This is a genomic window from Halomarina salina, assembly GCF_023074835.1.
Classification (GTDB): Archaea; Halobacteriota; Halobacteria; order Halobacteriales; family Haloarculaceae; genus Halomarina; species Halomarina salina.
The window spans coordinates 3010010-3065781 of sequence record NZ_JALLGW010000001.1; the positions used below are offsets into that span (position 1 = coordinate 3010010).

The 55772-nt window shown below is 67.2% G+C and carries 57 protein-coding genes and 1 tRNA gene (2 of these 58 running past the window's edge); 22 read left to right on the forward strand and 36 right to left on the reverse strand.

What is annotated here, in order from left to right:
- Both MX571_RS15310 and MX571_RS15315 read left to right on the forward strand, forming a co-directional pair.
- Positions 1–265 carry the 3' portion of a hypothetical protein gene (locus tag MX571_RS15310; RefSeq protein ID WP_247418239.1) on the forward strand. It extends 1619 nt beyond the left edge of the window, so the window shows 265 of its 1884 coding nt (coding positions 1620–1884); the start codon falls outside the window, past its left edge; the stop codon is at positions 263–265.
- Positions 266–278: 13 nt separating this feature from the next.
- Positions 279–1766 (forward strand): sulfatase family protein, encoded by a 1488-nt coding sequence (locus MX571_RS15315; protein ID WP_247418240.1) that lies wholly within the window; start codon positions 279–281, stop codon positions 1764–1766.
- A gap of 61 nt (positions 1767–1827) precedes the next feature.
- Here MX571_RS15315 and MX571_RS15320 read toward each other — a convergent pair whose 3' ends face one another.
- The 3 genes from MX571_RS15320 to MX571_RS15330 all read right to left on the reverse strand — a co-directional run bounded on the left by MX571_RS15320 (position 1828) and on the right by MX571_RS15330 (position 5808).
- Positions 1828–3126, reverse strand: coding sequence for a right-handed parallel beta-helix repeat-containing protein (locus MX571_RS15320; RefSeq protein WP_247418241.1), 1299 nt, complete (start codon positions 3124–3126; stop codon positions 1828–1830).
- A 45-nt stretch (positions 3127–3171) separates the two neighbouring features.
- Positions 3172–4428, reverse strand: a complete 1257-nt coding sequence (locus tag MX571_RS15325) for a carbohydrate-binding domain-containing protein (RefSeq protein WP_247418242.1) — start codon at positions 4426–4428, stop codon at positions 3172–3174.
- Positions 4429–4635: 207 nt separating this feature from the next.
- Positions 4636–5808: an FG-GAP repeat domain-containing protein gene (locus MX571_RS15330; protein ID WP_247418243.1), complete on the reverse strand. Its 1173-nt coding sequence runs from the start codon at positions 5806–5808 to the stop codon at positions 4636–4638.
- Positions 5809–6008: 200 nt separating this feature from the next.
- On the opposite strand from MX571_RS15330, the gene MX571_RS15335 reads away from it, so the two are divergent.
- Positions 6009–7151 (forward strand): Gfo/Idh/MocA family protein, encoded by a 1143-nt coding sequence (locus tag MX571_RS15335; protein ID WP_247418245.1) that lies wholly within the window; start codon positions 6009–6011, stop codon positions 7149–7151.
- Positions 7152–7159: 8 nt separating this feature from the next.
- On the opposite strand, the gene MX571_RS15340 is transcribed toward MX571_RS15335, so the two are convergent.
- From MX571_RS15340 to MX571_RS15360, 5 genes are all read right to left on the reverse strand, one after another.
- The gene (locus tag MX571_RS15340) at positions 7160–8080 is read right to left on the reverse strand and encodes a glycosyltransferase family 2 protein (RefSeq protein WP_247418246.1); all 921 of its coding nucleotides are present in this window, start codon (positions 8078–8080) and stop codon (positions 7160–7162) included.
- Positions 8081–8231: 151 nt separating this feature from the next.
- Complete coding sequence (locus MX571_RS15345) at positions 8232–9161, reverse strand: NAD-dependent epimerase/dehydratase family protein (RefSeq protein ID WP_247418248.1); 930 nt, start codon at positions 9159–9161, stop codon at positions 8232–8234.
- Between the two features lie 847 nt (positions 9162–10008).
- Positions 10009–10081: transfer RNA gene (locus MX571_RS15350), tRNA-Thr, on the reverse strand.
- Positions 10082–10257: 176 nt separating this feature from the next.
- Entirely contained in the window at positions 10258–10527 is a 270-nt protein-coding gene (locus MX571_RS15355) for a UPF0058 family protein (RefSeq protein ID WP_247418249.1), read from the reverse strand.
- Positions 10528–10641: 114 nt separating this feature from the next.
- The gene (locus MX571_RS15360; protein WP_247418250.1) at positions 10642–10917 is read right to left on the reverse strand and encodes a HalOD1 output domain-containing protein; all 276 of its coding nucleotides are present in this window, start codon (positions 10915–10917) and stop codon (positions 10642–10644) included.
- Between the two features lie 122 nt (positions 10918–11039).
- On the opposite strand from MX571_RS15360, the gene MX571_RS15365 reads away from it, so the two are divergent.
- Positions 11040–11273, forward strand: a complete 234-nt coding sequence (locus tag MX571_RS15365; protein ID WP_247418251.1) for an amphi-Trp domain-containing protein — start codon at positions 11040–11042, stop codon at positions 11271–11273.
- Between the two features lie 26 nt (positions 11274–11299).
- Here MX571_RS15365 and MX571_RS15370 read toward each other — a convergent pair whose 3' ends face one another.
- Positions 11300–12280 (reverse strand): class I SAM-dependent methyltransferase, encoded by a 981-nt coding sequence (locus MX571_RS15370; protein ID WP_247418252.1) that lies wholly within the window; start codon positions 12278–12280, stop codon positions 11300–11302.
- Positions 12281–12400: 120 nt separating this feature from the next.
- Between MX571_RS15370 and dph5 the strand changes: the two genes are divergently transcribed.
- Entirely contained in the window at positions 12401–13231 is an 831-nt protein-coding gene (gene dph5, locus MX571_RS15375) for a diphthine synthase (protein ID WP_247418253.1), read from the forward strand.
- A 75-nt stretch (positions 13232–13306) separates the two neighbouring features.
- Here the strand turns inward: dph5 and artA are convergent, their stop codons facing one another.
- The 5 genes from artA to MX571_RS15400 form a co-directional block, all read right to left on the reverse strand.
- Positions 13307–14293: an archaeosortase A gene (artA, locus tag MX571_RS15380; protein WP_247418257.1), complete on the reverse strand. Its 987-nt coding sequence runs from the start codon at positions 14291–14293 to the stop codon at positions 13307–13309.
- A gap of 177 nt (positions 14294–14470) precedes the next feature.
- The gene (locus MX571_RS15385; protein ID WP_247418259.1) at positions 14471–16765 is read right to left on the reverse strand and encodes a DUF7282 domain-containing protein; all 2295 of its coding nucleotides are present in this window, start codon (positions 16763–16765) and stop codon (positions 14471–14473) included.
- A gap of 612 nt (positions 16766–17377) precedes the next feature.
- The gene (locus MX571_RS15390) at positions 17378–18139 is read right to left on the reverse strand and encodes a VOC family protein (protein ID WP_247418262.1); all 762 of its coding nucleotides are present in this window, start codon (positions 18137–18139) and stop codon (positions 17378–17380) included.
- Positions 18140–18255: 116 nt separating this feature from the next.
- Positions 18256–18819 carry a TIGR04206 family protein gene (locus MX571_RS15395; protein ID WP_247418263.1) on the reverse strand — a complete coding sequence of 188 codons (564 nt, stop codon included), beginning with the start codon at positions 18817–18819 and terminating at the stop codon, positions 18256–18258.
- A gap of 1 nt (position 18820) precedes the next feature.
- Positions 18821–19933 (reverse strand): OBG GTPase family GTP-binding protein, encoded by a 1113-nt coding sequence (locus MX571_RS15400; protein ID WP_247418264.1) that lies wholly within the window; start codon positions 19931–19933, stop codon positions 18821–18823.
- Between the two features lie 1609 nt (positions 19934–21542).
- Here MX571_RS15400 and MX571_RS15405 point away from each other — a divergent pair.
- From MX571_RS15405 to MX571_RS15435, 7 genes are all read left to right on the forward strand, one after another.
- Positions 21543–21704 (forward strand): hypothetical protein, encoded by a 162-nt coding sequence (locus MX571_RS15405; protein ID WP_247418268.1) that lies wholly within the window; start codon positions 21543–21545, stop codon positions 21702–21704.
- A gap of 104 nt (positions 21705–21808) precedes the next feature.
- Complete coding sequence (locus MX571_RS15410; protein WP_247418269.1) at positions 21809–22009, forward strand: VNG_1110C family protein; 201 nt, start codon at positions 21809–21811, stop codon at positions 22007–22009.
- 189 nt (positions 22010–22198) lie between these two features.
- A complete protein-coding gene (locus MX571_RS15415; RefSeq protein ID WP_247418270.1) occupies positions 22199–22678 on the forward strand; it encodes a 50S ribosomal protein L11 in 480 nt (159 codons plus the stop codon).
- A 245-nt stretch (positions 22679–22923) separates the two neighbouring features.
- On the forward strand, positions 22924–23562 hold the full coding sequence (locus MX571_RS15420) for a 50S ribosomal protein L1 (RefSeq protein ID WP_247418272.1): 639 nt from the start codon (positions 22924–22926) through the stop codon (positions 23560–23562).
- Entirely contained in the window at positions 23563–24615 is a 1053-nt protein-coding gene (locus MX571_RS15425) for a 50S ribosomal protein L10 (protein ID WP_247418273.1), read from the forward strand.
- An 18-nt stretch (positions 24616–24633) separates the two neighbouring features.
- Positions 24634–24978, forward strand: a complete 345-nt coding sequence (gene rpl12p, locus MX571_RS15430) for a 50S ribosomal protein P1 (protein WP_247418275.1) — start codon at positions 24634–24636, stop codon at positions 24976–24978.
- 192 nt (positions 24979–25170) lie between these two features.
- On the forward strand, positions 25171–26400 hold the full coding sequence (locus tag MX571_RS15435) for a tripartite tricarboxylate transporter permease (RefSeq protein ID WP_247418513.1): 1230 nt from the start codon (positions 25171–25173) through the stop codon (positions 26398–26400).
- Between the two features lie 21 nt (positions 26401–26421).
- Here MX571_RS15435 and corA read toward each other — a convergent pair whose 3' ends face one another.
- The 3 genes from corA to cysS all read right to left on the reverse strand — a co-directional run bounded on the left by corA (position 26422) and on the right by cysS (position 29153).
- The gene (gene corA, locus MX571_RS15440) at positions 26422–27432 is read right to left on the reverse strand and encodes a magnesium/cobalt transporter CorA (protein ID WP_247418276.1); all 1011 of its coding nucleotides are present in this window, start codon (positions 27430–27432) and stop codon (positions 26422–26424) included.
- A complete protein-coding gene (locus MX571_RS15445; protein WP_247418277.1) occupies positions 27429–27584 on the reverse strand; it encodes a hypothetical protein in 156 nt (51 codons plus the stop codon). Before MX571_RS15445 ends, corA begins: the two co-directional genes overlap by 4 nt.
- A gap of 81 nt (positions 27585–27665) precedes the next feature.
- Positions 27666–29153, reverse strand: a complete 1488-nt coding sequence (cysS, locus tag MX571_RS15450; protein WP_247418278.1) for a cysteine--tRNA ligase — start codon at positions 29151–29153, stop codon at positions 27666–27668.
- 140 nt (positions 29154–29293) lie between these two features.
- Here cysS and MX571_RS15455 point away from each other — a divergent pair, with 140 nt between their 5' ends.
- Positions 29294–29656 (forward strand): DUF8097 family protein, encoded by a 363-nt coding sequence (locus MX571_RS15455; protein WP_247418279.1) that lies wholly within the window; start codon positions 29294–29296, stop codon positions 29654–29656.
- A 226-nt stretch (positions 29657–29882) separates the two neighbouring features.
- Positions 29883–30797 carry a phosphatase PAP2 family protein gene (locus MX571_RS15460; RefSeq protein WP_247418280.1) on the forward strand — a complete coding sequence of 305 codons (915 nt, stop codon included), beginning with the start codon at positions 29883–29885 and terminating at the stop codon, positions 30795–30797.
- A 47-nt stretch (positions 30798–30844) separates the two neighbouring features.
- Here MX571_RS15460 and MX571_RS15465 read toward each other — a convergent pair whose 3' ends face one another.
- A complete protein-coding gene (locus MX571_RS15465) occupies positions 30845–31396 on the reverse strand; it encodes a DUF7523 family protein (protein ID WP_247418281.1) in 552 nt (183 codons plus the stop codon).
- Between the two features lie 216 nt (positions 31397–31612).
- Positions 31613–31747 carry a hypothetical protein gene (locus tag MX571_RS22505; protein WP_282594499.1) on the reverse strand — a complete coding sequence of 45 codons (135 nt, stop codon included), beginning with the start codon at positions 31745–31747 and terminating at the stop codon, positions 31613–31615.
- Between the two features lie 53 nt (positions 31748–31800).
- Between MX571_RS22505 and MX571_RS15470 the strand changes: the two genes are divergently transcribed.
- Complete coding sequence (locus MX571_RS15470; RefSeq protein ID WP_247418282.1) at positions 31801–33075, forward strand: RNA-guided endonuclease InsQ/TnpB family protein; 1275 nt, start codon at positions 31801–31803, stop codon at positions 33073–33075.
- A gap of 71 nt (positions 33076–33146) precedes the next feature.
- Positions 33147–33692, forward strand: a complete 546-nt coding sequence (locus MX571_RS15475) for a CoA transferase (RefSeq protein WP_247418283.1) — start codon at positions 33147–33149, stop codon at positions 33690–33692.
- A 27-nt stretch (positions 33693–33719) separates the two neighbouring features.
- On the opposite strand, the gene MX571_RS15480 is transcribed toward MX571_RS15475, so the two are convergent.
- Positions 33720–34793 (reverse strand): LeuA family protein, encoded by a 1074-nt coding sequence (locus MX571_RS15480; RefSeq protein WP_247418285.1) that lies wholly within the window; start codon positions 34791–34793, stop codon positions 33720–33722.
- Positions 34794–34960: 167 nt separating this feature from the next.
- Here MX571_RS15480 and MX571_RS15485 point away from each other — a divergent pair, with 167 nt between their 5' ends.
- Entirely contained in the window at positions 34961–35317 is a 357-nt protein-coding gene (locus tag MX571_RS15485; RefSeq protein ID WP_247418286.1) for a helix-turn-helix domain-containing protein, read from the forward strand.
- Positions 35317–35625, forward strand: a complete 309-nt coding sequence (locus MX571_RS15490; RefSeq protein WP_247418288.1) for a DUF7521 family protein — start codon at positions 35317–35319, stop codon at positions 35623–35625. The genes MX571_RS15485 and MX571_RS15490 overlap by 1 nt, the downstream gene beginning before the upstream one ends.
- 55 nt (positions 35626–35680) lie before the next feature.
- Here MX571_RS15490 and MX571_RS15495 read toward each other — a convergent pair whose 3' ends face one another.
- On the reverse strand, positions 35681–36898 hold the full coding sequence (locus MX571_RS15495) for a LolA family protein (protein WP_247418289.1): 1218 nt from the start codon (positions 36896–36898) through the stop codon (positions 35681–35683).
- Between the two features lie 136 nt (positions 36899–37034).
- Entirely contained in the window at positions 37035–38111 is a 1077-nt protein-coding gene (locus MX571_RS15500) for a DUF2092 domain-containing protein (protein ID WP_247418290.1), read from the reverse strand.
- 185 nt (positions 38112–38296) lie between these two features.
- On the opposite strand from MX571_RS15500, the gene MX571_RS15505 reads away from it, so the two are divergent.
- Together MX571_RS15505 and MX571_RS15510 are read left to right on the forward strand one after the other, a co-directional pair.
- Complete coding sequence (locus MX571_RS15505) at positions 38297–39172, forward strand: CbiX/SirB N-terminal domain-containing protein (protein WP_247418291.1); 876 nt, start codon at positions 38297–38299, stop codon at positions 39170–39172.
- A 104-nt stretch (positions 39173–39276) separates the two neighbouring features.
- Positions 39277–40359, forward strand: a complete 1083-nt coding sequence (locus MX571_RS15510) for a DR2241 family protein (protein WP_247418292.1) — start codon at positions 39277–39279, stop codon at positions 40357–40359.
- Between the two features lie 40 nt (positions 40360–40399).
- On the opposite strand, the gene MX571_RS15515 is transcribed toward MX571_RS15510, so the two are convergent.
- From MX571_RS15515 to MX571_RS15565, 11 genes are all read right to left on the reverse strand, one after another.
- On the reverse strand, positions 40400–40969 hold the full coding sequence (locus tag MX571_RS15515; protein WP_247418293.1) for a DUF7524 family protein: 570 nt from the start codon (positions 40967–40969) through the stop codon (positions 40400–40402).
- A 33-nt stretch (positions 40970–41002) separates the two neighbouring features.
- The gene (locus MX571_RS15520; RefSeq protein WP_247418294.1) at positions 41003–41197 is read right to left on the reverse strand and encodes a methytransferase partner Trm112; all 195 of its coding nucleotides are present in this window, start codon (positions 41195–41197) and stop codon (positions 41003–41005) included.
- Positions 41198–41449: 252 nt separating this feature from the next.
- On the reverse strand, positions 41450–42079 hold the full coding sequence (locus tag MX571_RS15525) for a hypothetical protein (RefSeq protein ID WP_247418295.1): 630 nt from the start codon (positions 42077–42079) through the stop codon (positions 41450–41452).
- Between the two features lie 34 nt (positions 42080–42113).
- Entirely contained in the window at positions 42114–44099 is a 1986-nt protein-coding gene (locus MX571_RS15530) for a methyl-accepting chemotaxis protein (protein WP_247418296.1), read from the reverse strand.
- A gap of 166 nt (positions 44100–44265) precedes the next feature.
- Positions 44266–44610 (reverse strand): helix-turn-helix transcriptional regulator, encoded by a 345-nt coding sequence (locus tag MX571_RS15535; RefSeq protein ID WP_247418298.1) that lies wholly within the window; start codon positions 44608–44610, stop codon positions 44266–44268.
- Positions 44611–44699: 89 nt separating this feature from the next.
- Positions 44700–45494: an NRDE family protein gene (locus MX571_RS15540; RefSeq protein ID WP_247418300.1), complete on the reverse strand. Its 795-nt coding sequence runs from the start codon at positions 45492–45494 to the stop codon at positions 44700–44702.
- A 25-nt stretch (positions 45495–45519) separates the two neighbouring features.
- Entirely contained in the window at positions 45520–47157 is a 1638-nt protein-coding gene (locus tag MX571_RS15545; protein WP_247418301.1) for a class I adenylate-forming enzyme family protein, read from the reverse strand.
- Positions 47150–48214, reverse strand: a complete 1065-nt coding sequence (locus tag MX571_RS15550; protein ID WP_247418302.1) for a mandelate racemase/muconate lactonizing enzyme family protein — start codon at positions 48212–48214, stop codon at positions 47150–47152. Before MX571_RS15550 ends, MX571_RS15545 begins: the two co-directional genes overlap by 8 nt.
- A 24-nt stretch (positions 48215–48238) precedes the next feature.
- Entirely contained in the window at positions 48239–49174 is a 936-nt protein-coding gene (locus MX571_RS15555) for a 1,4-dihydroxy-2-naphthoate polyprenyltransferase (protein ID WP_247418303.1), read from the reverse strand.
- A gap of 106 nt (positions 49175–49280) precedes the next feature.
- Positions 49281–49778: a hypothetical protein gene (locus MX571_RS15560; protein ID WP_247418304.1), complete on the reverse strand. Its 498-nt coding sequence runs from the start codon at positions 49776–49778 to the stop codon at positions 49281–49283.
- Between the two features lie 155 nt (positions 49779–49933).
- Complete coding sequence (locus tag MX571_RS15565; RefSeq protein ID WP_247418305.1) at positions 49934–51310, reverse strand: adenylosuccinate synthase; 1377 nt, start codon at positions 51308–51310, stop codon at positions 49934–49936.
- Positions 51311–51606: 296 nt separating this feature from the next.
- Between MX571_RS15565 and MX571_RS15570 the strand changes: the two genes are divergently transcribed.
- A complete protein-coding gene (locus tag MX571_RS15570) occupies positions 51607–51912 on the forward strand; it encodes a hypothetical protein (RefSeq protein ID WP_247418306.1) in 306 nt (101 codons plus the stop codon).
- Between the two features lie 19 nt (positions 51913–51931).
- On the opposite strand, the gene MX571_RS15575 is transcribed toward MX571_RS15570, so the two are convergent.
- From MX571_RS15575 to MX571_RS15585, 3 genes are all read right to left on the reverse strand, one after another.
- Positions 51932–54289 (reverse strand): DUF7527 domain-containing protein, encoded by a 2358-nt coding sequence (locus MX571_RS15575; protein WP_247418307.1) that lies wholly within the window; start codon positions 54287–54289, stop codon positions 51932–51934.
- Positions 54290–54642: 353 nt separating this feature from the next.
- Complete coding sequence (locus MX571_RS15580; RefSeq protein ID WP_247418308.1) at positions 54643–54810, reverse strand: hypothetical protein; 168 nt, start codon at positions 54808–54810, stop codon at positions 54643–54645.
- Positions 54811–54976: 166 nt separating this feature from the next.
- Positions 54977–55471 carry a hypothetical protein gene (locus MX571_RS15585; RefSeq protein WP_247418315.1) on the reverse strand — a complete coding sequence of 165 codons (495 nt, stop codon included), beginning with the start codon at positions 55469–55471 and terminating at the stop codon, positions 54977–54979.
- A gap of 220 nt (positions 55472–55691) precedes the next feature.
- On the opposite strand from MX571_RS15585, the gene MX571_RS15590 reads away from it, so the two are divergent.
- Positions 55692–55772: the beginning of a helix-turn-helix domain-containing protein gene (locus tag MX571_RS15590; RefSeq protein ID WP_247418317.1), read on the forward strand. The gene runs 642 nt beyond the window's last position; 81 of the gene's 723 nt are visible here — the first part of the coding sequence; the start codon lies at positions 55692–55694; the stop codon falls past the right edge of the window.

The following is a 55772-nucleotide window of genomic DNA, read 5'->3' on the forward strand; positions in this document are numbered from 1 at the left end:
CACCAAGGCCTACGACACCGAGTACTACACCGCCTCGTACTTCACCGAACAGCAGCAACGGCAGCTGTTCCTCTACGACGAGACCCACGTCGAGCGACTCCGGAACGACCCGACCGCCTCGAAGATATACGAGAACGGCGGGTACGCCGTCTGGCTCGTCGACGAACGGCCAGCGGAGACCGAAAACGCTCCGAACGGAACGGCGACGGGAACGAACGCCGTGACGACCGCACCGGACCGACCGTCGACCCGCACTCGCAGCTGACACCACACAACCAATGCCACCGACAGACCACCACGACCCGACCCCGAACGTCCTGTTCGTCGTCATGGACACGGCCCGCGCTCAGACCGTCCACGCTGGCCTCGACGACGGCCTCATGCCCGCGACGGCGCGCCTCGCCGAGGAGGGCGTCCGGTTCGACGCGGCCATCTCGACGGCCCCGTGGACCCTCCCGTCCCACGCGTCGATGTTCACAGGCCAGCGGACGAGCGACCACGGCGTCCACTCGGGCAACCGGTCGTTCGACCCGGACGTGACGCCCCTGGCGACGCGCCTCGCCGAGCACGGCTACCGGACGGCGGGCATCTCGGGGAACGTCTGGGTCAGCCCCGGGTTCGGCTTCACGCAGGGGTTCGACGAGTTCTCGATGTCGTGGGGCCTGTTCTGGGACGGCATCGACCTCACGTCGGCGCTGAAAGACGGCGTCTCGACCGCCGCAATCCGCGAGCTCGTCCGAGAACACCCGGTAACCGAGTTGCCGAAGGGGTTCGTCGGCGGCCTGTTCACAAAGTTCGTCGCCGGACGGCACGACGACGGGGCGAAGCGGACGGTCGACCGGACGCTCTCGTGGCTCGACCGCACCGCCGAGGAGACGGCCCCGTTCTTCTACTTCCTCAACTTCATCGAGCCGCACCTGCCGTACGCACCCCCCGAGGCGTTCCGCGAGCGACACTGGCCGGACCACCTCGACCCGGACATCCTCGACGGCGTCTCGCAGGACCCGTGGCCGTACATCGTCGGCGAGACGGACATCTCCGCCGAGCAGTTCGAGGGACTCCGAGCGCTCTACCGCGCGGAACTCGCCTACCTCGACAGCCAGCTCGACCGCCTGTTCGAGGGGCTCCGCGAGCGCGGCGTGCTCGACGACACGATGGTCGTCGTCGTCGGTGACCACGGCGAGAACGTCGGTGACCACGGCCTGATGGATCACCAGTACTCGCTCCACGAGACGCTGGTTCACGTCCCGCTGCTGGTTCGCTACCCCGACCGCGTCGAACCGGGAACGGTCGTCGAGGACCCCGTCGAGGTCCGGGACCTCTTCCCGACGGTGCTGTCGGTGGCCGGTGTGGACCCGCCGGAGACAGACGGCGTCTCGCAGAACGTCCTCGTCACCGAGGACGGCGAGTACGGGACTCGTGAACGGGCAGTGAGCGAGTACGTCGTCCCCCAGCCGTCGATGGAGTCGCTGCAGGAGTCCACGGGCGTCGCGCTGGCGGAACTCGACCGGTTCGACCGCGCACTGCGGTCGGTACGGGAACGCCGCTGGAAGTTCGTCGAGGCGACCGACGGGAGCACCGTCCTGTACGACCTCGACGCCGACCCTGGGGAGACGACCGACATCTCGGCCGACCACGAGGACGTCGTCGAGCGACTCCGGTCGACCGTCCACGACGCGCACGGCGCTATCGCTCGGGGGGAGAAGCGGTCGGTCGACGTCGACGAAGCCAGCAGGAAACGACTCGAAGACCTTGGGTACATCTGACGCGGGAGTGCGTCGTCGGTGTGACGGAAAAGCGTCCGCGACGGGTCGCTGGTTCGACTGCTCAGACGGCGAGGTTCAGCTGTTCCTCGACGTTCCAGCCGTCGAGGTCCAGCCCGTAGCCGTACGTCATGTTGCCGAACACGAGCGCCGACTCGGTGTCCGTCGACCGGATACCGTTCGAGTAGTTCCCGTAGCAGAGCACGTTCTTGCACCCGGACTCGAACAGGATCCCATCGCCGCGGTGACCGGCGATGCGGTTGCCGGTGACCGTCGCCGCGAGGTGACCGCCACCCGTCGACTGGACGCTGATGCCAGCGCGACCGCCGCCGCGGTAGACGTTGTTGGCCACGACGACCGACGACGCCGTCACGTTGGACGTCTTGTAGTTGTACGCCGCCGTCGATGCGTCGAGCGCCGTGTTGTTCGCGATGATGGTGTGGTTCTCGCCGCCGTCGCCCGCGACGCGGACGAGGTACTGCGAGCGGTTGTCACGCAGGTGGTTGCCCTCGACGATGAACCGGGCCGGGTTCTCCGCCGTGTTCACCTCGCTGCCGCAGAACAGCGCCTCCTCGCCGGTGTCGTGGACGTAGTTACCGCGGAAGACGACGCCGTCGATAGGGTCGGAGTTCCTCGCGTAGGCGTTGATGCCCTTCGCGCCGACGTGGTGGACGTGGTTGTCGGTCGCCCAGACGCCTCGACAGCCGACGAAGTTGACCGCGTGCGGCTGGTCGGTCGTGCCGTCGTGGTCCTGCCAGTTCTTCACCTCGCAGTTCTTGACCGTGGCGGCGGTCACGTTCTCGAACCGGACCGCTCCGCGACCGGTGTCGTCGTCGCGGTCACCGTCGATGGTGAGGCCGTCGAGGACGAGGTTCTCACCGCCACGGAACCGGAGGAAGTGGTCCCACTCGTCGACGTCGGGCGAGGCCTTCAGCGTCCCGCGACCGAAGATGGTCGTGTTGCCGGTGTTCCAGGTCTCGACTGCGTCACAGACGTAGGTGCCCGCGGGGAGGTAGACGACGTCGTTCGACTCGATGGCCGTCCGTAGCGCGTCGGCGTTCTGCTCGGGGTCTGCCGCCGACGAGAGGCCGTACGACTCGGCGGAGACGTAGCCCCCGACGCCGGTCGTTTCGGGGCTCTCGTTCGGTGGATTGAGTGCGGTCCACTGGGAGCCGTCGCCGTAGAACACCTCGCCGGTGTCGGTCGCTCGGAAGAGCGCGCCCGCCGTCGGGGCGTAGTTCGTTCGGTTCGCCTTCACGTCGCGAACTTCGACGTCTCGGCTGAGCTTCTCGAAGTTCTCGTTCAGGGGGACGTGCCACTCCAGACTGCCTTTCTCGGGGGTTGCGTATCGTTCGTTGTTCATCGTCGTGTGTGTGTGTCGTTGTCGTTGTGCTGTCGTTCGGTGCCGTTACTCTCTGACGCCGCCGTAGCCGTACATCCCGTACGCCTGCTCGCCGAAGTCACGGTCAGAGCCTGGGGTCGTGGTCGGCGTCGCCGTCGGGTCGGTGGTCGGCGTCTCCGTCGTCGAATCGACGCGACGGAACTCGAGCCAGTTGAGGTTCATCCCCGCCTCGACCACGTCGAGACGGAGGACGTCGCGGGTCCCGGATTCGACGGTGTGCTCGCCGAGCGACGCCGTCTCCCAGGTGAACCAGCCGCCCGTCACCGGGAGGGCACGCTCCGCGAGGAGGGTGCCGCCCAGCGACAGCCGAACGGTGCCCGAATCGCGTGCGGACGCGGTCCGGAGGTGCAGTTCGTACGTTCCGGGTTCGACGTCGACGGTGTACTCGAGCCACTCGCCGGCGGCGAGATAGCCGACGCTGTAGTCGTTCGTCGAATCCTGGGACGCCTCGATGTCGACGGCCGTGTCCCGGTACACCGGGCCGTCGGGTGACCACGGCTTCTGCTCACTCGTCGTGTCGTAGTAGGTCGGGTCACCCTCGCTGACGTCGAAGTCCTCCATCTGGATGCGACCCGGAATCGTCCGGGCCGTCCCACCGTACGGCGACTGTCCCTCGATGGGAGTCGGCGTCGTCGTCGGTGTCTCGGTCGGGGTAGCGGTAGGCGTCTCCGTGGGCGTCTCGACCGAGCCGTCCCCCGCAGTCACGGACAGGGTGTAGTCGCCACTGCCCTCGTGGATGTCCACGAGCTGCGTGAAGTACATCCCGTCCGTCCGTGCCTCGTGGGTTATCTCCGTAGGCGAATCACCACCGACGATGGTGAAGTCGATGTTCCGTCCGTCGCTGTCGTACACGAGGAGTGCGACGGCACCGTTCGAGGACTCGCGGTCGAGGACGACCCGGATCGGGTCGCCGACGGCCGCCGCGAAGGTGAACCAGTCGACCTCGCCGCTGTCGAGCGTCGCGCTGACCGTCCCGCCGGACGGCACCCGGTTCGCCGCGCTCCGTTCGTCGTTCGGTTCCGTCTCGGCGACCGTCCCGTCGACGAGTTCGGTCGTGCCACCCTGCACGACCGCCGAGCCGTCGTAGCTGTACACCGTCGGTACCTGGACGGGAGCGGCCGCGGTCGGTTCACTCTCCATCACTGTCAGTCCCAGCCCCGAGGCCGCTGCCGCCGCGGAGAGGCCGAGGACCGCACGCCGTGACAGCGTCGACCTCGACCCGCCGCCGTCCTCTCTCCCGGCATTACTGTCTTCTTTGGGCATTACTCATTATCTTGTGAAAGTCTCGGATGAATCTGATTGTCAGCTATGTATTGAGCGAAGCGTGAACGACCGAGTACCGCCGCTCGCAGTGAATCAGCCATCAGTACGGCGGATAGTCATCGAATGAGACCAATCCCCGGCGAGGCCCCCGTTTATATCTTCCGGCTATCGAGACTATTCGAATCCGAGAAATTTCCCGGCGAGCGGCTACTCTCGGCGCTCGTTGAACCAGACGTCGACGTGGTGGGTCGGGGTGTAGGATTTACCCACGATGTCCGGACGACCGTCGCCCGTCAGGTCGACGGCCTTCGCCTCGTGGGTCGGAGTCCCGCGAGCGATGCAGCGTTCGGTGAACGACCCGTCCCCGTCGTTCGCGTAGACGAACTGGCGTGGCGAGTCGGTCGTTCCCAGGCCCATCTCGGCCACGTAGACGTCCGGCGACCCGTCGCCGGTGAAGTCCGCGCTCTGCAGCGAGTGGGGGTTCTGGAGGTCGTCGTGCAGGACCGTCATCTCCCAGTCGGGGGGGTCGGCCCACCCCACGCGTCCCGGCGTCCCGTCGTGGTACGGGCGGTCGCCCTCGCTAAAGACGAGTTCGTCCGCGCCGTCGCCGTCGAGGTCCGCGGCGACGACCCGCGTCCACTTCCACCCCTCGGCGACGGACTCCCGGACCCAGTCGTCGGCCTCCCGGTGGAAGACGTTCGGCCCGGCGACGACCTCGTTCTCGCCGTCGCCGTCGAGGTCCCCGACGAGGAGGCCCTCGGCGTCGACGTCGTCGGAGACGACCTGGCGGTTCTCGACGGGCCACGGCGACTGCGTCGGGTCGTCGGGGACGTCGTAGTAGTAGAGCGTCTGGCTGTGGACGGCCAGCGCGACGACCTCGTCCTCACCGTCCCCGTCGACGTCGGCGATGGCGACGTCGTGGTACGAGACGAACTCGTCGGTGATGGTCCGTCGCGTCCACGGGTCGCGGGGGTCGGCGGGTTGCTCGAACCAGTACAGTTCCGGGCTGAGCGACCGACCGAGGACATCGGTCGGGAGGTGCTGACCAGCGAGGAGGTCGTCGCGGCCGTCGCCCGAGATGTCGCCGAGCGCACCGCCGACGCCCAGCGGCGGCGCGTGGTCGATGCGGTGGCGCTCCCAACCGGGGTTCTCGTACCAGAACAGGTTGGTCTCGCCGAGCCCTACGCGTTCGCGGAGACCGGGGAACGTCGGGAGGCCGCGCCGCTCGGCCATCGCGAGCACTCCCTTCGCGGGATGCGGTTCGCCGTTCGCCCCGATGACGATGTCGGGCCGTCCGTTCCCGGTGAGGTCGGAGCAGAGACACATGCTCAGGACCCCGGACGGAGGGTCGTCGTCCACGCGCTCGTGTCGGAACTCCATACGCTCGGGTTCGGCACCTCGTGGTTTAACTACCCGCCGCCTGCGGGCGGGTCCTGCAGGGACAGTGTGGAGTCGCCCGACGCGCGGCGCGGTCTCGAACTCCAGATAGGATCACCCGCCTCGTTCGCCCTCCCGAGTCGCGGCGACGTGCGTCGATTATGCGGTGCATATCAAAACCCGGTGATGTCGTCGAGACGACAATGCCCTTCGACGTCGCCTTCGTCGGCACCGGCGCGACCCCGGACGACCCGGACCGGACGGGGTTCGCGATGGCCTATCGCCACGCCGCGGGCTACGACCGACTGGAGAACTGCCGTCTCGTCGCCTGTGCGGACATCGTCAGAGAGAACGCCGAGGCGTTCGCCGACCGCCACGACATCGACTCGGAGAACGTGTACGAGCACTACGAGGAGCTGCTCGCCGAGGTGGAACCGGACATCGTCTCCGTCTGCGTCCCGCCGGCCGTCCACGCACCCATCGTCGTCGACTGCGCCGAGAGCGGTATCCCGAAGGCCGTCCACTGCGAGAAGCCCATGGCGACGACGTGGGCGGACTCGCGCCGGATGAAACACGCCTGCTCGGACGCGGGCGTCCAGTTGACCATCAACCACCAGCTCCGGTTCGGCCGGCCGGTCAGGGAGGCGAAGCGACTGCTGGACGAGGGGGCCATCGGCGACCTGCGACGCGTCGAGTTCGCCGAGGAACATCTCTACGACACCGGCTCGCACTCGTTCGACCTCTGCCACTACTTCGCGGGCGACAGGCGCGTCGACTGGGTGCTCGGCCAGCTGGAGTACAGCGAGGAGAACTGCTGGTTCGGCGAGCACAACGAGAACCAGGCGATAACGCAGTGGCGCTACGAGAACGGCGTGTTCGGCCTGGGCACCACCGGCGACGACCGGATGGTCGACTGCTACCTCCGACTCCGTGGGACGGACGGCTGCGTGGAGATTCGCTCCGGGAGCGAACCGCTCCGCATCCGTCAGGACGGGAGGGGCTGGCGGCAGGTCGACACCGGCGACGACCGCCTCTACGGCCCACAGGCGGGGCTCGTGAAGTCCGCGGCCCGCTCGGTCCTCGGCCGCGTCTCCAGCCGAGCGGACGAGCGTCTCGGCGACACCTCCTACACCCAGCGGGGTATCGAGGACCTCGTGACCGCCCTCGAAACCGGTACGGAGCCGACGTGCAACGCCTCGGCGGCGCTCGCGGCCGACGAACTCGTCTTCGCGACGTGGGAGTCGGTGCGGCGACGGGGCCGGGTGGACCTCCCGCTCCTCATCGACGACAACCCGCTGACGCAGATGGTCGAGAGCGGGGCGTTAGAACTGGAGTCGAGCGGCTAACGCAACGGTCACCGGGGGCTACTGCCTGCTGCCCGGTCGACGAGGCTCCACAGTTCGACGAGGGTGTTGATGGCGACCTCCTTCAGGCGGTCGGTGTGAGAGAGCCCCGACGAGGTCTGCTGCACCTCCGAGTACTGCGCGGCGTACTCGAACACGTCGGGGTAGATGCGTTCGAGGAGGCGTTTCGTCTTGCGGGCGTAGACGACCTTCCGCACGTAGCCGCGGAGCGACGTCGCGTAGTCGTGGTAGACGACGGGGCCGGGGTGGTAGCGGAGCGCCTCGTCCCCCTCGACGACGCTCTCCAGCCGATACGACAGTTCGATTCCCTCGTGTCCGGCCCGACCCGTCAGCGCCTCGTTGAACCCCGCCACGGCGAGGAACGCCTCGGCGTCGAACGACGCGTTTCCCTCGATGTTGATGTAGTACGGGAGCGGGTCGTCACCGAGGTCGTACCAGGTCTGGAGGCGGTTGTAGATGGTGTCTGCCCGCGGGACGACGCGGCCGCGGACCGCGACGACGTCGTGGTCCCGGTGGATACGGGCGTGCTGTGCCACGAAATCCCGCGCGGGGAGCGCGTCGTCGTCGAGGAAGACGAGAATCTCACTGTCGGTGGCGGCCGCTCCGATGTTCCGAGCGGCGGTGATGCCGTGGTTCTCGGTCAGTTCGACGTAGGTGGTGACGAACGGGTGGGACTCGACCGCCTCGACGACGTCCCAGGAGGTCCCGTTGTCGACGAGGACGACGTCGAAGTCGGAGGCGGTCTGTTCGGAGAGCCGATCGAGAACTCGCCGAAAGTCCCTCCGGTCGGTGCGGAAGAGGACGACGACGACGGTCACCGACGCGTCGTTGTCGTGGAGGTGGACGACGTCTCTGACCCGGTCGTCCTCGTGGGGAGGTGTCCAGGGGTCGGCGGGGGTGGAACGCTGCATCGTGTTCGGTCACACAACCGTACAGTCCGAATCACCAAAAAGTATGACGAGAGTTGAACGTCGGTAAGTATCTCGTTCTCGTCGACAGTCCGGCGGGGTCGGGGTCGCCGCGTGCGACGGCTGGCGAGCCGTTCGGGTGCTCGCCCTGACCTCACAACTGCTCTCGAAGCTGGCCCGCGACCACCCGAATCGCCTCGTCTGAGCCGTACTCTGGCTCGAAGCCAGTGGCGAGCAGTCTGTCGATGGGGAGGAAGACGAGCGGGATGTCGCCGGTCCAGCCACGGTCGCCGCCGGTGTACTCGTACTCCGGGTCGAGACCCATCTCGTCGGAGACGATGTCCGCGATGCGCGTCACGTCCGTCGTCTCGCGCGTGCCGAGGTTGAACACGTTGAGCGAGTCGTCGGCGTGTTCGACGACGTGTCGCATCGCGGCCGTGCAGTCGGTCACGTGCATGTAGGACTTCTGCTGTTTGCCGTTGCCGAGGATTTCGAGAGTCTCGGGCGTCGCGTCGAGTTTCTCGACGAAGTCGGGGACGACGCCGGCGCCGAAGCGGGGACCGACGATGTTCGCGAACCGGAACGTCCAGACCGTGAAGTCCTTGCTGTGGGCGTACACCGAGCAGACGGACTCCTCGGCGAGTTTGGTCGCCCCGTACGTGCTGATGGGTTCGAGCGGGCCGTAGTCCTCTGGCGTCGGTTCTCCTGCCTCGCCGTACACCGTACACGAGGAGGTGAACGCGAGGTTCGTCACGCCGACGGCGTCCATCCGTTCGAGGACGTTGTGGGTCATCCGGGTGTTCGTCTCGAACTGCCGGCGTGGCGAGTCCGTGTCGACGTACTTGTCGGCGGCCGCCAGGTGGAACACCACGTCGACGTCCTCGGTGATCGCGGTCGCCACGTCCGACTCGTCGAGCAGGTCGCCGTCGACGAACGTCACCTCGTCGGGAACGCTGTCCAGTCGACCGTTCGAGAGGTCGTCGACGACCACCACGTCGTTCTCGGCGGCGAGGTCGGCGGCGAGCTGTGAGCCGATGAGCCCCGCACCACCAGTCACGACGATGCGCTTCCCGATGAGTTCCATACTGGGTGTCGAAAGCACCGCTACATCGGTGTTCCGATGTCGGGTATCGGGACGGTACCGGACGCGGACCCACGCGCACGGGTCGGACTGAGGTGCCGATTCCGCGCGCTCCAGAGTCGCCACTCGAGCCAAGATAAAAGACACCGCCGTGAGGCGGTTCCAGAGGCTGTCAGAGGCGCTCCGAGGGGAACTCGCCGGCCTCCGTCGGCCAGCGGGTTATCTGTCTCTGCCGCCGGATGATCCGACCTTCCTTCCTACTCGTCTCGTCCGGGCGACTCCCCCAGTGTACTCCCATCGTGATGACTGATAACTTTATCTGTATTTCTAGGAATCGGAGATGTTCACGAATCTGTTTGGAATGTCAACGGCCAGTCGCCGGGGACGCTCCGGAGGCGATTCGGGTGGAGCCCAGCGACGGCCGGAACGCTGGGGACGTTCACCACGAAGCGGTCTCGAGGCTCGGGGACAGGTCGTCGGCGACGCGACGACAGTGGAGTCGGTTCGCCACGACTTCTGGTCTCCTACTGCGACACTCCGACGCCCGAGGGCGGGCCGTGGAGCGAGACTACCTCTCACGACGAGCGCCGTCCTTTTTGTCGGGATTATGAATCGTCGAAACAAATAAATTTCAGCGCCCCTTCTCTATAAGAGAGCCACGGGAAACGTTCACAGCGCTGTCAGAGGCACCCTACGCCTCCCGTGGCTCGACGCTCGCCCTGGCGCGTGTCAGGGACCTCTTCCACCGTTTCCCGGTCCACTCGGCAGCCGGTACCCCTGCAGTGAGTAACAGCAGTAGCTGTGTCCGGATACCAGTCGGTCGTTCGAGCGGCGACGAAGGGAGGAGGAGAGCCGGTGGAGGGATTTGAACCCTCGGCCTATTCCTTACGAAGGAATCGCTCTGCCAGCTGAGCTACACCGGCGCGGTGTACCAGATACTGGTGCCAACTGAAGCTTAAGGGTTGCGGAGTGTGACGACCGCGTCCCGGTCCGTGAATCCGGCGACCTCACGGTACGGTCGTTCCGTCGTCGTGTCGCTGCCGGATACGTTCCTACTGCAGCGCACGTATCGGTACTCGGGGACGCCAGCCGCCCCCGCTCAATCGCCCTGTGCGCTCGCCGCCTGGTCGTCGTGTGACGGGCTCCGTTCGTCGGTCGGTTCGGTGTCCTCGACCGCGCTGGCCAGCGATTCGGTGAGCGTGATGACCGCCTCCTCGTGGGCCTGCTTCGACCGGTACACCGCCGTCGGAGCGACGCCCAGTGCGTCGTACTCGTCGAGGGCGTCGGCCGGGAGGTCACCACGGTCGTCGGCGTACCACCGAATCCGGGCGAGCAGGGCGTGGACGTGGACCAGTTCCCGCTTCCTCATAGTGTACAGACTAAGAGTTTGGTCTGCCTAAAACCTTCGAGACATGCTACACCGTACCACGGAGGAGGTTCGCTGCCTCGGCTGTCACCTCGACGTCCTGCGGTCCGGCGGCAGTCAGTCCGAGAGAGCGCCCGAGTCCGCGTCCGCGGCGGTCACGGTCGCCGTGTTCTCGAGTTCGACTCGGCCCCCACAGTCGACGGTGACGATGTGTCCCTCGTACTCGAACTGGACGTGGACCGGGTTCGGGTCGGCGACCAGGGCGTCGAGCGCGTCGGGGTCGACGGTGTCGTAGAGTGGTTCGAGCGTTCGTGGTGGTACACCCTCCGCGGAAGCGACGGCACCGACGATGCCCGTACTCGGCGCATCGTCGACCCTACGGAACTGCGACATTTTCAGGAGGTGATTCCTGCTCCGGAATAAGTGTACTGAGGTACGGTCTACCGGGGCGTACCGACGCCGCTCCCCGGTCGCGGGGCCGCAGGCTTATTTCGCTGCCGACCGTCGAACGGTCCATGGCCGAGAAACTGCAGGACGAGACGACGTTGTCGCGTGAAGCGGCCGCCGAACGACTCGAACACCTCGCTGGAGAACTCCGCGAGGGGAGCGGGAACTTCAGGGTCGGAAACAAGACCGTCGAACTCTCGCCCGCTGAAGAACTATCCTACGAGATCAGCGTCGAGGAGCGGAAGTCGCTCCTCCGGAGCAACCGTGAGACGGTGACGGTGACGCTGAACTGGAAGCCGTAACGCGTCGGCCCGGTACCGCCGAGTTCTCACCGCGTGAGTCGGACGTCGAGGCAGACGTTCTCCTCGTGTGGTGCGTACGACCGGACGACGTGTCGGGTCTCCACCGTGACCGAGTACGTCGGCTCCGCGGCCGCTCGTATCGCCCGCTCGCCCGGACCGAAGGGCTCCTCGTCGTGCTGGATGTCGTAGTAGTGGAGCACGCAGTCGTCGTCCGCGAGCGCGACCGCCGTGTCGAGGAACGCGTCGGCGCTGTGCGGGAGGTTCATCACGAGCCGGTCGGCCCAGTCCGTGTACTCGGTCGCCACCTCGCGCACGTCGCCGGCGATGGCCGTCACCCGGTCGGCCACCCCGTTCCGCTCGGCGTTTTCGCGCAGGAACGCGACGGCAGCCTCGTTGAGGTCCGTCCCGACGCAGGTCGCGCCACGCGCGGCGAACGGTATCACGAACGGCCCGACGCCCGCGAACATGTCGAACGCCCGCTCGTCGGCGGCGACCTGTTCGGCGACGCGGTGGCGCTCGGTCGCGAGCCGCGGCGAGAAGTACACCGTGGCGAGGTCGAGTGCGTATTCGAAGCCGTACTCGCGGTGGACCGTCCTGGTGTCGCCCGCGAGGACGTCCCAGTCCCGGACGCGCAACTCACCTTTCACCTTCGAGGCTCGGTTGACGACGCTCTCGACGGGCAGGTCGCTCTCGACGATGGCGTCGGCGACGGCCCTGGCCCGGTCGGCGTCGTCCTCGTCGAGGATGGCCACGTCGCCGATGCGCTCGTAGCTCGGCTCCCAGCCGAGGACGTCGGCGGGCATCTGCTGCCCCGCTCGGGCGGGCACGTCGTGCGCGACGACCTCGTAGCCCTCGGCGGTGGCCGCCTCGCCGTCGCTCACCGGGACGTAGAGCCAGCCGTCTGCGACCGTTATCTCGTGGTCCTCGTCGACGAGGTCGAGCGCGGCGAGGGCGCTCCGCGTCGTCTCCCCCGACTGCGGACGGACGCGGACGCACGGAACTTCCATACCGCCTCTCGCGAGCGTGGTGGGCTAAGCCTGACGCTTCGTCGGCCACTACGGGCGACTCCCGGTCGGCTACCGGTGACGAGTCCACGGCGTTAAGCCCCCGCGACGACCAGCGGACACATGCTCACCTTCGTCGGACTCGGTCTCTGGGACGAACGCTCGGTCACCGTCGAGGGACGGGAAGCGCTCCGTGCGGCCGACCGCGTCTTCGCCGAGTTCTACACGTCGCGACTGATGGGAACGTCGCTGGAGGCCGTGGAAGCGTTCCACGACACCGACATCGAGGTCCGGGACCGCGCAGGCGTCGAACAGGAGCCGGAGCCCATCCTCGACGCCGCCGAAGCGTCGGACGTGGCGTTCCTCACCGCCGGCGACACGATGATATCGACGACGCACGTCGACCTGCGGATGCGCGCCGAGGAGCGAGGCATCGAGACGCGCGTCATTCACGGAACGACCGCCGAAGCCGCCGCCTCGTCGCTGACCGGCCTGCAGAACTACCGGTTCGGAAAGGCGACGACGCTCCCGTTCCCGTACGTCCACGGCGGCGACGGCGTGCCGGGCAGCGTGCTCGACACCATCGCCGACAACCGCGAGCGCGGCCTGCACACGCTCGTCTTCCTCGACATCAAGGTCGAGGGGAGTTCGACCGACCAGCGCAACGCGGAGCGTACGACGGACGACCGCGAGCGCGAGGCGTTCATGAGCGCGGACTACGCCGCCGACCTGCTGTCCGAAGACCTGCCGGAGACGCTCGCGGTCGCCGTCTGTCGGGCGGGCAGTCCCGACCCACTCGTCGTCGCCGACAGCCTGCAGTCGCTCGCGGAGCGGTCGTTCGGCGACCCGCTGCACCTACTCGTCGTGCCGGGGGACCTGCACCTGCTGGAGGCGGACGCGCTCCGGGAACTCGCGGGCGCACCTGCTGCGCTGGTCGACGAACGAACGGTCTGAGCCAGCGGATGGTACGGAGGAGAGGATAGGAAGAAAAAGGGAGGGAGGAAGCCGAGCGAGGACCGAGCAGCGCCGTCAGTCCATCGGGCGGTCCGTGGTCTGGGTGGTCGGGCGGTCGGTGGCGCTCTCCGCGCCGAGCGCCCCCGCGAGGTCGTACTCCTTGCCCGTCAGCATGAACAGCGCGTCGTCGAGGATGACGCCGACCTCGGGGAGTTCGCGGACGACGAACCACGTGATGGCGACGAGCGCGATGACCGACACGAACTGCGCGAGCAGTCGGTCGGCGACGTAGTACGACACCATGTACGGGTCGTCCGTGCCGAACAGATCCATCACGACGTCGGGGAACACCTGGAGGTGACTCTGCCCGAACGAGAGCGCGATGAACACGTTCCGGACGAGATTGAGCACGTAGATGACCGGGAGGCTCACCGCCAGCGCGCGCAGTTTCCGGCCGAGCGGCGCGCGAACGGCGAGGATCGGCCCGGCGAAGATGGCCATGCTGCCGAGGCCGGTACAGGCGATGAGGATGGTGTAGGTGATGCGGTGGTCGCCCTGGTAGAACTCGAAGGTGTTGCGGTAGTCCGGACGCGGCGGGTTCGCCTCGGCACCGCTGACGACGGTGAAGTCCCCCGGCGCGGTCTGCCCAAGGAGGCTCATCCCGAACTCGGTGTGGCGAGTCACCGTCTCGATGAGGAACTGCCGGGCGGGGTCGATGGTCTGGACGGGGAAGAAGACGAGCCCCATCACGCCGACGGCCCGCGAGAGCACCATCAGCGACTCGCGGCCCTGCGCGAGGAGGTAGCCGGCGTACAGACACGCCGGGACGGCCACCACGACGAGGATGCCCTCGACGATGCTCTTCTGCGCGAACGCGAAGTGGTGGACGAGCGTGAGCCAGAACAGCGCGAACAGCCCCCAGCCGAGGACGGCCAGCGGTCGCGCCTCCCGCCGGTCGGCGACGTCGAGGACGGCCGCCGCGAGGAACGTCCCGACGACGAGCCACGCCAGCGGGTCCGCGAAGCGGTGTGCCCACGCCAGTACGTCCAGCACACCAGTCATACCACGAGCGTAGGTTGAGACGTGTATAGGTCTTGTCGTTGGACAGTCCCGCCGGAGTACGGCGGTCTGCTACTGATGTATCGGAGTCCGGCGAGCGCGAGCGCCGTCGCTCGTCGGGTGTAGCGTTCGAAAGAAAGGTATCGCGGGTGACCGGAGCGAGGTCCGGTTGTTCAGCCGTTAGTTGTCGCGGCGCACTGCGAGCAGTGCGGCAGCGACGAGTGCGACGAGTGCGACGATGACACCGAAGCCGGGACCGTCACCGTCGGAGTTCGTTCCTTCGGTGGTGGCCGTGGCGGTGTCGCCGGGACCTTCAGTCGTGCTGTCGGTCGGCTCGTCAGTCGTCATCGTGCCGCCGTCGGTCGTCGTCGGCGCGTCGGTCGTCATCGTACCGTTGCCGGTCGTCGTGTTGTTACCGGTGGTACCGTTAGCGACCGTGTACTCGGCGGAGTCGACGACTGCCGAGCCACCGGACGTGTACGGACCGTCCTCGGAGCCTTCCGAGGTGACGAAGTCGTACTGCTCGTTACCGTTGGAGTCCATGTGCGGCATCGCGATGACCGTACCGGACTCGTTGAGCGGCGAGTCGAGCGTGACTTCGACGTCCGACTGCTCACCGGACTCGAGGTACTCGGACGTGCCGAGGACCGAGCCGATGGCGTCGCCTTCCTCAGTCAGCGAACTGTCGTGGATGGTGACGAAGCCACCCTCGGAGAGGGTGACACTGTCGACCGTAACGGTCGAGCCGTCGCCTTCCTGGTCGCTGATGGAAACCTCAGCCGTCTGGGCTGGGTTGATGACACCGTTGGCGCTGTCAGAGGCACTGAAGATGCCCTGCGCGTCAGCCTCGACGGTGAAAGTCGTGTTCTCGCTGTAGTCCGAGAAGTCGAACGAGGAGCTGAACGTACCATCGTCCTGGACCTCAGCAGTGTCGTCGAGGAGGAACGGGCTGTCGCCAGTGGAGCGAACGACCACGCGGACCTGTGCGCCAGGCGCGTACTCGGTCTCACCGGAGACGGTCTGGTTGTCCTCTGCGCGGACAACGACCATGTCCTCATCGTTGACTTCCTCGGTGTCGAGGGAGAGCGTCTCCTCGACGACCGAGAACGTAGCGCTCATCGTCTCGTCTTCGTCGACGAGGCCGCTCGATTCGTCGAACTGGAGCGTGACGTTGTACTCGCCACCGACCTCTGCGTTGTCGAGGTCGCTGGTGTCAACGAGGATATAGTAGACGCCGTCCTCGGAGACGACTTCGGCCGAGCTCAGGTCAAGTTCCTCAGCTTCAGCGTTCGGGCCTGGGTCGACCTCTGTGGCCGTCAGGCTCGCACTGTCGCTGCTGACGAGGTTGAGAAGACCGCCCTCAGCCTCGATTGCGCCTTCGAGACCCGAGGCCTCGAGACGGTGAACGACGACGTCGCCCACGACAACGCTGTCACGGTCGACCGACGCGTTCTCAACTTCGCTCACTTCGGAGTACTCCTGCGTACCCGTAGCGACCGAGATGTCGAAGGAAGTCGACGAGCGCTCGTTGATGACGAGCGTACCGACGTCCTGCTCCCCCTCACTATCGGCGAGGGTCATCTCGTAGTCAGTAGCGTCGAGAAGGCCGTCATTGCCAGTCGTGTTGTTCGCGTTCGCAACGGAACCCTCCTCTGCGGTGAGGTTACCGTTGTAGGTGTTGAACATGACGACGGCCTGCCCATCAGAGTTAGGGGAGACCTCGGCCGTCTTGACGTAGTTCACTTCCTCACTACCGATGGTGAGGTTGACGGGGCCTTCCGCGCCGTTCTCGAAGTCGACCACGATCTCTGCGATGTCGCCGCGGTCGGTCTCGAAGACAGACTGGTTGAAGTTGACGTCAGGCTCCTCGAACTCGCCGACGTCGACCGACACGTTTGCGCTAGCGTCCGTGTCAGCAACCTCGAAGTCGATGTCGTAGGAACCAGCGTCGACATCGCCCTCAGTGATGGTGAACTCGCGCGAGTTGCCGTCGACTTCGATGTTCTCGTAGTCGTCGACACCGAGCAGCGTCTCAATCTCCGAGTTGCTGAGTTCGTCGGAACTCGCAGAGACGTTGAAGTCAGCGCGGTTCGAGTCGAGGGTAAGCGTTCCGTCCTCGAATTCAGCGCTCAGCGTCTGCTCGCCGAGGTAGAACGAGATGTCCGTTGTGTCGTTACCGGTGCCCTGCAGCGTGTAGCTGCCGGCTTCCATGTTACCGGTGCGAATCTCGATCTCACCGTCGCTGCCTGCGTCGTACTCCCCAACGGGGGTTTCGCCGTCAAGCAGCACGTAGGTTACATCTGCGTCACCACTATACGTCAGCGTCTGACCCTGAACGTAGAAACCATTGTTCGTGATTTCTTCAGAGTCCTGAGCCGCAGCACCGCCCGTCAGCGCGATGGACCCGGCGAAGACCGAGAAGACCACCAGCGCAGCGAGGAAGAGGCTGCGAACCTTGGAATTGTTTCCTGTCATGTTTATCGTACCTGTCGGGTCTAGCACTGTTCCCAACCGATGACCAAGTGGCCACCGCACAGGTTGGTACTTTGTACTGTCACCATGGGTAGGGGTACAGGCAGAACCTAAGCCCAGTGTTATAAATGCTTTCTGGTGGCGTCAGACGCGTGTTAACCTCTCTCAGCGCCGGAACCGGGGGTTATGAGCTTTGTGTCAATGTCGGCCACCTGTCTGACGCGTGACCCGAGAACGCCCTGAAACAACCGTATAGCGGCCTGAATAATGGTTCGCCATCTACTCCTCATCTCCGGATAGTCATCCACAAGTGAGCGTTACGAGTTACTCATCAGACGAGTAACTATCGCCGGATCTACCGCTGGAAGGAGACGAGTTTAAATACCACCCCACATCGCAAGAGGGCCGCGCGTTCGCGCGCGCCCCGTCCCACGGTTCGGTGGTCGACCAGTCCCGGCGGCGGAAGGAGGGAGTGCCGGGGGCACCGCTGTCGAACGGTGAGAGCGGCCGTGGAATCGCAGAGCAGATGCGCGGCGGCCGGTCGGTAGAGCGAGTCGGCAGTCCGTGTGGTCGAGCGGCAGTACGAGGAGCGAGCCGACGATGCCCAATGAGCCGTCAGCGCGTGACGACTTCGACCTCGTGGCCGTCGTTGGTCTTGGTGAACGCGTAGTTGTGGTCACAGGACTCCGGATCGCGGTAGCCCTCGGCCTCGCGTTCCATCAGCGTCTCCCAGGCGTCGTCGAGGTCGTCACACCGCACGGCGACGTGGCCCCACGCGTCGCCCATCTCGTAGGAGCGCCCGTCGTAGTTGTACGTCAACTCGACGCTCATCGCCTCCTCGGCGGCCTCCTTCGGCTTCGCGAAGTAGTTCGCGAACGTGTCCGACTCCCAGCGACCCGTCTGTTCGTACTCCAGTTTCCGGGCGTACCAGCCGAGGGTCGCGTCGGCGTCCTCGACGCGCATCATCGTGTGGTCGAGGCTCCACTTCGCGCCGTGGTCGCGCTTCACGAGTTCTATCTCGTGGCCGTCGGGGTCCTTCACGAACGCGTACCGGTTGTCGCAGGACTCCGGGTCGCGGTAGTCCTCGACGCCCGCGTCCATCAGTTCGTCGTACGACGACTGCAGTTCGTCCTCGGGGACGCGGACGGCGATGTGGCCCCACGCGTCGCCCATCTCGTAGGAGCGACCGTCGTGGTTGTACGTGAGTTCGAGCAGCGCACCTTCGTCGTGCATCTCCTCGGGGCCGAGGAAGACGTTCGTGAACGTGTCGGCCTCCCAGCGACCCTTCTCCTCGTAGTCGATGGCTCCCGTGTAGAACTCCAGTGCGGCGTCGAGGTCTTCGACGCGCATCATCGTGTGGTCGAGAATGGCGTTCACGACGAGAGCCACTCGCGGCCGAGCGATAAACGTTGGTGCGAAGGAGTCGCTGCCCACCCTGCCACCACGAGACGACGCGACGAATCCCCCCGCTCCGCCAGCGCCGATGGGGAACCTCACTCGGTCCGCTCGTCGACCCACTCGATTACGGCGGGCCAGTAGAGCCACCACGCGGCGATGAGCAACAGGACGCTCCCGAACGGGACGGCGAGCGTCCCCGGTCGCCGCGAGAACGCGTAGGCGAGCGGGAACTGGTTCAGCGCGGCGAGCACCAGCAGCCCCCCGGTCAGTCGCCGGTCGTCCCACCCGGCGACCCCTGCGAGCGCGCTCGCCACCGCGCCGACGTAGATGCCCGCACCGACCAGCCACGACTCGATGGCGGCCGACCGACCGTATACGGACAGCCGGAGGTAGTCGGGGAGCGTGACCAGCGTCCACGGGTCGTCGTTGAGCAGCCCGAACGGGAACACGAACGTCAGGTCGACACCGGCGACGACGGTCCACGGGACCACCCCGAGTCCCAGTACGACGAGTAAGCGACCGAGCGCACGGCCGCGGTCGCTCGCGCGTGCGCGCGACGAGACCGCGCCCCGGTTCCGACTGGTCGGGGAGCGACTCCGGGCCGTCTCCTCGTCGGTAGAGTCGCCCGCGGAGGCGGCGTCCGACGACCCGTCGGACACGCTATCGCCGCATGATGAGGCGCAGGACGTCCTCGTCCTGGAGTTCGTGGTCGAGACCCACCTGCTGTTCGTCGTGTTTCGCGCTCGGTCCCGACACGCGGGCGAACCGGAAGCGCTGGCGGAAGTCGCTCCCGAGTTTGTCCAGCACGTCGTCGATGCTGTTCTTCCCGCGACGCACGACCAGCGGTTCCTCGCGGTCGACGCCGCGCCCCGGCTTGTCCATGTAGATGCGGATGAGGCCGAGCGCCTCCCAGATGGACTCCTTCAGCGAGTCGAGGCCCTTGCCCTCCTCGGCGCTGATGAAGACGGCCTCCTCGGGGTCGATGTCGCGCTCTCGGAGGTCCTCGTTGACCGTCTCCAGGTAGTCCGGTTCGATGAGGTCGGCCTTGTTGACCGAGACGATGGAGGGGAGGTAGACGCGGTTGTCCATCAGCGCGTCGACGAGCAGGTCGATGGTCATCTGCTCGCGTACCGTCACGTCGGCGTTGATGTAGTCGTACTCGCGGAGGACGCCCTTGATGGTCTCCTCGTCGAGGCCGACGTCGCCACCGGTGGTGAGTTTGATACCGCCCTTGTGTTTCTTCGTGACGCTGATGCTCGGCGGGGTGGAGTCGAGGCGGATCTTGTTGTAGTACAGCTCCTCGCGGAGGCGGTCGTACTGCTCGATCTCGAACACCGAGAGGACGAACAGTACGAGGTCGGCGGTCCGCACGACCGACAGCACCTCGCGGCCACCACCGCGCCCTTCGGCCGCACCCTCGATGAGCCCCGGCACGTCCATCAACTGGATGTTCGCACCGCGGTACTGCAACATCCCCGGGTTCACGTTCAGCGTCGTGAACTCGTAGGACCCCACCTCGCTTTCGGCGTTGGTCAGCGCGTTCAGAAGGGTGGACTTCCCCACGGAGGGGAAGCCGACGAGGGCGACGGTGGCGTCGCCGGTCTTCTCGACCGCGTAGCCCTGGCCACCGCCAGCCGAGGACTGGTTCTCCAGTTTCTCCTTCTTCTGTGCGAGTTTCGACTTCAGCCGACCGATGTGTGCCTCGGTGGACTTGTTGTACGGAGTGTTGGCTATCTCCTCCTCGATGGCCTCGATCTCCTCCTCAAGTCCCATTGCTCTACTCTCCGCCATCCTGCAGGAAAAACGTGTCCTTGTCGGTTGGTTCGACTAGGTCCCCATATCTATCCCAACCTCACTGTCGCCACGTTGTTCGGCCAATGTTCCCCAAGAGCTGAAGATGAAAAGCCAACACAACACCACACCGTGCACTAACCAGTATAGTGTAATCACTGCAATACACCAAGGCATTCCCTCGACGGGATATCCCAACGATTTGAACAGAAAAATCCGATGGCTGCACTCAATCTCCACATATCCACCGAATCCCCGATAGAAGACCTCACAAGGGGAACTGTGCATTTCTCCGGAGCTCACCATCCCCCACAGACGATACTATGGCGAGAGCCTGTTCAACCCACTGCTCCAGACACCCGAATTCAAGCGTTTCAACGAATCACATTCGGTGGCTAGACGTACCAGCGAGTAATCCCTCAACCGTGAAAACTGACATACTCAACGGATCTGTGGAAACGATATCGACCCATATTCCACCCGGGAGACGACGAATGAGGTGAGGGTCGAGATACGGTCAGAACACACAAGAGACCTCCAGACGCCCATTACCCCCGAAATAACCGAGATGGTGGGTGACGTAATCCGGGACGGATCACCTACGTTTCACGCGGGGAAATCGCTGTACGTGACCCATGTGTGGAACAGTTGGACTCTACAGCGAGAGGTTGGCCACGGTATCCCGTTGAGTGAACAGTGAGCAGATACTGCTGAACACGCCCATACAGTCCCAGAGAGGTCGATACCACGGCTTTAGAGCGTTCTACCCTTCCACACCGGGTTCATCGTATCGACCGGTCTAGACTGCCCACCAGAAACGCGAACCCACAGTCTCTCTTCAGAGTCTCTCTACCGGGCATTAGGGCCATATGTGGAAGAATATGTTAACCGGTCAGAATGACTGCGCGATGAGTGTCGCGAGGGGACCGAGTTGGTATAGTGTGGATTTCACACGTTCGACGTGGCTATCATCTGCAAGGAGAGACTCCGCTCTTTCAGGCGGGCGTGAATCCGACATGGAAATTCCCCTCGGCCGTCGCCGGCTGGCCGAATCCCACACCCTCAGCCCACCTTGTGAGAAGCATAGTATCACGGGTACGCCGTCTCCCCACGGGCAGGCCACCGTGAGAGACGGGCAACACTCCATCTATCTCTACGGTGCGCAGGAAACTTGGCCAAACGGTGTGAACCGCGCCGGTCAGACCGTGTCGCGAGGCATGACCGCTTAGAAAGCCGCGTTGAGAAACCGCGGGACGATGACTCGCTTGTGGATGGGAGCGCCCGTGACAGCGCCCGGAGACGCTCCCGAAGGACAGTCGAAACTCGCCTCGCCGATACTGGGAGAACAAGTTCTGAAACCGACTCGGCACCGGGCCAGGGTTCCTACTGTGTGGGGAAGCCCCGCCGTTTACCGCGGGGAGGATGTCACAGTAGTCACTTACGTGAATCAATACCAATTTCACACTCGTTTCAACGAATCGGGCTTTGAGCACGGCACGAGGTCTCCTTTCTGTGGCTACTCGAACGTTGATCGTCTTTGAGAAAGCAAGCGTACGCACACGCCTATACCGCGCGCCGTCATACGATTCCCATGGACAAGCGTACCCTGGGGAAGAACCTCGCGCTCCTCGGTCTCGCCTTCGTCGCCCTCCTGCACACCGCCCTCAGCCTCGTCTTCCAGACGAACCTCACGATGCTCGGTATCGCGTTGCTCATAATCGTCGTCGTTGGGCTGCTCCTCGTCAACCTCTGAGCGTCGCTTCCGAGCGTCGTCATCGTGGGGGTTAACGCGGCCGACCGCCGTCCCGTGGACGCCTTTCAGTACGTTAATACGTGATGGTCGAGAGCGAACGAACGATGAGTGACGCCGGTCGATTCCGCGACAGCACGCAGATCGTCCTCCCCCGAGGGAGGCTGGGTGACCTGCGCGCGGACCTCGGGCGGGAGTTCACGCTGACGTTCGTCGAGCAGGACGGTCGCGTCCGCATCATCGGCAGTCCGGTCGAGATCAAGAGCGCGAGCGACTGGCTCGTCCGTCACGGCATCTCCCTGCCCTGAGGCTCGACGCCGTCCACGCCGTGTCGTCTCTCACTGCGCCATCCCCCGACCAGCTTCGCCCGTAGGTATCGAGAACCGCTCCGAGTAGCCTCCCGTCCTCCGGCGGAGACGTCCCACACTGTGTGACACTCCACCGTGGGGACGGCGACAAGACAACTCTTAAAAGCGCGAGAGGGGAATGAAGCCGATATGGGAGGTACCATCGAAGTGCTCGTCCCCGGCGGGCAGGCCAATCCTGGGCCACCGCTCGGGCCGGAGCTCGGCCCCACGCCGGTCGACGTGCAGGCAGTCGTCAGTGAGATAAACGACCAGACCGCCGCGTTCGACGGCACCGAAGTGCCCGTCACCGTCACCTACGACGACGACGGGAGCTTCGAGATCGACGTCGGTGTGCCGCCGACGGCGGCGCTCGTCAAGGACGAACTCGGCTTCGAGACGGGCAGCGGCCGCCCGCAGGCGGAGTTCGTCGCGGACATGTCCATCGACCAGCTCGTGACGGTCGCGGAGCAGAAGCTCCCCGACCTGCTCGCGTACGACACGCGCGGCGCGGCGAAGGAGGTCGCCGGCACCTGCGTCTCGCTCGGTGTCACCATCGAGGGCGAGGACGCGCGGACGTTCAAACAGCGCGTCGAAGACGGCGAGTTCGACGACCAGCTCAGCGCGGCGTAACCAGGCGGACTCTCTTTCACTCTCCGAGCGGCGAGCGACGGCACTGCTCGGCGTGCTCGACGCGCTCGCGGCTGACCGTCCGTGACGGTACCGCCGAGTGACGCCTCGAATCGCCCCCGCGACCACGAGGAGGCTCACGTCGCCAGTTCGACGTACTTAAGTCCGCGAGGTCACTCGTGCGAAACGAGACAGGCGTAGCCTGTTTCACGCCGTAGTAGCCTCACGGCGCACTACGGAGGTGAACAATGGCAGATCAGGAAATAGAGGATGCAGTCTCTCGCGCACTCGACGAGGCACCGCCCCGGAACTTCCAGGAGACGGTGGACCTCGCGATAAACCTGCGAGACCTGGATCTCAACGACCCGTCTAACCGTGTCGACGAAGGCATCGTCCTTCCGAACGGAACGGGCCAAGACACACGTATCGTCGTGTTCGCAGAGGGTGAGACAGCCCTCCGAGCACAGGACGTCGCCGACGACGTACTCGACGGTGACGACCTCGAAGAACTCGGTGACGACGACGACGCCGCGAAGGATCTCGCCGGCGAGACGGACTTCTTCGTCGCCGAGGCGAGCATGATGCAGGACATCGGTCGCTACCTCGGGACCGTCCTCGGTCCCCGCGGGAAGATGCCGACACCGCTTCAGCCCGACGACGACGTCGTCGAAGTCGTCGAACGAATGAAGAACACGGTACAGGTACGCTCGCGCGACCGTCGGACGTTCCACACCCGCGTCGGTGCGGCCGACATGTCGGCCGACGAGATCGCCGACAACGTGGACGTCATCCTGCGCCGAATCGAAGCAGACCTCGAGAAGGGGCCGCTCAACATCGACTCCGTCTACGTCAAGACGACGATGGGCCCCTCCGTGGAGGTGGCCTAGATGTCCGCAGAGTCCGAACGCAAGACCGACGTCATCCCGCAGTGGAAACAGGAGGAGGTCGACACCGTCGTCGACATCCTGAACAGCTACGAGAGCGTCGGCGTCGTCAACCTCGCCGGCATCCCGTCGCGACAGCTCCAGGCGATGCGCCGTGACCTGCACGGCACCGCACAGCTTCGCGTCTCCCGGAACACGCTGATGAACCGGGCGCTGGACGAGACCGACGACGACCTCTCGGAGCTGAAGGAGTTCATCGAGGGCCAGGTGGGCCTCATCGGGACGAACGACAACCCGTTCGGCCTGTACAAGGAGCTCGAAGCCTCGAAGACGCCGGCGCCCATCAACGCCGGCGAGGTCGCCCCGAACGACATCGTCATCCCCGAGGGTGACACCGGCATCGATCCCGGTCCGTTCGTCGGCGAACTCCAGCAGGTCGGCGCGGACGCCCGCATCCAGGACGGCTCCATCCAGGTGCTGTCCGACTCCACCGTGCTCGAAGCCGGCGAGGAGGTCAGCACGCAGCTCGCGAACGTACTGAGCGAACTCGGTATCGAACCGAAGGAGGTCGGCCTCGACCTCCGCGGCGTCTACTCCGACGGCGTCCTTTTCGACCCCGAGGACCTCGCCATCGACATCGACGACTACCGTGCGGACGTGCAGGCGGCCGCCAGTGCCGCCCGCAACGTCTCGGTCAACGCCGTCTACCCGACGGCCCAGACCGCAGGCCTCATCCTCGGCAAGGCGAGCAACGAGGCCCGTTCCCTCGGCCTGCACGCCGCCGTCGAGAGCCCGGACATCGCCGACACGCTCGTCGGGAAGGCCGACTCGCAGATGCGGGCGCTCGCCGCCCTCATCGACGACGAGGAGGCGCTCCCCGAGGAACTGCGCGGCGCTGACCTCACGGCCCCCGCCGGGGACGACGAGGACGACGCCGACGACGACGAATCGACCGACGACCAAGCAGCCGACGCTGACGCCGAGGCCGACACCGACGACGACGAAGACGACGATGACGACGACGGTGGCGACGCACTCGGCGCGATGTTCGGCTAACCCCCCCAATACAGAACAATGGAGTACATCTACGCAGCACTCATCCTGAACGAGACGGACGAAGAGATCAACGAAGAGAACATCACCGCAGTCCTCGAAGCGGCCGGTACGGACGTCGAGGAGTCCCGCGTCAAGGCGCTCGTCGCCGCGCTGGAGGACGTCGACATCGAGGAGGCCATCGACACGGCCGCCGCCGTCCCCGCAGCAGGCGGGGCCGCGGGCGGTGCCGCCGGTGGCGAGGCCGACGAGGCCGAGGAAGCGGAAGCCGACGCCGACGAGGCGGAAGCCGACGCCGACGACGGCGACGACGACGAGGAAGACGACGACGCCAGCGGCGAGGGTCTCGGCGAGCTGTTCGGCTGAACCGGCAGTTCACCCTCACCCGTCCGACTCGACTCGAATACACCTTCTCCGTTTTTCGACCCGCCAGCGACGCGTGCGTTCCGCCAGCGGCGCTCCGGTCCACTACGCTCGCCTCCGCCAGCTACCCCTCCACCACCCCTCATCACACGGGGGACGAACGTTCAAGGGCGAAAGCGCGACCACGCTCCCGTGATGGAGCCACAGGTCGTCCTCGCGCCGGAGTTCGCGCTCGCAGTCTGTGGGTTCACGCTGGCTGGCGTCGCCCTCGGGACGCTGAGCGGACTGGTGCCGGGCCTCCACGCGAACAACGTCGCCCTCCTGCTGGCGGCGGGGGCGGCCAGCGCGCCCGGTCCGCCGACGCTCGTCGCCTGCGCGATGCTCGCGGCGGGCGTCGTCCACACGTTCCTCGACGTGGTGCCCGCGCTGGCGCTCGGCGTCCCCGACCCGGCGATGGCCGCCAGCGCACTCCCTGGGCACCGCCTCGTCGTCGAGGGACGGGGCGAGGAGGCGCTCCGCCTGTCGGCGCTCGGGAGCGCGCTGGCCGTCGTGCTCGCGGTGCCGCTGGCGATACCCGTCACGACCGGGATGACCGCGGTCTATCCGACGGTCACCGCCCACCTCTCGCTCGTCCTCGGTGGCATCGCTCTCGCGATGGTGCTCACCGAACCGACGCCGGGACGAGCGGTCGGCGCGCTGGTCGCCGTCGGTGCCAGCGGTACGCTCGGCGTGCTCACCCTCGACCTCCCCGTCTCCGGACCGCTCGGTGGGAGCACGCTCATGCCGCTGTTCGCGGGACTGTTCGGCGTCCCGGTGCTCGTCGACGCGGTCGGCGGCGCGGGCGTCCCCGAACAGGACGACGCCACGCTCGCCCTCTCGAAGGGCTCGGTCGCCGGACTGGGCGGTGTCGGCACGCTCTCGGGCGCGGCGGTCGGCTACCTGCCGGGCGTCTCCAGCGCCGTCGCGGCGACGCTCGCGTTGACGACTGTCCCCGGTAGGTACGGCGCTCGCGGGTTCGTCGTGGCGACCAGCGGCGTCAACACGGCGAACACGGTGTTCGCTCTCTTCGCGCTGTTCGCCCTCGGCACACCCCGGACGGGCGTGCTGGTCGCCGTCGACGAGACGGTGGGGACGCCGTCGCTCTCCCTCTCCGTGCTCGCCGTCGTCGGCGCGGCGATGGCGGGGTTCGTCCTCGTGGGAGCACTCGGCCCGTCCTACCTCCGGGTCGTCGGGAACGTCGACCCGACGCGGCTCTCGGTCGGTGTCCTCTGCCTGCTCGCCGTCTTCGCGTTCCTGTTCGCGGGCGGACTGGGCGTCGGACTGCTCGCTATCGCCGGACTGGTCGGGATGCTCCCGCCTCGGCTCGGCGCGAAGCGAGCGCACCTGATGGGGGTACTCATCGGGCCGCTCGCGCTGGGCGGGTGAGGAGCGACGGAGAGAGCCACCTCAGATGTAGTCGACCCGACGGAAGTACGCCAGCATGACGACGGCGACCGCCAGCATCCCGACCATGACGGCGGGGTAGCCGTACGCCCACCGGAGTTCGGGCATGTTCGTCGGTCCTCCCTCGAAGTTCATCCCGTAGACGCCGACGACGAACGTCAGCGGGAGGAAGACGGTGGCGACGACGGTGAGGGTCTTCATCACCTCGTTGGTCGACTGCGAGACGGTGTTCAGGTAGATGTCGCGCGCGCCGCTCGTCAGGTCGCGGTAGGTCTCGGTGAGGTCGACGATCTCGACGAGGTGGTCGTAGACGTCGCGGTAGTACTTCTCCGTCTCCGGGCGAATCTGCTCGGGGTCCCCCCGAGCGAGGACGACGAGAGCGCTCCGGGTCGGCCACGTCACCTTACGGAAGGAGAGCAGGTCCCGGCGGACGTTGTTGATGCGTTCGAGCGTCCCGATGTCCGTCGAGACCAGCACGTCCTCCTCGACCAGCTCGATGGTCGTCTCGATGCGGTCGAGCACCTCGAAGTACTCGTCGACGAGTCGGTCGAGCACGCGGTAGGCCGCGTAGTCGGCACCCCGGTCGAGCAGTCGGCCGTCCCCGCGGGCCACGGCGTCCCAGACCGCGTCGACCGCCGCGATGGGTTCCGTCGAGAGGACGCAGAGCCAGTCGTCGCCGACGACGAGACCGACCGGCTCGTCGTGGACCTCCTCGTGGAACGGGGTGTCGCCACGGGTGAGTTCGGCCTCCTTGACGAGCGCGAACGTGTACTCCTCGAACGACTCGACCTTCGGGCGGACGTTGTTCACCACGTCCTCGACCACGAGCGAGTGGACACCGAACGCCTCGGCGACGTGGCGGAGTTCGTGGGCGTCGGCGGCCGTCGCGTCGACCCACGACACGCCCTCGGTGTCACGAACCCGTCGGAGGTCGTCCGCAGCGGGGTCGCCGTCGTCGTCGGTCACGTCGACCGTCTCGACGGTGTCGTCGTGGTAGACGGCGCTCCGAATCACGGCCGCCCCCGTGGCAGTGCCGCCAGCGCGATGCCAGCCATCACGCCGGTGACGGTGAGTGCGCGTCCGGGGTACGGCGTGGCGACGCCGACGGCGTACCCGGCGAGTGCGAGCAGCGTTATCGCGAGACCGAGCGCACGGAGGCGGTGCATACCCCCGCAATCACACGGGAGCGAAAAAGCGTATCCCCGGTCACCGACCACGGCTGCAGGGCTCGACACGGCCCGATGTGGCTACAGACGGTACGTCGGGCCGTCGTCGCCGTCCTCGACCTCGACGCCGAGCGCTTCGAGGTCGTCCCGGATGCGGTCGGCGCGCTCGTAGTTGCCCGACTCCCGTTCCTCCTCGCGGACCGACAGCAGGAGGTCGACCAGGTCCCCGGCGAGCGTCACGTCGCCCTCGGTCGAACTCGCGCCGAAGACCAGGCCGAGGACCGTCCCGCCGAGAGCGTCGAACGTGTTCACCGCGTCGCCGAGGGCCGCCTGGTCGAACCGGTCGGTCTCGTCGACGTGGCGGTTGACGGCGGTCGCCAGTTCGAGGAGTGCGGCCAGCGCACCGCGCGTGTTGACGTTCTCGTCCATCGCCTCGGTGAAGTCGGTCTGCGCGCGGTCGACGACCGTCCGGAGGTCCTCGTCGGCCGCCTTCGCGGAGGCGTCGGGCGAGTCGAGCGCCTCGGTCGCGCGTTCGTACGCGCGCTGGAGCCGCTCCCAGCGCTCGCGTGCCTCCTCGACGGTCGCCTCGGAGTACGTCTGCTCAGAGTCGTAGGCCGTCGACAGCAGGAACGTCCGGACGACGTTCGCTCCCAGTTCCTCCACCGCGGTCTCGACCGTCCAGAAGTTGCCCAGCGACGACGACATCTTCTCGCCCTCCGTCTCCAGCAGGCGGACGTGGAGCCAGAACCGGGCGAACTGCTCGCCCGTGGCCGCCTCGCTCTGCGCGATCTCGTTCTCGTGGTGGGGGAAGACGAGGTCCTGCCCGCCCATGTGGATGTCGAGCGTCTCGCCGAGGTGGGTTGTGCTCATCGCCGAGCACTCGACGTGCCACCCCGGACGACCCTCGCCCCACGGCGAGTCCCACGTCTGGGCCGTCTCGCTCGCGTCGTCCGGAGCGGCCGCGCCCTCGTGGCGGTGTTCGGCGACGGTCTCGGGGGAGACGCCGTCGGCCTTCCAGAGCGCGAAGTCCGTCGGGTGGCGCTTCTCCGCCTGCTCCTCGTCGGGCGCGTTCGCCTCCAGGTCCTCGATGGACTGGTTCGAGAGCTTTCCATAGTCCTCGAACGCGGTGGTGTCGAAGTACACCGACCCGCTGGACTCGTAGGCGTAGCCCTTCTCGACGAGCGTCTCCACGAGGTCGATTATCTCGGGGACGTGTTCGGTCACCTTCGGGTACACCTCAGCGCGCAGGAGGTTGAGCGAGCGCATGTCGGCGATGGCTCGTTCGAGGTACGTCCGGGCGACCGCGGCCTCGCTGTCGCCCAGCTCGTCCTCACCGACGCGGGCGACGATCTTCTCGTTGACGTCGGTGACGTTCTCGACGTGTCGCACGTCGAACCCGCGGAACGCGAGCCAGCGGTGGACCACGTCGGCGTGGACCCAGAGGCGCGCGTGGCCCAGGTGCGGCGGGTCCGAGACGGTGAGCCCACAGACGTACAGCAGGACCTCGTCGTCGGCCGGTCGGAAGTCCTCGCGCTCGCCCGTGAGGGTGTTCGTCAGGCGGATGCTCATGGCGGCGATACCGCAGGCGTCGGTTTGAACGCATCGGAACCGCGAGACGCGGTGGCGCGGCAGTGCACCGGTCCAGCGGCACACCAGGGCAGGACGCTGAGCGGGAGAGCCTTGATGTGCTCGGGGTCCGAGGACCCGACATGTCACGACGACGGCAGGCCCTCCTGGAGTTCGCGGGCGCGGTGCTCGCGCTCGCCGCGACCGAGCGGTTCAGACGATGGCTCCCTGAAGACGAGCGACCGCCGCGCTCGCCCCGGTGGCTCGCAATCGGTGCCATCACCGGTATCGGGTACTGCTGGCTCAACGACACCGACCGCGGTGGGATACGGACGAACCGTCGTCGGGGCATCGCCGTCTCGCTGCTGTTCGCCGCCGTCCGGTTCGGCCTCTTCCGCGACCGGCCGGACGCGAGGAGCGAGTTCAGTACCGGACGCTCCGTCGGGACGGTGCTCTACCGCCTCCGCTACGGCGTCCTCGGTGCGCTCCCCGGAAGCGACGACTGAGGCTCGACGCGACGCACCGCCCCGGCACTCCAGGTACGTAGGACACAGTACGCTACCCCAGCCGTAATGAGTCCCGTCCCCGTAGTCCACGGCCAGTGACCGGAGATGAGACGGCGACCAATGCACGGTACCGGCGAGGGACAGCGCCAACGAACGGCTGGCGTCCTCGTGTCGACGGCGAGCGCCAGCGAGAGCGTCGACCCACGACCGGTGGGTCGTCGGTGACGTGACGCAGTTCGACCGTGGCCTCGGCGTGACGAAGTGGCTGAGAGACGTCTTCAGCGGGGGCGACGAGCTCCTGCTGGCGTTACTGACACAGCTCGGAGACGTGTGGTTCCTGCTCACCGTCGCGGGCACGTTCTACGTCGTCTCGGCCGGTAGAGGCACGCAGACACACCGACGACGGGGAGCGTTCGTCCTCGCGTTGCCGCTCGTCTACCTCGTCCTCGTCACGGCGATGAAGGGGGCGTTCGAACTCCCGCGCCCACCGGACGCCGGCGTCGCGCCGCCGATACCCTGGCTCCCGTCGCTCGTCGTCCCGGTGTACGAGAACACGGCCACCGCGACGGGTTACGGCTTCCCGAGCGGCCACGCCATCGGGACGACGCTCGTCTGGGGGGGCCTCGGCCTCGTCGCCGACCGCTGGTCCCGGCGGCTCAGAGCGGGCGTCGTCGCCTCCGTCGTCACGCTCGTCTGCCTGTCGCGGCTCGCACTCGGCGTCCACTACCTCGTCGACGTGGTCGCGGGGGTGGCCATCGGTGTGACCACCCTGCTCGCGCTCTACTACCTCTCGGACCTCGGGCGCGAACCGGACCGCGTGTTCTTCGTCGCGGTCGTGGGCGGCGTGGTCGCCGTCGTCACCTCGTGGACGTTCGACAGCGTCCTCGTCCTCGGCGGAATCGTGGGCGTCTGGCTCGGCTGGTACGCGTTCGTCGACAGCAGCCTGACGCTCTCGGTCTCCCGTCGAGCCGTCGCCCTGAGCGCGGCGGTGTTCGTCGGGACACTCCTCGTCTACGGAGCGCTCTACCTCTGGAACCTGCCCGTGCCCGTGATGTTCGGCGCGAGCGTCCTCGCGGCGGCACTGGTCGTCGGCGTCCCGGACATCGGCGAGCGGGTCGCCCGCCGCCTCGACGCGACGTAGCGCTCGGCGACCGCCGTTCGCGGTGGTGATTCGCTGGGAGTCGCTGCTCAGACGCAGGCTTCGACGACCCGCAGCGCGTCGGGGCCGTCACGCCGGTCGACCACCACCACCAGCGACTCGCCGGCGACTGCGGCCGCCTCGACACCGACGCCGGCCGCGCGGAGACGGTCCAGCGTCTGGGCGAGCACGGCCGGTGACACCTCGCCGGTGGCGACGATGGCCGTCCCCGACCCACCCGACGCGTAGCCAGTGTCACCGACCCGGAGCAGCGGTCGGTCCGCCGCATCGCTCATCTCGCCCCCACCAGCCTCCTCGCTCCCGGCGCTCCCGTCGACTCCGTCGACCCGACCGACGCCGCTCCGCATCGAGACGCGGGCCTCACCCCGTGGTCGTTCGTAGGCGTCCAGTTCGTCGCGGAACCGGCGGAGCGCGGCGGTCACGGTGTCCTCGTCGGCCCCGTCGAGCGCGTCGACCTCCTCGCTCAGGAGGCGGGCTGCGGCGGCGTAGTTGAGCACGCCCGCCTGCAACGCGTCGAGGAGGAACGGTCGGTCGCGGACGGCGTCGCGGGTCACGGCGGCCAGCGAGGGAGACGACGGCATACCCCGCACCCGGCGCGGGCGGTCAAAGAATTGTTCGGAACGCGCCGCCGTCCTCGGAGCGCGCCGCCAGCGCGACGAGACCGGCGAGGGCGGGAAGGTGACCGCCTCGCTGTTCGAGAGCACCGTCGCGCTGATGGGCTACCTGAACCAAGGAGAGAGTCCCGGCCTTTAGGCCGGGCGTGAATCCGACAACTGCCGAACAACCGCCGACGCCACTCAGTCCGGGGTATCCAAGTCGTCGGCCGCGTGGATTAGCATCCCGCGCCACGTCAGGCCGTGCTCCTTTTTCACGCGCTTGAGGCGCTCATATTGTTCGTCGCTCGGGACTTCGATGTTTACGTGGTTCGACATATAGCCTACGATAATCCGTAGATTTATGTTAGTTTCGCTCGGGCAGGTAGTTGATGAAGCGGACCAACACGTTCGAGGTGGTTCCTCAGTCCGAGCAGGACGAGGAGTTGCTTCGACGCCTGTTGGACGCTGCTGCCGCGCTCTGGAACGAAATCACCTACAAGCGCCGCGAACACTACGCCGACCCAAACGGAAACGTGTGGGAAATTGGCGAGTATCGCGGTCGCTACGGCGGTGTTCTTGGGGCGTCCACGGTTCAGCAAATCGAACGGAAGAATCGTGAAGCGTGGCGGTCGTTCTTCGCGCTCCAACAGAAGGGCGAAGCCAACGGCAAGCCCGGCTTCTGGGGCAACGCCGAGGACGGTCGAGAACTCCGCACGTTCATCCGCAACACGTCGTACTCCGTCAAATGGGGTGCGTACTCCCGCCTCGAAATCCTCGTCGGCAATGACCTGAAAGACGAGTACGGACTGGGGCACCACGAACGCCTCCGACTCGAAGTCCGGGGCAAACCCAACTGGGACGAGTACGACAAGCAGGGTCGGTTGGAGTTGTACTACGACGAGAACGCACAAACATTCAGGGCCTTTCAGCCAGTCACAATCAGCACTTCTCGGCTGGCATCACCACTGGCGGACGAAACCGCCGCGCTGGATATTGGTGCGAACAACCTCGTCGCCTGTACGACCACGACCGGCACGCAACTGCTGTACGACGGTCGCAACCAGTTCGAGCGGTTCCGCGAGACGACGCGAGAGATCGCTCGGCTCCAATCGCTCTTGGACGACGGCCGATACTCCTCGAATCGGATCCGGTCGCTGTACCGACGACGGACGCGCCGCCGCGACCACGCCCAAGACGCACTCGCACGTGACCTCATCGAACGGTTGCACGGCGACGGCGTTTCGACGGTGTACGTCGGCGCGTTGACGGACGTGTTGGAAACACATTGGTCGGTCAAAGCGAACGCCAAGACGCACAACTTCTGGGCGTTCCGCGCGTTCGTCAAGCGCCTTGCGTGTACTGCCGAGGAGTACGGTATGGTGGTCGAAGTCCGTTCGGAAGCATGGACCTCACAGGAGTGTCCGCAGTGTGGTTCGACCGACCGGACGACTCGCCACCACGACACGCTGACGTGTCCATGCGGCTTCGAGGGGCACGCCGACCTCACAGCGTCAGAGACGTTCCTAAAGCGGCAGACAGCGGTAACACGGTCGATGGCACGGCCTGTGCGCCTCAAGTGGGACGACCACGACTGGTCAGAGTCACCACGCTCTTGTTCCAACGAGGAGCGCACGAACCCGCAAGTTGCCTCCGTGGGTCAGTAAGCGGTACCCCCAGCGTGAGGAAACCTCGCCGTCCACGGCGAGGAGGATGTCATTGGCTGGCGTACGCGCAAGTGTACGACGACGACCCGGACCCGCTGGGTGCGAGCCACCCCAACTGGGCACCGTACGACGTGTTCCTGACGAGCGACGAGGAGTGGGTGTTCGTCGGCCCCTCCAGCCAGCGACAGTGGGAGGCGCTCTGTGAGGTACTCGCCGTTCCCTTCGCCGACGACGAGCGATTCGAGACGCTCACCGACCGCCGGGAGAACATCCACCTGCTCACCGAACTGTTGGCCGACGAGTTCCGCGAGTTCGAGGCCGACGACGTCGTCGAGCGACTGCGCGAGGCAGGCGTCCCGACGGCCCACGTCAACGACCTCGGCGAGGTGGTCTCGGACCCGCACCTCGCGGCGACGGACGCGCTCACGCCCGTCTCGACGGCCGAGGGCGACGACGCGACGGTCGACGTGCCGCGGTTCCCGGTCACCGCGACCGGGTTCGACCGAATCGAGTCGACCGGCCCGCCCACGCTCGGCGAGGACTCGACGGCCGTCCTCGGTGCGCTGGGCTACTCGGAAGAGCGCATCGAGCGACTGCGGGACGCGGGCGTCATCTGACCACCCGCCTCGACTCCCGCCGGGCAGTTACTCGACCGACCGCGCGGCGTCGACCGCCGCTTCGTACCCCATCGGCCCCTCCGTTTCCAGCACGTCGAGCAGCGCCGCGACTCGCTCGTCGGTGACCTCGCGGTCCGCGCGGGCGAGCAGTCCGCGGGCCGCGCCGCGGCCGCTCGCCGCACCGAACACGAGGTGTCGCTCCCCGCCGAACCGAGCGGGGTCGAACGGTTCGAACGTCGCCGGGTCGTCGAGCATGGCGGCCGTGTGGAGGCCCGACTCGTGGGAGAACACCTCCGACCCGAGCAGCGGCCGGGATTCGGGGACCGACTCGTCGAGTCGGTCGAGCACCCGTTCGCAGGTCGGAATCAGGCGGTCGAGGTCGACGCCGGGGTCGGGCGTCCCCGGTTCGGCGACGGCCGCCGCGACGAACTGTTCGAGCGAGGTGTTGCCCGCGCGCTCGCCGACGCCGCCGACGCTCGCGTCGACCTTCTCGACGCCCCACTCGACGGCCGCCAGCGCGTTCGCCGTCGCCACCCCGAGGTCGTCGTGGAAGTGGACGCCCAGGTCGGCCGGGTCTCGGTCGAGTTCGTCGAGCGTCGAGACGACGCCGCTCGGCGTCCGCGCACCGACCGTGTCCGCGAGCGTCACGTACTCGGCGTCGAGGTCGGCGGTGATGCGGTTCAGCGTCTCGGGGTCGGTCCGGAACCCGTCCATCGCGCTGAAGTGGACCGCCACTCCGGCGTCGCGAGCGACGTCGCACGCTTCTTCGATGGACTCGCGGGCCTCCTCGGGCGTCGCGCCGAGCAGTCGCTCGCGCTGGCGGTCGCTCGTCGGGGCGAACACGTCGACCACGTCGACGCCGGCCTCCACCGCGGCCTCGACGTCTCCGGGAATCGCGCGGGCGATGCCGACCGTCCGCGCGTCGAGTGCGAGGCGCTCGGTGACCGCCTTTACGTCGAGGTCGCCGACCGGGAACCCCAGCTGGACGAGGGGGACGCCGAGGTCGTCGAGGTCGCGGGCGACGGCGACCTTCTGGTCGACCGAGTAGTCCCGCCCTGGCCGCTGTTCGCCCTCGCGGAGCGTGAGGTCCAGAATCTCCATGGCTACGTCACCGTCCTGGAGCGGCTAACGGTTCGGCCTACATGTGTCGGGGAGCGACCCGCACACCGGCCGTCGGTACTCGCGTCCGCGTCGCTTCGGGGGACGCGTTCTCGCGTCGTGAGAGCGCTATCGTCCCCTTAATAGTCGGGACCACACAGTGTCACGGTGTGCGTGAGGAGTCGTCGCTGGCGGAGGTCCTCGACCTGCTCAGCGACGAGTACGCGCGTGCCATCCTCACCGAGACGAGCGTAGAACCAATGTCCGCGAAGACACTCAGCGAGCGGTGTGACGCCTCTCTCCCCACCGTCTACCGTCGTATCGACCAGCTCACCGACTGCGGTTTGCTCGAAGAACGGACGCGACCCCGACAGGACGGCAACCACCACCGCGTCTACTCGGCCCGACTCCAGCGGTTCGCCGTCGAACTCGACGACGGTGAGTTCACCGCCGACCTCGAACGACGCGACGACGGCCGGGAGGAAGACGTCGCAGACCGCTTCACGCGGATGTGGGAGGACCTCTGATGGTGGACGTCGACCTCGTCTGGCTGGCGACCGTCGTGATGGCGGCCGGGTCGACGGTGCTCGGCCTGTTCGTCGGGTGGCAGGCGTACCGCGGGTTCCGCCGGAACGCCAGTCGGTCGATGCAGTACCTCTCGGTCGGCCTCATTCTGCTGACCGCGGTGTCGTTCACCGCCGCGTTCGCCTACACGGCGCTGTTGCGCACGGGCACCCTCGACGGGAGCTACCGCGGCCCGTTCACGCTCGTCGTCAGGACGCTGCAGTTCGTCGGCCTCGCGTTCATCGCGTACTCGCTGTACGCCCGACCGTGACGGTGCGCGTCCGTGGACCTCCGGTCCGCTGACGTCGCTGACCGGCTACCTGATTCTACGCCGCATCCCCGTCTCCGCAGTCGAGCGACCGGGCGACCCCCAGCAGCTCCTCCTTCGAGAGCACGTCGCTACTCACGCTGTAGTACGACCCGTCGCACGCCCAGCCGACCATCCTGGTCGCGCCGACGTCGCGGTACTGCCCGGTCGCCGCGCCGACGCTGACGTTCTCGCTCTCTGCCGTGCCGGTGAAGAGGTCGGTCGTGTTGTGTTTGCCGACGTAGACCGACCCGGAGTCGTTCTCGTAGGTCAGCGAGACGGTGGTGTAGTTCGACGTCGAGGAGACCGTGTGTCGCGCCGTAGTGAGCGAGAACCCGTCGGGGAGCGTCGGTTCGGGCACGGTCATCGACGTGTTCGCGCGAAGCGTGTCGAGCGACTCATACGTCGTCGACTCCGGGAGGTCCGTCTCGGTGACGTTCGTTCCCTGGGGCGGGTCGAACTGGAACTGCTCCGCTGCGACCCCCGAATCGAACGTCACGTTCTCGTAGGTGACCGTGTACGTCGTCACGTCGCCGTCGTATCGGAACGACTGGCGCTGGCGGAGCGGGAAGTAGTGTTCCGCGTCGAGGTAGAGCGTCTGGTTGAGGCTGACGAACGTCCCGTTCTCGTTCCGGGCGTCCAGTTGCAAGACGTGGGCCGTCCGACCGTCGACCGTCGCGGTCCCCCCGTACTCGACGGTGTACTGGCCGAGCGTCCCGTTCACGCGGGTCGTCGTGGGCGGCGACGGCGTGCCGGGGACGACCGGCAGCGGCGAGACGCCGACGGCGGAGGACCCCTCACCGTCGCGCTGGACGGCGTCGAACAGTCGCCGCAGGTAGTCGGGGTACGTGTCCTCGGCGTTCTCGAACCCGGAGGCGTCGATGCGCGTCGCCTCGTTCTCGCTGGCGTCGTACGACCACGTCACGCTCTCGTTGGAGACGACGAGGTCACCGCTCTGGTTCTCGGGCGCGAGCGTCTTCCGCCACGCCTCGCCGGTCGAGGGGCGCTGGACGACTCGTGCTCGCGTGTCGGTGAAGTTCGGGTTCCCGGCGACGTCGGTCTCGATCGTCGCACTGACCGTGTCGAACGACTGGTACCCCTCGGCCGCCTCCGTGCCGGTCGGCACGTCTGGCGTCGAGTCTGCACCGGGGCTGGTGACCGTGCTGCACCCGCTCAGAACCAGGAAGGCGGCGAGGGAGAGCACGAGGACCGTCGACCGTCTGTTGTGGGGACTCATCGGACAGTTGTCGGAAGGGGTACCTGCCAGGGAAAAACGGTTTCGTGTCGCGTGCCGCCCGGCGAGGCCGTGGTGACCGACGGTCGCGAAGGTCCGGTATCCGCCCGCAGTCGGCGCTCGAACTCGATGCTCGGAGCTACTCGCAGGTGACCGACTCGGCGACGGTGGTCAGGTCGGCCTTCGACAGCGACCCCGCGACCGAGTAGCGGTGGCCGTCGCACGTCCACTGGAGCGTCCCGGTACCGGCGTACGTCCGGTAGGTGGCCGTCTCGTCGCCGACGCTGACCGTCTCGCCGCCGTCGAGACTGACGTTACCGTACAGGCCAGCGTCCTGCTTGCTCACCGAGAGTCGCGTCGAATCGTTGGCGAACGTCATCGAGAGACTGTCGCCCTCGTCGAGGCGCGTGACGACGGCCGTCTCGAGGTGGAACCCGTCGGGCAGGTCTGCCGAGGGGACGGTCGTCGAGGCGTTCGCCCGCAGCGCGTCGAGGGAGTCGTAGCGCTCGGTGGGCGGCAGTTCGGTCTCGTCGACCGTCGCGTTCGCGGGCGGGTCGAACGTGAACCGCTCGTCGTCGATGCCGGGGTTCAGTTCGACGTCGTCGTAGCGGACCGTCGTCGACAGGTTCAGGTCCTCGGTATCGACTGTCTGGTGCATCTTCACCGGGAACCGGGTCGCGGCGTCGACCCAGACGGTCAGGGTACCGCCGAACCGGGCCGCATCGGTGGGGGTGAACTCGATGCGATGGACCGTCTGCCCGTCGAGTTGCTCGGTGCCGGCGTAGGAGACGTTCGACCGGTTCACCATGTCGTCGAGCAGTCGGCCGAACCCGTCGGTCGTCGGGAGGTCGCTCTCGGAGTAGTCGATCTTCTGAACGCTGTTCTCGCTGGCGTCGTGTATCCAGACGGCGTCGGTCGTCCGGACCGTCGTGTCGCCCTCGCGCTCGGTCGGCGCGAGCGTCTCCGAGCGCGACTCGCCGGTGCCGGGCCGGACCCACACCGCCGCTTTCGAGGTGGAGGTTTCCCCGTCGTACGTGACGGTGGTCGTCCGGGTCGCGGAGAACCCGTCGAGGTCGTTCATCTTCTGGTCGAACCGCTGGACGTAGTTCTCGACCGTCTCGTCGTCGACCGGACCGGTCGCCATACACCCGCTCGTGACGAGCAGGAGGGCGAGCGCGGCCGCGAAGAGGGAGGACCGAAGCTGTCGGGGGACCATTGCGACCGGACGTTCCGCCCCGTTTCACATAAACCGAGAGCGGTTTTTTCACGTGCTGAAAAAGGGGCGTCCGGGCGAGCGAGGCGGTCTGTCGGGAGACAGTCCGCGGGCGGTCGGACTCCGGTCCACGGTCCGAAGAGCCCGCGAACGAAGCCCATAAGCGCTTCACGTCCCATCCTTCGCGTATGTCACAGGCGCTCGTCATCGTCGCCCACGGGTCGCACCTCAACCCCGATTCGAGCACCCCGACGTTCGACCACGCCGACACCATCCGCGCCTCGGGCGCGTTCGACGAGGTCCGCGAGGCGTTCTGGAAGGAGGAGCCGTCGTTCCGCGAGGTGCTTCGCACCCTGGAGTCCGACGAGGTGTACGTCGTCCCGCTGTTCGTCTCGGAGGGCTACTTCACCGAGCAGGTCATCCCGCGCGAACTCAGGCTGGAGGGCTGGGACGTCGACGAGTGGGACTCCGACGGGACGAGCGCGAGTCACACGACGCTGACCGCGAGCGACGTCGAGGGGAAGACGGTCCACTACTGCGGTCCGGTCGGCACCCACGACGCGATGAGCGACGTCATCGTCCAGCGCGCGGAGTCGGTCACGGGCGATCCGGCGGTGGGCGAGGGGTTCGGCCTCGCCGTCGTCGGTCACGGCACCGAGCGCAACGAGAACTCGGCGAAGGCCATCCACTACCACGCCGACCGCATCCGCGAGATGGACCGGTTCGACGAGGTGGATGCGCTGTTCATGGACGAGGACCCCGAGGTCGACGACGTCGCCGAGTTCTTCGAGAGCGACGACGTGGTGGTCGTCCCGCTGTTCGTCGCCGACGGCTTCCACACCCAGGAAGACATCCCCGAGGACATGGGCATCACCGACGACTACCGCGAGGGCTACGAGGTGCCCGCGCTGGTCGACGGGACGAACGTCTGGTACGCGGGCGCGGTCGGGACCGAACCGCTCATGGCCGACGTCGTCCTCGAACGCGCCGCCGAGGCCGGTGCCGACGTGGGCGACGCCATCGACCGCGTCCGTGCCGAGACGGGCGGCGTCGCCGGGGACTGACCGCTCCCGCGCCGACAGCACGGCGACCCGACCACCCGACGGCACGCTCTCGCGTCACGGACGAACGACCCGGCTTTATCGCCCTCCCACCCGTCGATTCTCGCATGGACGATTCCCTGTTCGAGTCGCTGCGCGATGCCGCCGACGAGGGCGTCGAACTCGACGGGTTCACCGCGCGGCGAACCGCCGACGGCTACGTCGTGGAGACCCCCGAGGAACGCCGCGAGGGACTCCCCGAGGACGAGTTCCGACAGGTCGCGGGAGCGCACGCCGACTACGTGACGAACTGGGACGCGTGGCGCGACCTCCCGGACGCTCGTCGCGCGTTCCTGCGCTGGGTCGAGGGAGCCGACGAACGCTCGGTCGAGGACCGCTACGCCGCCCTCCGCGATGGCGGTATCCAGCGTCACTGGGGCGAGTTGCTCCTCACCGCCACGCTCGACGAGACCGACGGCGGTGGCGGCCGCCACTACTACCTGCGTCACGAGGACGACGCCGACGAGTCGACCGACGACCTCGACGTCCACGAGGACCCGCTCGACGCACGCGACATCGCGAAACTCGACGACGACGGCAGATATCGGCCGCTGAAGACCGCCCCCACGCTCCGCACCGGGTGGGTGTTCCCCCGCCTCACCGGAGAGCGACTCGTACAGGCGGTCGACTTCTTCTACCCCGCGACGGTCGCGAACTGGCACCGAGAGCGCGAGGGCGACCTCGACGTGACCCACTGGCGGGAGACCGCCGAGCGCCAGACCGGCATCTACGAGATCATCGACGAACTCTCCGGCGAGCAGGTCGAGTGGCTGGCGGAGTCGTGCTGCGTCGACTCCCAGTGTCTCAAGCGCAGGCAGTGGGACGAGGACGAGGAGACCGACCTCGACGTGCCCCGCGGCGACGGCGAGTTCCCCTGCCGAGAGCCGTGCTCGCTGGTCGTCGCCGCCGCCCGCAAGTGGGCCATCAACGAGGGCGAGACCGAGCGGGAGTACACGTTCACGCTGACCCCCAGCGAGAAGGGACAGCTGGAGGACCTGGTCGACGCCGTCGCGGAGGGTCGAACCGACGAGATACGCGAGGCGGACGTGTTCGATGGCGCGAACCGCTACCGGGCGCGCTGGCTCCGGGCGAAGCGGTTCGACGAAGCGGGGGAACTACCGGCGGTCGAACGCGACCGAGATCAGGAGTAGTCCGAGTCGAGCAGCGGTACGAGTCGCACCGCGCTACCGCTCAGTCTTCGGTCCGGGTGGAGTAGACGTACGCTGCGGCCCCGAGTGCGCTCGCGGCGGCGAGAACGCCGAGGACGATGGCCGCCGTCCCGCCCGTGGCGAACGTCGAGATGGCGAGCAGGACGGCGACCCCACCGAGTGCGACCGCGGGGACGAGTTCGGCGGTCGACAGGCCGTCGGAGTCGAGTTGCCGCTCCTCGGGTCTGGCACGGGGTTCGGCGAGCGACTCGTCGATCTCGACCGGCGGCTTCTCCGGTTCCGCGCCGAGTTCGATGCTCACCGTCTCGGTCGTCCCGCCGTGGGCCGTCGTCACTTCGAGCGTCCCGCGCCCGCGGGCACCGTCGGCGATTGTGACGTGGACGACCTGCGTGTCGTCCTTCGTGACGTAGTGGTGGCCCTCGTCGAGCCTCGCGTTCGCCGAGAGTTCGTCGTCGAGTTTCAGGTGGACGTGGGTCGCCTCGCCGTGGTTGGTCAGTCGAACGTCGAAGCTACCGGACGCGGAAAACTCGGCGGGAACGCCGAGCGTGTGCATCCCGTCGGGGTTGACGTCGACGACGAGGCTGTCGTTCACGGAATGAGTCGTCGATGGGTGGGTAGAAAACCGTTACGCTGGCGCTCCCTCCCGCATATCCGGGGGAAGCAGGTTCGGGATGCCCTCCTCGATGGGGTACTCCTCGTCGCACTCCGTACAGACGAGGCGACCGTCGAGAATCTCCTCTTCGTCCCGGCGAACGACCTCCAGTTCGAGTTCCTGCTTGTCGAGCGGACAGCAGAGGATGTCCATCAGGGATTCCTTCATACCTCCTCACTCGGGGGTCCGTGGCAAAAGCATGCCGACCGACCTTTTTCGTCGTCGGGTCGCGCTTCGCGTGGCGGCTTCGCCGCCACGGCATGCGGTTGCGGGCCTGCGGCCCGCAACCCGCGCGACCACTCCTCGAAAAACGTCGATGAAAACGGCCGCTCGCTCACTCGCTTCGCTCGTTCGCTCGCGGTACAGTCGATAGTGTCACCGCCGATAGCATCACCGCAAGCAGGCTGCTTTTCGGTCCGGCTACTGCTCCAGTTCCGGGTGGGCTTCGTCCCGGTGTGGCTCCAGGGACGCAGCGTCTTCTCCCGGAGGGATGCCGACGTAGGCGGATTGGCCTTCGTACTCCCCGCCCGTCAGGGCGTGGTGGACGATGGCAACGGCCCGGTGGTTCCCGTCGGCGAGGTAAGCCGGTTCGTCGACGGACTCCTGGACGGCGATGAACACACCCGCCTCCTCGCCGGAGCGGAACTCCTCGGACATCTCACGAACGTCGAGGACGTCCTTGGGCACGTTCTCGTGGAGCGACTCGACGTCGTCGACCGCCGCGAGTCGCTCAGCGACGCTCTCGATGTCGTTCTCGTCGGCGACGGCACGCCAGCCCTCGTCCTCTGGTCCCTTGACGACCATGAGGTTGCGGAGTTCCTGTTCCGTAAACCGGAGTCGGTACCAGTCGAGGTCCTCCTCGCGGAGGAACGACTCGGCGAGTCGCTGGGGGTCGCCCAGTAGTTCGAAGAGCTCGTCCGTCGAACAGCTCTCGACGTCGGCGTCGACGTCCTCGTCTTCGATCTCCCGTCTCGCCCACTCCCGGAGCACCGTCTCGGCCGTGACCTGTTCGACACTCCCCGCTCGGTCGTCTATTTCGATGTCGCGCACTAGAATCGGAGTTGCCGCCCCGGGGGTTCAAGTCTTACTCCGGCACACTCGTGAGGACGCGCTCGTCGCCCCCGGACCGCGAGCCGCCGACCTCGAACTTCGCCAGGAGCGCACGGAGTCGCTTGGCCTGTTCGCTCAGCGACTCGACGTTGCCGTTGACCGTCGACATGGCCGCTGCCTGCTCTCGTGCCGTCTCGGACGCGCTCTCGGTCTCCGCTGCGGTGTCCCGACTGATGTCGGCGACCTCCTCGACCATCGCCACGGCTTCCTCGGTCCCCGACGCCTGGTCCTCGGTCGTGTCGCTGATCTGCTGCATCCCGGAGTCGGTCTCCTCGGTGTTCTCCGCGACGCGCGTGAACGCCTCGACGACGTCCTGAATCGCCTCCGTCCCCTCCGCCATGTAGCGCTCTGCGGTCCGGGCCTCTTCGACGGTCGTCTCGGTCTGGGCCTGCGTCTCCTCGATGAGCTGTTCGATCTCGTCGGCCGACGTCTGGGTCTCCTCGGCGAGCTGTTTCACCTCGTTGGCGACGACGGCGAACCCGTCGCCGCTGGACGTCCCGTCACCGTTGCTCGCACGGGCGGCCTCGATGTTCGCGTTCAGCGCCAGCAGACTCGTCTGTTCCGCGATGTCGCTGATGAGTTCGATGATCTCCTCGATCTCCGCCATCTGGTCGTCGAGGACCTCGACGTTCTCGACGGTCGTGTCGATGGCCGACTGGACCCGTCGGGCGTCGTCGAGCGCCTGCTCCGCGGTCACTTCGCCCTCCTCGGCCACCTCGGCCGTCGTGTGGGAGGCTTCGGCGACGGTCTCCGCGGAGGCGGCGACCTCCTCTACGGCAGCCGAGAGGTCGGTCATCTCGGCGGACACCTGTTCGAGCTTCTCGCGCTGCTCGTTCGCGCCGTGGGCGATCTCGTCGATGGACCCGCTCATCTCGTCGCTCGCTCGCGTCGCCGCGCTGGACCCCTCCCGCGCGTCCGCGCTCGCGGCCTCGACCTCGCTGGCGAAGCGCTGGATGTCACGTATCGTCGACTCCGTCTCGTCCATCATCTCGTTGAACGCCGCTGCGATCTGCGCCATCGCTTCGCTCTCGGCCCCGGCGTCGAGTCGAACGGCCAGGTCGCCGTCGGCCGCTCGGGCCATCGTGTCGCTGTAGGCGTCCGCACGCCTCTCGAGTCGGTCGTTGGACGCCTCGACCTCTCGCTGTCGGGTCTCGGCCTCGGCTCGAAGCTCCTCGGCGTCCTCCTGTCGAGCCTCGGCCTCCGCGAGCATCTTCTCGGCCTGGGCCTTCTCGGCCTCTATCTCGGCGCGCTGCTGTTCGAGGTTCTCGACCTTCGCCGACTTCTCGCGGACCTCCGTGAGTTTCGTCTGGACCTCCTCGCGGGAGCGCTCGGTCGAGTACCACTGGGTCATCAGGGCGATGGCGAGGCCGAGGACGAACACGCCGTGGATGAGCCCCCAGGCCCAGGGGTTGTTGATGGCGGCAGTGTGGTTGTAGACGCGCTCGGGGTTGATCATCCCGAAGACACCGTGCGTGATGACGACCTTCACGATACCGAGGGCGAACGGGACCCAGTCCTCGTAGACGGCCACCACGGCCATGGCCACGAAGAAGTGGAAGTGGGCCTCGATGAACCCGCCCGAGAAGTGGACGAGGACGATGGAGCACAGCAGCAGTCCGACGGTGCCGAGCGCGGTCCGGGTCCGCCGTTCGAACCGTGAGACGCCGGCCGCGAGCGCGACGGCGACGATGAGGCCGAGTTCGAGTGCGACCATGGGGAGCGAAATCGACGGAATCGTCGCTCCCGTCACCGTCGCCTCGGTCCCCTCGAACAGTCCCAGCACGAGGAGGAACGGAACGTGTGCCAGTATCAACAGGACGATGTTCCGGTGTCGACTGGCCCACGTCTCCTCGGGAATCGAGGTGCCATCAGGGATGTACCGGACGAACTCGTCGATCTTGCCTCGCAGCGACGCGCTTCGAGAGATATCTCCCTCTCCCCTCGTTCCTGCAGTAGCCATACCCGCACAGTACCAGCTAGCCGACAAAAGCGTTCGTCGCCAATTATCAGTTCTTGTATTCAGGCGTGGTGGCGACCAGTATCGGACGGTTCGCGGACGATAGAGAACGGTCAGGAACGGAGGAGTAGTCCGTTCCAGACGGCGCCGGGGGTGCGACGTCGCGCGACTACTGGTACGCCAGCCGCATGACCCACTGTGAGAACGCGTCGCTCTGTTCGTCGAGTTCGTCGTCCGCGACGAACGGCGAGAGCATGTCTCCGGCCATCAGCAGCGAGAAGTCGAGGTCCATCGCGGTGGGCGAGAGCAGGTAGGTGTTGTGGCCCTCGTACACCGTCTCCTCGCGGTCGATGAGGTCCTTCTCGGCCAGCGACTCGACGATGCGGCTCCCCTTCCGCGAGGAGACGTCGAGCTCCTTCCAGAACTCGCTCTGGTGGATGCCGCCCGTCTGGCGAACGAGTTCCAGTCCGGCTCGTTCGTCCTCCGTGAGGTCGGCCTCCGAGGTAGCGCTCATACGGGAACGTGGGGGACTCTACGGATTAAAGCTGACTGTCTCCCTGCGTGTGCCAGCACCGTCATGCGCACGTTCACGGCTCCCGAGCGTCACACCGACGCCCCGACGTGCTCGTACTCGGTTTCGCAGGGCGGGCCGTCCGCGTACCAGAACTCGCCGTCACCGTCCTCGTCGAGGGTGACCAGCGAGGAGGACTTCGTCCCGAACCCCTCCGGTGCGCGGTCCGGGTTCGAGTCCCCGTCGTTCTCGACCGGTTGGCCGCCGTGGATGCAGACGCCGAACTCGTGGTCGCCCAGCGCCCCGGCGGCCCGCTCGCGCCAGTCGCCCGCGCGCTCGTCCGGGTCCGGCTGGAGGTACTCCACCAGGCGACGCCCGTTCGCGGCCTGTCGCTCGGCCGGTCTCGGGCGGAACTCCGGGACGAAGTACGACGTGTCGTAGCCGACGTTCATCACGACGTGGACGCCCGGTTCGAACCGCGTCGTCGAGTCGGCCCCCTCGTCGGTGACGAGGAGGCAGTCCTCGGCGTCCGCGAGCAGGAGGTAGAACCCCTCGTAGCGGTGCTCGTCGAGTTCTCGCTCGACCGTCCGGGCCGCGTCCGCCGCGCTCGGCGAGTCGAGGGCGTCGAGGACGAGCCTCCCGCGGGAGCGCTCGCCCTCGGGTAACTGCACCCAGCGGTTGGTGATGGCGACGAACACGCCGTCCTCGTTGTAGCCCATCCACGTCCCGCCCGCCTCCTCGTCGCGGGGAGCGACCGCGCGTCTGCCCGACGGGAGTTCCATCGAGCGCGGCGGCGAGGAGTCGCGAGCGTACGCCTCGTCGCGGTTGGCGGCGACGACCAGCGGGTGGGAGTCGAACGTCTGCCAGGCGAGCGTGAGGGTGCACACGGAGGAACCTACGAGCGCCCCCGGATTAAGCGCGTTCGTCGTGGTCGTCCGCGTCGCGGTCTTCGCGGCCGTCGCGGCGGTCGTCCTCGCCTCCCTCCCGGAGTACCTCGCGCACGGCGGCGCGGTCCGCGGTCCCCGACTCGGTCCTGGGTATCGTCGCGAACCCGACCACCCGCGGGAGTTTGTAGCCCGCGAGCCGCGCCCGGCAGTGGGCCTCGACCGTCGCGGCGTCGAGGTCGGTCGGTTCGAGGTTCGAACCGGTCTCGGACTCGGACCCGCTCTCGGGTTCGACGAGCGCGGCGACGCGTTCGCCCCACTCGTCGTCCGGGAGGCCGAGGACGACGGCGTCGCTGACGCCCGGCAGTTCCCGGAGGACGGCGGCAACCTCGCCGGGGTCGACGTTCTGGCCGCCGGAGACGATGCGCTCGTCCTTCCGGTTGTGGACGTAGAGGCGGCCGCCCTCGTCGCGGTGGCCGACGTCGCCGGTCCGGAGGCCGTGGCACTCGAACGCCGCCCTCGTCGCCTCGGGGTCCCCGTAGTAGCCCGGCGTCACGGTCGGCCCGGAGACGACCAGTTCGCCCGCCTGCCCGGCCGAGAGCGGGTCGCCGTGGTCGTCGACGACGGTCACGTCGGTGAACATCAGCGGCCGGCCGACCGAACCGGGGTGGCCGGCAGCCTCGCCGGGTGCGGCGGTCGCTATCTGGGAGGCCGTCTCGGTCATCCCGTAGGTCGGACAGACCGGCACGTCGCGCTCGACGCACCGCTCGACCAGTTCGGGGGGCGTCGCGGCCCCGCCGACGAGGACGAACCGCAACGACGCGGGCAGGTCGCCGGCGTCGAGCAGTCGCCGGAGCATCGTCGGGACGACGGAGACGCCCGTCGCGTCGTGGTCCGTCATCGCCGCCAGCAGCCCCTCCGGGTCGGTCGGGCAGAGCACGACCGCGCCCCCGGAGAGCGCCGTCCGGTAGACGGGCGCGAGGCCGCCCATCGAACTCGGGGCGAGCGGCGACGCCCAGCGGTCCCCCGGCAGCGTCCCGAGGCGGAACGCGCTGGCCGTCGCGCTGGCGAGGACGTTCTGCACCGTCAGCACGACGAGTTTCGGTCGGCCGGTCGTCCCCGACGTGTACAGCAGCACCAGCGGGTCGTCGAAGTCCCACTCCGGGAGGTCGAACGGTCGCGGCTCCGTGCCGGCGAGGAGTGGGGCGACCCGCTCGTCGGTCGCTCCCGACGCCTCGTGCTCTCCGCGCTCCTCGTCATCGCCCTTCCCGTCGTCGACTGTCGGGACGGACGCCAGCGAGCGAACCGGGACGTCGCCCGCCGCGTCGACGGCTCGCTCGGCGGTCGACTCGTCACAGAGCAGCAGGTCGAGGTCGGCACGGTCGACGCGCGGGTCGAGTTCGGGGACGGTCAGCCGCGTCGAGAACGGGACGAGACACGCGCCGACCCGCATCGTCGCGTGGACGGCGGCGACGGCGTCGACCCCGGACTCGGCCAGCAGACCGACGTGGTGGTCGACGCAGACCCCCTCGGCCGCGAGACGACCGGCCAGCGTCTCGACCCGTTCGTCCAGGTCGTCGCAGGTGACGGAGCGGCCGCTCCTCGCGTCGACGAGCGCCGTCGACGCCGGGGAGACCCGCGCTCGTTGGCCGAACCAGTCACGCACTGTCCGACGTGCTTGTGGCTGGTACATTTCCTTTTCCTTCCGGGACGACGACAGACCCGTCGACGACCGGGGCCGGGTCCGGCGCGAGGTCGGCGTCGAGCAGTCCGGCGGTCGCAAGGCCGCAGGCGCGCACCTCGGGGAGCGACGCCGCGAGGTGGACGGCGGCCGTCCGGGCGTAGACGGCGTCGATGGTCGTCGTCACGACCACGTCGACGCCTCGGTCGCGGGCCGCGAGCGCCGCCGTTCGCGCCCGGTCGACGCCACCGAGCGCCATCGGTTTCAGGACCAGCACGTCCGCCGCCCCCGCGTCGAGAATCGCTTCGGGGGTCGTCGACGACAGGGACTCGTCGAGGGCGACTCCGAGCGACGTGTTGGACGCCGCGACGTACTCCCGGAGGTCGGCGTGGCCCGCGATGTCGTCGGCCGGCAGGGGCTGTTCGACGTATGCGAGGTCGCAGTCGGCCAGCGCGTCCACCGCCTCGCGGGCGGTGTCGCGGTCCCACGCGGCGTTCGCGTCGGCCCGGAGTTCGACGTCGGGACACGCCTCCCGCACCGCACGCAGGCGCGCTGCGTCGTCGGCCAGCGAGCGCGCGCCGACCTTCACCTTGAGGCAGTCGAACCCCTCCTCGACCGCCTGCTCGGCCGCCGCGACGGTCGCGTCCACGTCGTCGTCGCCGACGGTGGCGTTGACGGGCACCCGGTCGACCCGCACCTCGCCACCGAGCCACCGGTAGAGCGGCTCCCGGTCGCGGTGTGCCGCGGCGTCCGCGAGCGCCAGCGCCACACCGTGGCGCGCTGCGGGCGTGCTGGCGAGCGCCTCGTCACCCCGACTCGTCAGTGCCCGACGCGGGTCGGGGTATCGCGCCACGCGACGGAGTGCTCCCTCGCAGTCGTCGAGCGACTCGGTCCAGTCCGGGAGCGGCGTCGCCTCGCCGACGCCGCGCTGACCGCCGACGTCGACGACGACGACGAACCCCTCGCGCTCCGTGACGTCGCCGTTCGCCGTCGAGAGCGGCGAGGAGAGCGGGAGCGAGAACGGTTCGAATCGGAGTCTCATGGTGAAATCTTCACGGTGGGTGCCTCAGAGCGTCACGCCGAGCGCCTCGGGCAGGACGAACCCGGCCGCGAACAGGACCGAGTGGGCGGCGAGCAGTTTCCCCGTCGTCTCCAGCGCCGGGTTGAGCACATCGCCGCGCGTCTCGGTGAGCACCGTCCGCGACAGCGAGACGGCGAGCGGGAGCGTCAGCAGCGGGAGCAGTACGAGCGGCGAGTAGCCCGTCAGCGCGAACACGACCGGGACGACGTACGCCATCCCGACGCAGGCGAGGAACTCGACGCGACTGAACCCGTAGCCGAACATGACCGCGAGCGTCCGTTTCCCGGTGGCGGCGTCCGTCTCCCGGTCCCGGACGTTGTTGACGACGAGCAGTGCGGTCGACAGTCCGGCGGCGGGCAGCGCCGCGACGACGACGGCCAGCGAGAGCGTCCCTTCCGGCGGGGCCAACGCGAACGACGTCTCGGTGAGCACCGACCCGTACGCCGTCGCGGCGGCCTGGACGTAGTAGGTGCCGGTCACCGCGACGAGTCCGAAGTAGACGAAGACGAACAGGTCGCCGAGGCCGCGGTAGCCGTAGGGTGCCGGACCGCCGGTGTAGAGGATGCCCGCCGCGACGGAGGTGAGGCCGACGACGACGATGGGGAGGCCGCCGACGTAGACGAGGTAGGTGCCGAGGACGATGGCGACGGCGTAGGTGAGGACCATCGCGCGCCTGACGGACGACGGAGCGATGAGGCCGCCAGCGGTGACGCGCGTGAACCCCTCGCGGTCCTCGGTGTCGGTGCCGTTGACGGCGTCGTAGTAGTCGTTCGCGAAGTTCGTCCCGACCTGGATGAGCAGTGCGCCGACCAGCGCCGCGAGCGCGGGGAGCGCGCTGAACACGTCTGCGTGGTAGGCGACGCCGGCCCCGACGACGACGGGCGAGAGACCGGCGGGGAGCGTCTGTGGACGCGCGGCCATCAGCCACGCTCTCGTTCGCGAAACGGACTCCGTCTCGGCCATTACCGACGGTTCGTCCGGGACGAGTATCAATCACCGCCTTCCGCGGTCGTGCGAGTCCGGCGAGTCAGTCGTCGCCGGAACTCCCCTCGCCGAGCGACCGGCCGCGCCACGGCGGGTCGGTGTGCCAGTCGAACGCAGCGGCGACGAACCCGGTCGAGACGAGCAGCCACCCGACGATGGCGACGGCCGGAACGGTGCTGGCCGAGCACCGGTAGTTCGCGCCGTCGAAGTTCTCGCCGAACTGCAGTTCGCCCGACTGGAACGTGATGCCGTAGTCCGCGTTGTCCGGATAGCTGGCCTCGGAGTTACAGTTGAGCGTCGGGCCGTAGACGCCGGTGGCGAACACGAGCGCGCCGAGGAGGACGACGCCGAGAATCGGTCCCGCCCGAGTGTCGAGCGGCCGCACGATGGCTATCGCGGGAATCGAGACGATCACCGCCGCGTACACCAGCAACGGGAGCTGTGGGAGCAGTCGCGTCCCGAGGTAGACGTACGTCAGTCCGAACAGCAACACCGCCGCGGCGAGCGCGAGCGCGACGGCGCGGGCCACCGACCGGAGCATACGTATTCCTCCACACGGACGCCCAAGTGCGTGCCGATGATGCTTACGATTAGTTTTCCAATCGAAAAATCAGGCGCACTGTCAGCCGCCGCTCTATCCGGTCTCCGGAAGAAGTGCGGGACCGAGGAGTAGCGGCGAAGCCGGTGTAGAGGGCGTTACCAGGGCGCCTCGACGACGACCGTCTCCTCGCGGTCGGGACCGACGCCGACGGCGTAGACCGGTGCGTCGAGTTCGTCCGCGATGTACTCCAGGTAGTCGCGAGCGTTCTCCGGGATGGCGTCGTACCCCTCCTCGGCGACCGCCGACCAGTCGGTCTCCGGCCAGCCGTCGAACTCGCGCAGGACCGCCGAGCACCGCCCCCACTTCTCGGTCGTGGCGGGCATCGTCAGCACCTCCTCGCCGTCGAACTCGTAGGCGTGGCCCACCTTCACCGTGTCCAGCCCCGCCAGCACGTCGAGGTGGTTGACGGCGATGCCGGTGAAGCCGTTGGCGCGGGCGGCGTGACGCAGCATCGGCACGTCCAGCCAGCCGACACGTCGGGGACGGCCCGTGACGGTGCCGTACTCGCCGCCCTCGTCGCGGATGTACGTCGCGAGTTCCTCGGCGTCGTCGGCGGTGTCGCCGCCGTCCTCGGGCGTCTGTCCCTCGACGTGACCGAGTTCGGTCGGGAGCGGGCCGGTCCCGACCCGCGAGAGGTACGCCTTGACGACGCCGACGACCTCGCTCCCCTCACCGCCGACGACGGTGGGGCCGAGACCGGTGCCGACGGTCGCCCCGCCCGCCGTCGGGTTCGAGGAGGTGACGTACGGGTAGACGCCGTGGTCGATGTCGAGCGAGGTGCCCTGTGCCCCTTCGAGCATCACGTCCGCCCCGTCGTCGAGACGCTCGGTCAGGAACGTCCCGCAGTCGACGGCCATCCCCTCGCGTTCGATGCGCTCGCCGAACGCGCGGGCGTGGTCGAACATCGCGTCGACGTCGAACGCGCCGTCGAGGTCCGGGTCGTCGGGGTCGCCCCCGAACACCTGCTCGTACAGCGCGCGCTTCTGCGGGACGACGTACTCCAGACGATCGCGGAGGGTGTCGGCGTCGAGCAGGTCGCCGACGCGGACGCCCCGGCGACCGACCTTGTCCTCGTAGGTCGGCCCGATACCGCGGCCCGTCGTGCCCGCCGCGAGGTCCTCCTTCTCCGTCTCCTCGATGCCGTCGAGGACCCGGTGGTACGGCATGATGACGTGTGCGCGCTCGGCGACCCGGACGTCCGCGTCCAGGTCCCGTTCGCGCAACGCGTCCAGTTCGTCGAACAGCGTCTCGGGGTTGACGACACAGCCGTTGCCGAGGACGCCGACCTTCCCGCGAATCACGCCGCTCGGGACCAGCGACAGCTTGTACTCCTCGCCGCCGTGGACGACGGTGTGACCCGCGTTGTCGCCGCCCTGGTACCGAACGACCACGTCCGCGGCCGCGCCGTAGAGGTCCACGACGCGGCCCTTCCCTTCGTCGCCGAGTTGCGACCCGACGATAGTGACAGTCATCGCCCGTCCGTTCCGCGGGCCGTGCCAAACCGATTACGGTCCCCCGCCGCGAGCGGGTGTTCACGTGGAGAGCGGCAGCGCGAACGACGACAGCGGGTGTGACGCGTCGAAGTGACGACTGGAGGTGGTGAGGGGACGCAGCTACCAGGCGCTCTGACCGTCCCTGACGAGCGGTCGGGCGTGTTGACACCTGCCACAACGGTTATACGTCGGCCGCCGATACTGCGATGTATCGGACTGTTATCGGACTCTGGACAGCAACACTTAAAGGTCGCAAACACAAGTTAACAATTGCCATGATAGATAGGCTTGAGAAGGAAGTCGATATGCTCGAACGCCATCTGCAGGTCCTCAAGATGGTCATCGAGAACGAGCCCATCGGTATCGTCAAGATGTCCAACGAGACCGGTTACCCCCACCACAAAGTGCGGTACTCTCTCCGCGTCCTCGAAGAGGAGGACCTCATCGAGCCGTCCAGCCAGGGTGCCATCACGACCGAGACGACCGCGGAGTTCGTCTCGGACCTCGACGGGAAGGTCGACGAGATCATCGAGAAGCTCGAGGGCATGAAGATCGACGAGATGCCCGAGATCGAGAACTAGAACGTTTCGCAGTTTCCGCTCACAGCTCCGGGAGCGTCAGGTGGAACCGGCGGTCTCTCGCCTCCACCAGACAGAGGTGGTAGCCGCGTTTTCTGGAGAGCTTCACGAAGCTCTCGCGCTTACTTCCCCCGAACAGCCCCCCGCTCGCGGTCCGCTCGGTGGCGAGTTCGAGCGCGCTCGGTTCGAAGAACGACGACGTGACGAGGAACGCGCCGGCGAACTCGTCGTGCACCTCCCCGAGCCGTCCGCTCTTCTCTAAGACCGCGTCCATCTCGGCGTCGGTCGCCGGGTCACGCGACTCGTGGACGTCGACGCAGAGCAGCGGGTTCCCGAGTCGGTCGCGACAGACGACGTCGAAGGAGACGGTGTCGTCGCCGACGTCGACCGCTCCGTGGAGGTCCGCGCGGTCGATCTGCGGGAGCGCGTCGTACAGCGGCCGAAGTCCCTCCGTGTGGCCGGTGTCCCGAATCTCGTACAGGAGATCGGCGACCAGCCAGGTCACCAGTTCGTACTCCATCGTCGACGGCAGGAACTCGCCGTACTCCTGGTCGCCGACGGCCGTCCGCTCGGCGTCGAACCGGGTGTGGTGTTCGAGGTCGAGGTTCTTCCGGACGGCCTCCTGGTTCTGTGCCCCCTCGTGGGCCGCGTCGAGCGTCTCGGCGCTCTTCGACACGTACCGGACGAACAGGTCGGTCGCCTCCAGCGCCGTCTGCGCGGAGACCTGCTCGAAGTGGTCGGGGGGCGTGCTCGCCGCCACCTCGGCCTCCAGTTCGGAGACGCGAGCGGCGAGTCGGTCGCGTTCCCCGGCCAGTTCGTCGCGCTCCTCGGCGAGACGCTGCTTCTCGGAGCGGAGTTCCGCGAGTCGCTCGTCGGCATCGCCGCCCTCGACGGTGGACTCCCCGGCCGTGGCGGTGGCCGCCGCACTGGCGAAGTCGCCGTCCGACCCGTCCTCGTACTTGGTGAACAGGTCGTCGAACTCGGTGCTCTCGCTGTCCTCGACGGTCTCGACGTCCTCTGGACGGTCGTCGACCGCGTCCGCGCTGCCCGCCTCCACGCCCGCCGTCGTCTCCTCGTCCGGGTCCGCGAACGCTGGCTCCTCGGGTGCCGCGGCACCCACGGTGTCGGCCTCGTCCGTCGTGTCGGCCATCTCCGTGGTATCGGCCGCGTGGGCGGCGTCGGCGGCATCGACGGTGTCGGCAGCGTCGGCAGCATCGGTACCATCAGCGACGTCACTCGGCGGGACCGTCGGTGTGCTCTCGTCCGCCTCGCTGATCGCGGCCCGCGTGTCGGTCGACTCCGCGGGTGGCGTCGGGTCGGTCGGGGGCGCAACGCCGTCCTCCGGTTCGTCAGTGTTCGGCGTGGCCGAATCATCGAACTCGTCGGCCCGCTCGGGTGCGTCGTCGGACTCCGTCGCGTCGAACTCGTCGGTATCGGCAGGCCCCTCGTCGAGGTCGATGTCGTCGAGCGACGCCGCCACGGCTTCGTCCGTGGAGTCGCCGGTGGGCGACCGGAGGTCGTCGGGGTCGGCAGCCGACTCCTCGGGGTCGGGAGCGCTCTCGGGGCGCTCCGGAGACGCGGCGTCGTCCATCGGAACCGTCTCCTCGGGAGCCGAGTCGGTCTGGTCGGCCGACGCACCGCCGGTGAGCGTCGATTCGAGGTCGAGGTCGTTCGACGCACCCGCGGCGTCTGGCGACTCCGACGTGGACGACTCGTCGGCCGTCGGTTCGTCTATCGGTGGCCCACCTGCGCCGTCGCTCGGGTCGGCCTCGGCCGTCGAGTCGCCGGTCGTCCCGTTCGAGGCGGCCGACGCGACGCCGACGGCCTCGCTCCCTCCGCTCGGTTCGGGGATGGAGAGGATGGAGATGTCGACGGCGACGACGTCGTAGAGGCCGACCTCGTCGTTCGCGCGGTTCGCCGCCTCGTCGCCGGTGAGGAGGCGTTCGGCCTGGCCGACGAACGCGCAGTGCATCGCGTTCCCGCCGTAGTAGACGACGTAGTAATCGCCGCTGAGGACGTTCTCGGAGAGTTCGACGTAGCCCGTGAAGCTACCCTGAGCCAGCGTGCCGTCGACGTCGGAGAGCGCCGTCCGCTCGGTGTAGTACTGGCCGCGTTTCTCACCACCGTGTTCGAGCATGGCGAACAACAGCGGGAGGGAGTCGTCCGGAGCGGTGTACGCGGTACCGCTCGCGCCGTCGAACGCGTCGAGGGACCCGTCGACGACGCCGATGGCGTGGCCGTTGAGCATGAACAGCCACGCCCCGTTCGCCGACACGGCACCCGAATACTCGGCCGCGGCGAGGTCGTGGAGGCCGCCGTAGCCGCCGGAGAACGGCCGTGAGGGCCATCCGTCTATCTGTTCGGCTGTTCGGGACTGCATACCGGCCGAATGAACTGGGTGGTGAAATACTCTTGCACTACGACCTTTTTCTTCGTCGGGTACGCCTCCGGCGTACTGCTCTCCACGGGCGACTCACTAGTGGGCCATCGGAAAGCGAGACGGCTGCGCCGTCTCGCCCTCCTCGAAAATCGTCCCTGGAAATCGAAGATTTCCGGTGTGCGCGTCAGAGCTTCGCTCTGACGAACGTCGATGAAAGAGGCCGGTTCCGAGCGCATCAGCGCGAGGAACCGGTGAACCGTGACTCGCTTCGCTCGCACGGACAGAATAGCTGACGCAGGGGTCTTTATTCCAGTGCCGATTTTCCGAATCAGTTGATAGACTAGGGTGTGAGTCTATCGCGACAGAGTAAGAAACACGACCAGCGTCCCCACCGCGACGAGGAGCTGGGCGATGATGTATGAGACGGCGCTCGTGGGAAATGCAGTCACCAGAAAGACCGCTAATAGGGTCGCCTGTATACCCCCGAAAACCGCTCTGAGACTGAAATCGCTACTACTCATTAACCCAACAGTGGCCGATATAGACAAATCGATTCTGGTACACCTCTGTTACAGGCCGAGTGGTAACTCAGAGCGTGAGTGTATCGATTCCCGCGGGGAACACTGCTAGTGCTTCCTGTCCAGTGGCAATAGGGTACCGTCGCCGAGGATATGGGGCAAGGAGGCGCTAGTACTCGCCGACGGGCCACGTCCCATCAACACTGTGAATCGAGATAGTAGGGCTTTCATAGGAGGCCGTCACTTCGTCATGGACCTGGACCTGATTGAAATCCTCACGGCTCGCATTCGCGTTGCGACACCCGATGTTGCGGAGTTCCTCTGCCCACGATGGACTACAGACACCAACGACGTAGCGCACCGACTCGTATTCCCGTGTGAGGTCCTCGTGGAGTGCTTGGGAGACGATAGGCTTATGTGGCGTTTCGAACCGGTTTGCCCAGTTGTCGTGGAGCCTGAGCAGCTCTGGTGACTCGGTACCGGGTGGAGAACTGAGCGAGACCGTAACGACGGATTCCCCGAAGCGTCGCCCATCTTCTCTATAGGTCACCTCGATTGATTTCTCTTGGACGTATCCACTCGCTCCATCGAGCCACGAACAGCCAGAAAGGGTGCTGGCAGTACCGAGACCAAGGGTTGCGAGGAGTGCTCGGCGGGAGGGCATAGATACATCGAACGTCAATCTAGTAATGAAATTTCGGTTGGGAGGAATAATACACTCGCGGCATGCGTCGCTCACTCGACCTACTCGATACACCGGGAGCGACGGTCTTGCAGAGAGTGCTATCAAGTTATAAAATATCTCTTTTTCGAAGGTGCTTAATTTAAATGGAGGATGTGGAGCAGGCAGTAGGCCTATCTGTAGTGCGGGAGCTTGATATACCATGGTACCCGCATCTGCCGAACAGTCGGTTGGTCGGGACGGAGATAGCAGTCAGCAGTCGGGCGTCGTCGTCCGGCTGACG

Coding starts and splice junctions, on each gene's coding strand:
- MX571_RS15360 (WP_247418250.1), bottom strand. CDS start 10,917: ATGTCGCAGTTCCGTAGGGTCGACGATGCGCCGAGTACGGGCATCGTC.
- MX571_RS15455 (WP_247418279.1), top strand. CDS start 29,294: ATGTCACGACGACGGCAGGCCCTCCTGGAGTTCGCGGGCGCGGTGCTC.
- dph5 (WP_247418253.1), top strand. CDS start 12,401: ATGCTCACCTTCGTCGGACTCGGTCTCTGGGACGAACGCTCGGTCACC.
- MX571_RS15555 (WP_247418303.1), bottom strand. CDS start 49,174: ATGGCCGCGCGTCCACAGACGCTCCCCGCCGGTCTCTCGCCCGTCGTC.
- MX571_RS15580 (WP_247418308.1), bottom strand. CDS start 54,810: ATGAGTAGTAGCGATTTCAGTCTCAGAGCGGTTTTCGGGGGTATACAG.
- MX571_RS15575 (WP_247418307.1), bottom strand. CDS start 54,289: ATGCAGTCCCGAACAGCCGAACAGATAGACGGATGGCCCTCACGGCCG.
- MX571_RS15370 (WP_247418252.1), bottom strand. CDS start 12,280: ATGGAAGTTCCGTGCGTCCGCGTCCGTCCGCAGTCGGGGGAGACGACG.
- MX571_RS15520 (WP_247418294.1), bottom strand. CDS start 41,197: ATGAAGGAATCCCTGATGGACATCCTCTGCTGTCCGCTCGACAAGCAG.
- MX571_RS15340 (WP_247418246.1), bottom strand. CDS start 8,080: ATGCAGCGTTCCACCCCCGCCGACCCCTGGACACCTCCCCACGAGGAC.
- MX571_RS15560 (WP_247418304.1), bottom strand. CDS start 49,778: ATGCTCCGGTCGGTGGCCCGCGCCGTCGCGCTCGCGCTCGCCGCGGCG.
- MX571_RS15400 (WP_247418264.1), bottom strand. CDS start 19,933: ATGGGACTTGAGGAGGAGATCGAGGCCATCGAGGAGGAGATAGCCAAC.
- MX571_RS15405 (WP_247418268.1), top strand. CDS start 21,543: ATGGACAAGCGTACCCTGGGGAAGAACCTCGCGCTCCTCGGTCTCGCC.
- MX571_RS15355 (WP_247418249.1), bottom strand. CDS start 10,527: ATGAGGAAGCGGGAACTGGTCCACGTCCACGCCCTGCTCGCCCGGATT.
- rpl12p (WP_247418275.1), top strand. CDS start 24,634: ATGGAGTACATCTACGCAGCACTCATCCTGAACGAGACGGACGAAGAG.
- cysS (WP_247418278.1), bottom strand. CDS start 29,153: ATGAGCATCCGCCTGACGAACACCCTCACGGGCGAGCGCGAGGACTTC.
- MX571_RS15530 (WP_247418296.1), bottom strand. CDS start 44,099: ATGGCTACTGCAGGAACGAGGGGAGAGGGAGATATCTCTCGAAGCGCG.
- MX571_RS15465 (WP_247418281.1), bottom strand. CDS start 31,396: ATGCCGTCGTCTCCCTCGCTGGCCGCCGTGACCCGCGACGCCGTCCGC.
- MX571_RS15425 (WP_247418273.1), top strand. CDS start 23,563: ATGTCCGCAGAGTCCGAACGCAAGACCGACGTCATCCCGCAGTGGAAA.
- MX571_RS15365 (WP_247418251.1), top strand. CDS start 11,040: ATGGCCGAGAAACTGCAGGACGAGACGACGTTGTCGCGTGAAGCGGCC.
- MX571_RS15535 (WP_247418298.1), bottom strand. CDS start 44,610: ATGAGCGCTACCTCGGAGGCCGACCTCACGGAGGACGAACGAGCCGGA.
- MX571_RS15500 (WP_247418290.1), bottom strand. CDS start 38,111: ATGGTCCCCCGACAGCTTCGGTCCTCCCTCTTCGCGGCCGCGCTCGCC.
- MX571_RS15565 (WP_247418305.1), bottom strand. CDS start 51,310: ATGACTGTCACTATCGTCGGGTCGCAACTCGGCGACGAAGGGAAGGGC.
- MX571_RS15415 (WP_247418270.1), top strand. CDS start 22,199: ATGGGAGGTACCATCGAAGTGCTCGTCCCCGGCGGGCAGGCCAATCCT.
- MX571_RS15470 (WP_247418282.1), top strand. CDS start 31,801: ATGAAGCGGACCAACACGTTCGAGGTGGTTCCTCAGTCCGAGCAGGAC.
- MX571_RS15585 (WP_247418315.1), bottom strand. CDS start 55,471: ATGCCCTCCCGCCGAGCACTCCTCGCAACCCTTGGTCTCGGTACTGCC.
- MX571_RS15320 (WP_247418241.1), bottom strand. CDS start 3,126: ATGAACAACGAACGATACGCAACCCCCGAGAAAGGCAGTCTGGAGTGG.
- MX571_RS15345 (WP_247418248.1), bottom strand. CDS start 9,161: ATGGAACTCATCGGGAAGCGCATCGTCGTGACTGGTGGTGCGGGGCTC.
- MX571_RS15550 (WP_247418302.1), bottom strand. CDS start 48,214: ATGAGACTCCGATTCGAACCGTTCTCGCTCCCGCTCTCCTCGCCGCTC.
- MX571_RS15510 (WP_247418292.1), top strand. CDS start 39,277: ATGGACGATTCCCTGTTCGAGTCGCTGCGCGATGCCGCCGACGAGGGC.
- MX571_RS15495 (WP_247418289.1), bottom strand. CDS start 36,898: ATGAGTCCCCACAACAGACGGTCGACGGTCCTCGTGCTCTCCCTCGCC.
- MX571_RS22505 (WP_282594499.1), bottom strand. CDS start 31,747: ATGTCGAACCACGTAAACATCGAAGTCCCGAGCGACGAACAATATGAG.
- MX571_RS15315 (WP_247418240.1), top strand. CDS start 279: ATGCCACCGACAGACCACCACGACCCGACCCCGAACGTCCTGTTCGTC.
- artA (WP_247418257.1), bottom strand. CDS start 14,293: ATGACTGGTGTGCTGGACGTACTGGCGTGGGCACACCGCTTCGCGGAC.
- MX571_RS15385 (WP_247418259.1), bottom strand. CDS start 16,765: ATGACAGGAAACAATTCCAAGGTTCGCAGCCTCTTCCTCGCTGCGCTG.
- MX571_RS15410 (WP_247418269.1), top strand. CDS start 21,809: ATGAGTGACGCCGGTCGATTCCGCGACAGCACGCAGATCGTCCTCCCC.
- MX571_RS15570 (WP_247418306.1), top strand. CDS start 51,607: ATGATAGATAGGCTTGAGAAGGAAGTCGATATGCTCGAACGCCATCTG.
- MX571_RS15505 (WP_247418291.1), top strand. CDS start 38,297: ATGTCACAGGCGCTCGTCATCGTCGCCCACGGGTCGCACCTCAACCCC.
- MX571_RS15325 (WP_247418242.1), bottom strand. CDS start 4,428: ATGCCCAAAGAAGACAGTAATGCCGGGAGAGAGGACGGCGGCGGGTCG.
- MX571_RS15480 (WP_247418285.1), bottom strand. CDS start 34,793: ATGGAGATTCTGGACCTCACGCTCCGCGAGGGCGAACAGCGGCCAGGG.
- MX571_RS15330 (WP_247418243.1), bottom strand. CDS start 5,808: ATGGAGTTCCGACACGAGCGCGTGGACGACGACCCTCCGTCCGGGGTC.
- MX571_RS15420 (WP_247418272.1), top strand. CDS start 22,924: ATGGCAGATCAGGAAATAGAGGATGCAGTCTCTCGCGCACTCGACGAG.
- MX571_RS15335 (WP_247418245.1), top strand. CDS start 6,009: ATGCCCTTCGACGTCGCCTTCGTCGGCACCGGCGCGACCCCGGACGAC.
- MX571_RS15445 (WP_247418277.1), bottom strand. CDS start 27,584: ATGCACCGCCTCCGTGCGCTCGGTCTCGCGATAACGCTGCTCGCACTC.
- MX571_RS15490 (WP_247418288.1), top strand. CDS start 35,317: ATGGTGGACGTCGACCTCGTCTGGCTGGCGACCGTCGTGATGGCGGCC.
- MX571_RS15435 (WP_247418513.1), top strand. CDS start 25,171: ATGGAGCCACAGGTCGTCCTCGCGCCGGAGTTCGCGCTCGCAGTCTGT.